Genomic DNA, 55621 nt, shown 5'->3' with positions numbered 1-55621 from the left:
AAGGGCCGCTGGAGATCAGCAGCTGGGTCTGGTTGCCCACGAGGTCGGTCACGGCCGGGCCCATGCCCTTGTACGGGATGTGCGTGATGGCCATGCCGGGCACCAGGGACTTCAGCAGCTCGGTGCCGAACTGGTTCACGCTGCCGGTGCCCGACGAGGCGTAGTTGTACTGGCCGGGCCTGGCCTTGATGGCGGCGATCAGCTCGGCCGGTGTCCGGGCCGGGAACTCGTTGTTGACCGCGACGATGAACGGGCCCCGGGCGAACATGGCCACGGGTGCGAAGCTCTTGATCGGGTCGTACGGCAGCCTGGGCTGGATGGCCGCGTTGGTCGTCATGCTGGACGACACCGCGACCAGGGTGTAGCCATCGGGTGCGGCCTTGCCGACCTGGCCGGTGCCGGTGTTGCCGCTGGCGCCGGGACGGTTGTCGATGATGACCGGCTGCTTGAGCTCGTCGCCGAGCTCCTTGGCGATCTGGCGCGCGAATGTGTCGTTGGAACCGCCGGCCGGATAGGGCACGACGATGGTGATCGTCCTGGACGGGTAGCCGGCCTGGGCGAACGCCGTCGCGGACAGCAGGGCCAGGGCGGCGAGCGCACCGGCGCGCGGCAGCAAGCGCTGGATCATGTGTGTGTCTCCTGGAGTTGAAATGGCTTGCTCAGCCGGCCGGCAGGTCCAGCGCGCGGGCGCTGGCGACGATCTGCTCGGCCCGGGCGACGAAGGGCGCATCGACCATCTTCCCGTCGACCACGTACGCGCCGGTGCCGCTGGCATCGGCCTCGCGGGCAGCCTGCAGCACCTTGCGGGCATGCGCGATCTCGGCGTCCGTGGGGCGGAACACGTCGTTGGCGATGGCGACCTGGCTGGGATGGATGCAGGTCTTGCCGAGAAAGCCCATGCGCCGCGCCAGTTCGGCCTCGGCGCGGTAGCCGGCCGCATCGGCGATGTCGGCGAAGGCGCTGTCGTAGGCGTACACGCCCGCCTCGCCGGCCGCCATGCGCAGCGCGAACATCGTGGCCTGCACCGAGATCGCGTCGCGCCGGGCCATTCCCAGCGGCTCGAACATGTCGCCCAGGCCCATCTGCAAGCCCACGACGCGCGGCGAGGCGGCGGCCAGCTCGGCCGCCAGGCGCAGGGCAACGGGCTCCTCTATGTTCAGCAACAGGCCGATGGGGGCCAGCACGCCATTCGTCTGCTCGGCCTGTTGCAACGCGGCTGCGGCAGCGCGCACATCATCGACGCTGCGCGGCTTGGGCAGGTTGACCACGTCGACGCCGGCCTGCGCAACGGCCCGGATGTCGTCCGCGAAGTGCGGCGTGCTCGCGGCGTTGATGCGCACGATGATCTTCTGACGCGCGCCGGCCAGGCCGCCGCTGCGCAGGAAAGCGGCCAGCCGGTCGCGCGCCTCGGCCTTGCGGGTGGGCACGACGGCGTCTTCCAGGTCGAAGCACAGGCCGTCGGCTGCGCTGGCAAGGGCCTTGGAAAACAGCTCGGGACGCGAGGCCGGAACAAACAGTTTGCTTCTCATGGGGCGCAGTGTGTGCGCCACGTGAAGTTAGAAGTACATAGGTACTCTATGATCAAACGATAGAAAATGTGATTTCATGGAAACCGGATACCTGGAGAGCTTTCTGCTGGTCGTGGAGTCGGGCTCGGTGTCCGAGGCCGCCCGCCGGCTCGACCTGACGCCCGCGGCCGTGACGCAGCAGATCCGCGCGCTGGAGCGTTCGCTGGGCGCGCCGTTGATGGCCCGCGCCGGCCGCACCGTGCAGCCCACCGAAGCCGGCCACAAGCTGCTGCACCGCGCGCGGGCGTTGCTGCGCGAGGTCGGTGCCATCAAGGCCGTGCTGGCCAGCGAGGACACGGGCGGCGAACTCGTCATCGGCACCATCAACACGGCGTTGCACAGCATGCTGCCGGACATCCTGGCGGCCTTCGTCCAGCAGCATCCTGGCGTGCAGGTGTTCCTGCGCTCGGGCACGACGGCCACCTTGTACAAGGGTATCCAGCAGGGCGAACTGGACGCGGCGGTCTGCCTGCACCCTCCGTTCGCGCTGGCCAAGACCTTCGACTGGCATCTGCTGCGCGAGGAACCGCTGGTGCTGCTGGTGCCCGCGCGGCTGGCGCGCAAGGACCCGCACGCGCTGCTGCGCAGCTCGCCCCTGATTCGCTACGACCGCAGCCTGGGCGGAGGAAAGCAGGCCGACCGCTACCTGCGGGACGCCGGCATCGTGCCGCAGGAGCGCTTCGAGCTCAGCTCGTTGCTTGCCATTGCGATGATGGTGGACCGTGGGTTGGGAGTGTCCGTGGTGCCGGACATCGCTTCTCCGCTGCTGGACGGCCAGCGCGTGGCCAAGCTGCCGTTGCCGCTGGCATCCGAGCCGCGGCGCTTCGGCGTGCTCTGGCAGCGTGCGTCGCCGCGCGAGAGGCTGATACGAGCCCTGGTCGAGGCCGCCGGCACACTGGTTGATGCCCGGTGATTGTCGGGCGCCCGCGTTCCACGCGAAGCCAAAGCCTCGTTCACTGGAACGACGCGATGAGAAGCACGAGACCGCCCACGGCAGCGGCGATCAGCGCGCAGATGCCGGCGGCCGCCAGCATGTGCGTCGCGTGGCGGCGGTCATCGGCGGCGTCGTCGTGCCGGAAGCCGCGCAGCAGGCCGTTGGCGAGCGCGAGCAGGTGGAGCAGCGCCCCGAAGGCGGCGAAGACGCCGGCCAGCATGGCAAAGCCCAGCGCGGCCCACGACAGGTTCGCGATGACTCTGGCGATCATGGCGCTTCGGCCTGCGCGGGAAAGCGCAGGCCGAACGAAGTGCCATCGGCCAGCGTCGACGTCACGCTCATGTCGCCGCCATGGGCGCGCGCGATCTCGCGGACGATGAAGAGGCCCAGCCCCACGCTGCGCACGGTGTTGCTGCCGGTCTCGCCGCGGACCATGGGTTCGAACATGTCGGCCAGCATCGCCTCGGGAATGGGCGCGCCGAGATTGCGCACCACGATCTCGGCCGTGGCGCCGGCCACGCCCGAACGGACGAACACGGGCGTGTCGACCTGGCCGTAGGCGGCCGCGTTGCTAACGAGGTTGCCGATCAGCTGCGCCAGCCGGTCGGCGTCCGCCACGCAGGCACTGTCGCCTTCGGGCATGTACTCGATCGTCCGGCCCGGGTAGGCCAGGCGCAACTCCGCCAGCGCGCCGTCGACCACCTCGTGCAGGTCGATCGACCGGAGGTTGACGGTAAGGCCCTTGCCGACGCGTGCCTGGGTGAAGTCCAGCAGCTCCTCGATGAGCCGCCGTGCCCGGTCGGCCGAGTGCCGCACGTGCCCCAGGATGCGGGTACGGCGCTCGCCCTCGACATGCTCGAGCATCTGGACCCCCATCAGGATGGCCGACAGCGGATTGCGCAGGTCGTGGCTCACGATGCCGACCATCTGCTCGGCGAACAGCGCCCGGTCCCGCATCAGGCTGCGCGTCTCGCGCTCGGCTTCGAGCAGCGCGTCGGCCTTGCGCCTGGCACCCATCAGCTCGCGTTCGTAGCGGCTGCGGTCCTCGGCGGCGAAGGCCGCGATCTCGTCGAACTCGCCTTCGGGCCGCTGGCGCCGGTGGGCGTTGAGGATCATGGGGATGGTCCGCCCGTCGCGATGGCGCAGGTCGAACTTCACTTCGGCCAGCGATCCCTGCATCTGCAGCGAAGGCGCCCAGTGCGTTTGATGGAAGATCCGGCCGCCCATGGTGAACAGGTCCTGCAGTCGCTTCGCGCCGACGAGTTCGTCGCGAGGGATGCCGATCCAGTCGCAGAAGGTGCCGTTGGCCTTGACGATCGTGCCGTCGAGCGTCGTCACGAGCAGGCCGCACGGTGCCTCGTCGAAGAGGCTGGCGAGGTCGGGGATGGCCTGCGTCATCCGGCTCGCGCCGACGCACGCGGCAGCGCGGCGAGGAAGGCCTCGATCGCGTCGCAGCACGCGCCCGGCGCGCTCAGGTGAGGGCAGTGGCCGACGTTCTCGACGACGCGCAGGGTGCTGTGGGGCAGGACCCGGTGGATGTACTCGCCGACGACGAGCGGCGCGATCAGGTCCTCGGACGACTGGACGATGAGCGTGGGCGTGCGCAGCTTCCCCAGGTCCTCGCGGTTGTCGGACAGGAAGGTGACCTTGGCGAACTGCTTGGCGATGTCGGGGTCGGTGCGGCAGAAGCTGGCCGCGAGTTCTTCGCCGAGCTCGGGGCGCTCGGGCACGCCCATGATGGCGGGCGCCATGCTGCTCGCCCAGCCGAGGTAGTTGCTGTCGAGCGTGTCCAGCAGCGAGTCGATGTCCTCGCGCGCGAAGCCGCCCACGTAGTCGCCATCGTCGATGTAGCACGGCGACGGGCCGATCATCACCTGCGCCGCGAAGGTGCCGGGCGACTTCAGGTCGGCGAGCAGGCCGATCATGCCGCTGACGGAGTGGCCCACGAAGATCGCCGGGCTCGCCGCCACGTCGCGGACGACCTCGAGCAGGTCGTCGGCGTAGCCCTGGAGGCTCGAATACTTCGCGGTGTCGTAGGCATCGAGGTCCGACTTGCCGGCGCCCACCAGGTCGAAGGTCACCACCTTGTAGCGGTCCGCGAACCGTGGCGCCATGAGTCGCCACATGTTCTGGTCGCACCCGAATCCGTGGGCGAAGACGATGGCCGTCGGTCCGGAGCCCTGGATCCGGATGTTGTTTCGATGGTGGACGTTCATGGAAGGCTCAGGGCGGCCTGAGGCGAAGAGGCGAGGAGGAGTAGCAGGAAGTATCCATTTTGCGCTGATTCGGTGAACGCCAGCCGCTCGTTCAAGGCCGGCGGCTGCGTTGCGGCGACCGGGCCTTCGCCGCCTTGGCCGGCTTCACGCTCGAGCGGCTAGCCAGCGCCAGCATCTCCAGGAAAGCCGCCGCCGCCGGCGACAGGCTGCGCCCCGCGCGCCGTATCACGCCGATGGTGCGCCCGATCTCGGGCCGTTCCAGCCGCACCCCGACCACCGCGGCCGGCTTGCGCGGCAGCGTGAGCTGCGGCACCACGGCCACGCCGAGGCCGTTCTCGACCATGCCGATCAGCGTGGAGACATGGCGCACCTCGCAGACCGGCCGTGGCAGCGGCGGCAGCTCGGCCAGGGCCTGGTCGATGAACAGGCGGTTGCGGCTGGCCTGCGAGACCCGCGCATGCGGGTACTGGGCGAGCTCCTCCCAGCCCACGGACTTGCGCCGCGCCAGCGGATGGTCCGCGGGGCAGGCCAGCACGTAGGGTTCCTTGAGCAGCGGCGTGAACTCCACCTCGGGGTCCTGCATGCCGATGTAGTTGAGCGCGAAATCGGCCTCGCCCTGCTTCACGCTGGCAAGCACCTCGTCGGCGCCCTCCTCGATGATGCGCACCAGCACGTGCGGATGGCGCGCGCGGAAGGCCTGGATCACCGGCGGCATGAAGTGGTGCACGGTCGACAGCACGCAGCCGATGGTGACGTCGCCGGCCTCGAGCTCGGCCGCGTCGCGCAGGCTCAGCACCGAGCGGTCGAGGTCGTCGACCAGGCCGCGGATCTGGCCGAGGAAGCGCCGGCCCAGCAGCGTGAGCTCGACGCTGCGCGTGGTGCGGTCGAACAGGCGCACGCCCAGCAGCTCCTCGAGGTGCGAGATGCGCCGCGACAGCGCGGGCTGCGACAGGTGCAGGGTGCGTGCCGCCGCGGCGAAGCTCTGCAGCTCGCCCACGGTGACGAAGGCGCGCAGGTCGGCCAGGGAGGGCTTCAGCATTTCGGATCACTCATGCAGTTCATGCAATAAACCCCCAAAAACTTGCAATTTACTGCAATGACGCCCAGGCAGAAGATGCGCGGCAGAACAAGGAGACACCGACATGCAACGCCGCCAACTGCTGCTGACCGCTTCCGCGGCCTCGGCCACCATCGCGATGCCCCGCTTCGCGATCGCGCAGGACTTTCCGAGCAAGCCGATCCGCTACATCGTGCCGGTCGCCGCCGGCGGCGGCAACGACATGATCGCCCGCGTGGTCGCCGAACGCTGGGGCCGCGCGCTGGGCCAGCCCTTCGTGATCGACAACCAGAGCGGCGGCGGCGGCGTCGTGGCCTGCCAGAACACGGCGCGCGCCGCGGCCGACGGCTACACGCTGATGCAGGGCTATGTCGCGACCCACGGCACCACGCCCGCGACGCGCCGCGTGAGCTACAACGCGATCAAGGATTTCACGCCGATCGGCATGATCGGCGCCACGCCCAACGTGCTGGCCATCAATGCCGACGTGCCCGCCAAGACGGTGGCCGAGTTCGTCGACTACGTGAAGCGCAACCCCGGCAAGGTGAGCTACGGCTCGGCCGGCGCGGGCTCGCTCACGCACATGACGATGGAGCTGTTCAAGCAGGAGACCGGCGCGGTCATGGTGCACGTGCCGTACCGCGGCATCGCGCCGGCCATCAACGACGTGCTCGGCGGCCAGACCCAGGCCATGTTCCCGGGGCTCGCGGCGGCGCTGCCGCACCTGCGCTCGGGCCGCATGCGCGCGCTGGCCGTCACCGGCAGCAAGCGCAGCGCGCAGCTCAAGGACGTGCCGACCATGGACGAGGTCGGCTTCAAGGGCTTCGACGCGATGCAGTGGTACGGCTCGGTCGGCCCCGCGGGCATGCCGGCCGACGTGGTGCGCCGCCTCAACGAGACCCAGGTCGCGGTGCTCAAGGCGCCCGACCTGGCCGAGAAGCTCGCCAGCGAGGCGGTCGAGCCCTGGCCGATGACGCCCGACCAGTTCGGCAAGTACATCGGCTCGGAGATCGCGCGCTGGACCGCGCTCGCCAAGGCCCGGAACATCCAGCTCGACGAGTAGGCCCGGCCGGCTTCCCCCTTTCCCTTTTTCAACGCAACCAGCAAGAACTCCAGTGGCCCGCAACACGCACGTTTCCGCCGACACCTCGGCCCCTCCCGTCACCGCCATCCTGGCCCGCTTCGTCGCCACGCATCCGTCGCGCGGCTGGAGCGACGCGGTCGAGCGCGAAGCGCACCGCACCTTCTACAACTGGCTCGGCTGCGCCATCGGCGCCGCGCGCCACGAGGCGGCCGAGGCCGCGATCGCCGCCGTGCGCCTGCTCGAGCCGGCGCCGCAGGCCAGCGTGCCGGGCCGCGCCGACAAGGTCGACATGGCGAGCGCAGCGCTCGTCAATGGCATCACCTCGCACACCTTCGATTTCGACGACACGCACCTGAAGACCATCATCCATCCGGCCGGCCCGGTGGCCTCGGCGCTGCTGGCGCTCGGCGAGCACCGCGGGGCCTCGGGTCGCCAGCTGATCGACGCGCTGGTGCTGGGCATCGACGTGGCCTGCCGCATCGGCAACACCATGTACCCCGACCACTACGACCGCGGCTGGCACATCACGGGCTCGACCGGCATGCTCGGCGCGGCCGCGGGTTGCGCGCGGCTGCTGGGGCTCGATGAACACCGCACGGCGATGGCGATCGGCATCGCGGCCTCGCAGCCCGTGGGCCTGCGCGAGCAGTTCGGCACCATGACCAAGCCCTTCCATCCGGGCGCCGCGGCGCGCGCGGGCCTGATGTCGGCGCTGCTCGCGAGCCAGGGTTTCACGGCCAGCGAGCGCGCGCTCGAGGCGCCGCGCGGCTTCGTGCAGGTGGCTTCCGACAAGCGGGCCTGGCACGAGGTCACCGACGAGCTTGGCGAGCGCTTCGAGATCTCCTTCAACACCTACAAGCCCTTCGCCTGCGGCATCGTGATCCATCCGAGCATCGACGCCTGCGTGCGGCTGCGCGCGCAGGGCATCGCGCCCGAGGACGTGGAGCGCATCGAGCTGCGCGTGCATTCGCTGGTGCTCGAGCTCACGGGCAAGAAGGAGCCGAAGGACGGCCTGCAGGGCAAGTTCAGCGTCTACCACGGCTGCGCCGTGGGCCTGATCCACGGCCGCGCGGGCGAGGAGGAGTTCTCGGACGCGGTGGTCAACGACCCGCGCGTGATCGCGCTGCGCAACCGGGTGCAGGCGGTGGTCGACGACGGCATCGCGGAGGAGTCGGTGCACGTGAGCGCGCTGCTGCGCGACGGCCGGCGCGTCGAGGTGCGGGTCGATCATGCGATCGGCTCGATGCACAACCCGCTGTCCGATGCGCAGCTCGAGGCCAAGTTCGACGCGCTCGCGGTGCCGCTGCTCGGCGCACAGCGCTCGGGCCGGATCACCGAGGTGTGCCGCACGCTGGCCGCGCTGTCCGACCTGCGCACGCTGACCGCGTTGACCGCGCCTTCGGCTTGAACGGGAGGCAGGCATGACGAACCAGAGCATTCCATCGCTTCGCATCGGCATCCTCGACGGCGACGACATCGGCCACGAGATCGTGCCCGCCTCGGTCGACATCGCGCGCGCGGCCGCCGAGCTGCACGGCGTGGCCATCGACTGGCATCGGCTGCCGATCGGCGCGCGCGCACTGCAGACCCACGGCCACACCCTGCCGCCCGGCACGCTCGAGACCCTGCGCACGCTCGACGGCTGGCTCCTCGGGCCCATCGGCCACCGCGCCTATCCCAAGGGACCGAACGCGATCAACCCGCATCCGATCCTGCGCAAGACCTTCAACCTGTTCGCCAACGTGCGGCCCACCCGCTCGTACCCGGACATCGGCTGCCTGCACGACGGTGTCGACCTGGTGATCGTGCGCGAGAACAACGAAGGCTTCCAGCCCGACCGCAACATGGTCGCGGGCTCGGGCGAGTTCCGGCCCAACGACGAGGTCACGCTCTCGGTGCGCGTGATCACCCGCACCGGCAGCCGGCGCGTGGCGCGCGCGGCCTTCGAACTCGCGCGCCAGCGCCGCAAGCACCTGACCTATGTGCACAAGGACACCGTGTTCAAGCTCGGCTGCGGCATGTTCGTCGAGGAGTGCAGGAAGCTCGCCGAGGAGTACCCCGACGTGCGCGTCGACGACGTGATCGTCGACACCTTCGCGATGCGGCTGGTGCGCGATCCGCAGAGCTTCGACGTGGTGGTCACGACCAACATGTTCGGCGACATCCTGTCGGACGAGGCGGCCGGCCTGGTCGGTGGCCTGGGCATGGCGCCGGGGTTGTGCATCGGCGACGGCGACATCGCGATGGCGCAGGCCACGCACGGCTCGGCGCCCGACATCGCGGGGCAGGGCATCGCCAATCCCTACGCGATGATCGAGTCGACGCGCATGCTGTTCGACTGGCTGGGCCACAGCCGCGGTAACGAGGGCGCGGTGCGCATGGCCGCATCGATGTCGCGCGCCACCACGGCCGCGCTCGCCGATCGTGCGGCGCGCACCGGCGACATCCGCGGCAGCGGCAACACGGTGGCGTTCACGCAGGCCGTGCTGCGCAACCTGAGTGCTTGAAGGGAAATCTCTCGATGACCGAAACGACCACCATGCAGTCCTTCTGGATGCGGATGAGCGAGGCGGGCGGCGTGCTCGAGCAACGCGAGGTGCCGGTGCCCACCGCGGGCCCGGGACAGTTGCTGGTGCGCCTGCACGCGGCATCGCTCAACCGCGGCGAGTTCCTGGCCGGCCACGGCGCTTCGGGTGCGTGGCGCCCGGCCGGCGGGGAGGGTGCGGGCAGGGTGGTCGATGTTGGAAATGCCGTTAGTGGATTTCAAGTGGGAGACCGCGTGATGGGCCGTTGCGCCGGCGCCTTCGCGGAGTACGCGCTGATGGAAGCGGCCGAGGCCATGGCCGTGCCGCAGGCACTGTCGTGGGAAGAGGCCGCGAGCATTCCGCTGGCCTTCCTGGTCGCGTTCGACATGCTGGTGCTGCAGGGCCGGCTGCAGCCCGGCGAATGGCTGCTGGTCAACGGCGTGTCCTCGGGCGTCGGGGTGGCGTCGCTGCAACTGGGCAAGGCGCTCGGCGCGCGCGTCATCGGCACCTCGGGGTCGGCCGACAAGCTCGCGGCCCTCGCGCCGCTGGGGCTCGATGTCGCGCTGCCCACCCGCGCCGCCGATTTCGCGCCGGCCGTGCTGCGGGCCACCGGCGACAAGGGCGCGAACCTCGTCGTCAACACGGTCGGCGGCTCGGTGTTCGCCGAGAACCTGCGCGCGATGGCCTTCGAGGGGCGGCACGCGACCGTGGGCCATGTCGACGGCGTGCTGCATGCCGAGCTCGACCTCGAGGCCCTGCATGCGCGGAGGCTCACGCTGTTCGGCGTCTCGAACAAGCTGCGCACCAAGGCCCAGCGCGCCTCGGGCGTGCCGCGTTTCGTCGCCGAGGTGCTGCCGCTGTTCGCGGCCGGCCGCATCCGGCCGCGCATCGATCAGGTGGTGGCGTTCGCCGAGCTGCCGGCGGCCAAGGCGCGCATGGAGGCCGGCGCGCACATCGGGAAGATCGTGCTGCGCCTGCCGGGAGCGGACTGAGACTCAGGGCACGGCGGCGAGCAGCGCCACGCCGGCCCCTTCCAGTTCGTCGGCCAGGACGACTTGCGCCACGAAGATCGTGGCTTCCTCGAAGCGCAGGGCCGCGGTCGCGTCGAACAGCTCGGCGACCACGGCATCGGCCTGCGTGCCGGCGGGAAGATCGAAGATGCCGTTGCCCGCGATGCTGTCGATGACCTGCTGGCGCCCCGACTGCATGGCCAGGGCGAGCGACTGGACGCAGAGGCTGCTCAGGTCGGGTTCCTCCGCCAGGTACTTGAAGGCGTACTCGATGTCGGTGTTCGCGACCCGCGCGACCCATCGTCCTTGCCCGATCTCGAGAATCAGCAGGTCGTTCATGGCTTGCCTCCCGTGTAGTCGCTGATGGTCACGGTCAGGTCGAGCGCCGTGTGCCACGACTGCGCGCGGCCGATGGCCGCGAGGCCGCCGACGTGCCCGTCGGCGAAGAAGGTCCTGGGGTCCGACGGATCCGACCCCGAGCGCGCCCACTGCGGATCCCTGCCCGGGCTGTTGTCCCAGCACACGTCCCAGTACGGACGCTTGCCCATGCCGAAGACCTGCACCGGCGCGACGATCCGCACGCCGAAGCGCACCGGGATCTCGGGGCTGTACCAGGTGACGTAGGCGTTGTTGGCGCCGTCGGCGATCCACGAGAACGCGATCTGGCAGATGTCGAGCGTCTCCATGCCCGAACGCGCCTTGAGCACCGGCCCCGGCGAGGAGGTCACGCTGCCGAACGCGAAGTCCTTGGTGTAGCCGGTGACGTCGCGCCGCAGCTCGAACTTCGAGTAGTTGACGAAAGTGATCTTGATCTCGCCGCTGTCGACGGCCGCGCTCGGGACCAAGGCCGCGTTGGCGACGATGTCGGGCGATAGATGCATGTCGGTCATGGAATTGCTCCTCCTGCTCTGCAATCGGCCAGTGCGATGGTGCGAAGCGCGGGCCCGCTTTTCTCTCGTGAGGGAGCGCGGCATTGCGCCGGTCCCGGTGAGTGGCCGAGGAACTCGCCGGGACATCGCGGCAAGCGTAGGCAGGCCGGTCGATGCGGGGAATCCCCGAAACCAAGTAAAGGCCCGGGCGGGCCGTTCAGGCGCTTTCCGAACGCACGAACAGGATGTCTTTCACCAGCGGCTCGAACGGCACGCCGAGGCTGGCGACGTTCCCGTCGCGATCGGTCAGGAAGCTCAGCGGCAGCCCGTCGGGCAGCAGCGGGTGCAGCGCCGCGGGCAGCTCGAAGGTTTCGTGGTGGCGGTGCTGCAGGGTGGCCGACATGCCGCGCCACGACCAGTGCAGTGTGTCGTCGCGCGCCTCGATCGTCATCAGGCCATAGGCGGGGTGCAGGTAGCGGCCGCCATAGGCCCCGAGGGCGTGGGCCGGTCGCGTGCCCGGATGACGCGCCCGCGCCTGCTCCGCCCGGTAGGCTTGCATCCAGGCCCGTGCCTGCTCGCGCTGCACGCGGCCGCGGGCGCGCCAGTCGATCGGCTCGCGGCCGCGCAGCCGGTCGATGACATGCCAGGTCAGCGGTCGGGCCACGCCCTCGTTCGGGCTGCGGTTGGTCAGCACGGCGATGCCGATGCCGGCGTCCGGCACCAGGGTCATCAGCGCGCCCCAGCCGGGCAGGCCGCCGCCATGAAAGACCAGCCGGTCGCCGCGGTAGCTGTGGCAGCGGAAGCCGAAGCCGTAGTGCGCTTCGCCGAATTCGCCGCCGGCCGAGTTCGGGCAATGGACGTGTGGCGCATGCAGCATGTCGACGAGCGCGGCCGGCAGCAGGCGCTGGCCGTCGATCTCCCCTCTGCCCAGGTGCAAACGCATCCAGTGCGCGAGATCGGCGACAGAGGTGCTGATCCCGCCCGCGGCGACGGGCCGGAACGGAAGACGCGGCGCGGGCTGCGGCACGTCCTCACGCACCATGTAGGGTTGCGCGGGCTCGGGCGAGGCCTCGAGCTCGTCGAGCGTGAAACCGAGCGTCATGCCGAGCCTGTCGCCCAGCCGCGCGCGGACGAACGCCTCGTAGGTGGTGTCGCCGACGCGTTCGATCAGCAGCCCGAGCACGTTGTAGCCGAGGTTGCTGTACTGGTGGGCGGTGCGGATGTCGAGGTTGGGCTCGAGATGCCGCATGTCGGCCATCATCCGGGCCGGCGAGCGGTCGCCGGGAAGGTACATCCAGTCGTGCGCCGGCAGGCCGCTGTGGTGCGTGAGCAGGTCGCGCACCGTGAGGCGTTCGGTGGCGACCGGGTCGTGCAGGCGGAACTCGGGCAGGTAGTCGCGCACCGGCCGCGTCCAGTCGAGCCGGCCCTCGTGGTGCAGGAGCGCGAGGGCGGTCGCGGTGAAGGACTTGGTGATCGAGCAGATCAGGAAGCGTGTCGCGGCGGTCACGGGCAGGCCCGACTCGAGGTCGCGCTGTCCGTAGGCCCTGGTGAGCAGGACCTGGCCGTCCTGGACGACCGCGAGCGCGGCGCCGGGCACCTTCCAGTCGGCCATGAGAGCGGGGGCGAGGCGATCGAGTTCGGAACCGAGCGCCGCCATCGATGGGCCGGAAGAATGAACCATGGTCGAGCTCCTCGCCTTCGCGTGCGCAACGCTGGCGTGCGGTGAATTTTATCGAGCCTGTGGTCTCGCGCGGGCGCCTTGCTCGGGCGATGCGGCCGTCTGGCGCTGCAGCGTGAACCCGATCTCGGTACGCCCCGCCGCGCCCTGCACGAAGGTCTCGCCTCCATGCATGCGCGCAATGGCGCGCACGATCGCGAGTCCGAGCCCGAAGCGTTCGCCCGTCCTGGGCCGCGAGCTGTCGCCGCGCCAGAAGCGCTCGAACATGTGCTGCCGCACCTCTTCCGGAATCGCGTCGCCCGGGTTGGTCACCGTGATGCGCGCGCCCTCCGGCAGCGCCTCGATCCGCAGGCCGATCACGGCCTCCTGCGGCGCATGCCGCGATGCGTTCGTCAGCAGGTTCACGAGCGCGCGGCGCAGCAGCACGCGATTGACGGGCACCGAGGCATCGCCCTCGATCTCGAGCCGCTGGCGCTTCTCCTCGAGGAAGACCTCGACGAACTCGCCGACCTGCCGCGCCTGCTCGCCCAGCGAGAGCTCGCGCAGGTCCTCGGCCGCGTCGCCGCGGTCGGCGCGCGAGAGGAACAGCATGTCGTTGACCATCGAGCCCAGCGTGCGCAGCTCCTCGAGGTGCGACTCGAGCACCTCGCGCATCTCGTCCCGGGGCCGGTCGCGCGCGAGCGCGAGCTCGGCGCCGTTGATCATGATGGCCAGCGGGGTGCGCAGCTCGTGCGCCACGTCGGCATTGAAGCCCTCGAGCTGGGTCCACGCATCCTCCATGCGCGCCAGCACCTCGTTGAAGCGCAGGGCCAGTGGCAGCAGCTCGGTGCTGTCGGCCGGCAGGGTCAGGCGCTGCGACAGCCCGCCGGGGCGTATCACCGAGGCCTCGCGCGACAGGTCCGCGAGCGCGCGCAGGCCGCGCCGCGTGGCGATGGCGCCGAGCGCCACGGTGCACAGCACGCCGAGCGCGCCGACCAGCAGGCCGTAGTTGTCGTAGCGGTCGAGCATCTCGGCGCGCGGCCGCGGGTCCATGCCGATCAGCACCTGCGCGCCGGGAAAGATGGCGTGCTCGTCGAGCCGGTAGTGCGCGCCGCGCAGCACCACGCCGTCCTGCCGCTGCAGCCAGACCTTGTTGCCCTCGCCGCGCAGCGTGGGCGGCATCGGCTCGGCGCCGTAGAGCATCTCGCCGTCGCGCGCGATCAGCCACACGTTCCAGCGGTAGCGCCCGCCCACGCTGGTGGCCGCGAGGTGGCGCCGCAGCATCGGCAGGTCGGCCGGCGTGCGCACCTCGTCGATGAAGTGCTGCACCACCTCGGTCTTGCCGCTGAGGTCCGAGCGCTCGTCGGCGATCAGCACCTGCTCGAGCGCCTTGTGCAGCAGGTAGCCGGTGGCGGCGAACACCGCGACCGCGACCACCGCCAGCATCAGCACCAGGCGCGCCGAGATCGAGCCGAAGCGCACCCGCGGAGCCTTCACGCGGACTCCAGCACGTAGCCCATGCCGCGCACGGTGCGCAGCATCGGGGTCTCGAAGGGATCGTCGAGCTTGGCGCGCAGGCGGCGCACCGCCACCTCGACCACGTTGGTGTCGCTGTCGAAGTTCATGTCCCACACCTGCTCGGCGATCACGGTGCGCGACAGCACCTCGCCGCGGCGCCGCATCAGCAGCGCCAGGATCAGGAACTCCTTGTTGGTGAGCTCGAGCGCCTGGCCGCCGCGCGAGGCCTTGCGCCGCGCGAGGTCCAGCTGCAGGTCGCCCAGGGTCAGCACGGTGGGCTCCGACGTGCCGCCCGAGCGCACGCCGCGGCGGCGCAGCGCGGTCAGGCGCGCCAGCAGCTCCGAGAACGCGAAAGGCTTGACCAGGTAGTCGTCGGCGCCGTCCTGCAGGCCGCGCACGCGGTCCTCGACCTGGTCGCGCGCCGTCAGCATGAGCACGGCCACGTCCTTGGCGGCGCGGATCGCCTTGAGCACCGCGAAGCCATCGAGGCCGGGCAGCATCACGTCGAGCACCACGATGTCGTACTCGCCGTTCACCGCGAGATGGCGGCCGTCGATGCCGTCGGCCGCGACGTCGACGACGTAGCCGTTCTCGGTGAGTCCCTTGCGCAGGTAGTCCGCGAGCTTGGGATGATCTTCGACGACGAGCACGCGCATGGGGTGTCCTTCCGCGGGGGCGTCGCCGCGGTGCCGCAGTCTAGCGCCGGCCCTGCGCCGCCTGCACGATCAGATCGGCCACGGCCCGGGGCTGCGACAGCAGCGACACGTGGCTGGCGTCGAGCTCGACGGTGCTGGCCTTCATGCGCTGGGCCATGAAGCGCTGCAGCTCGGGATCGATGGTGCGGTCCTGGCGCGAGACGGCATACCAGGTCGGCTTGTCGTGCCAGGCCGCCGCGGTGGTCCTGGCGGTGGTGATGGCGCGCGCGAACGGTTGCTGCACCGCGTAGTAGGCGAGCGCCTCGGCCGGCGGCAGGTCGCCCGCGAAGTCCTTCACGAAGGCCGGCTGGCTCAGCGAACCCCAGCCGTTGGTGTCCCACTGCAGGCCGGCACCGGCGGGCGCGGCCGCGAACTTGCGCGTCAGGGCCGGGTAGTCCTCGCCGGCATCGGGCGCGCGCGCCGCGATATAGACCAGGCCCGCCACGTGCGGGTCGGTGCCCGCCTCGCTGATCACCATGCCGGCGTACGAATGGCCGACCAGCAGCGTGGGGCCGTCCTGCTGCGCCAGCACGCGTTTGACCGCGTCGACGTCGTCCTGGAAGCCGCTCAGCGGGTTCTGCACCGAGGTCACGTGCAGGCCCTGGGCCTGCAGCAGCGGAATCACCTTGCCCCAGCTCGAGCCGTCGGCATAGAGGCCGTGCACCAGCACCACGTTGTGGACGGCAACCGGCGCCGGGGGCGCGGTCTGCGCACTGGCGGCGGCCACCGAGAAGACACCGGCGAGGGCGATGGCCGCGATGCGGCCCATGAGGGTTCTGCGATGCATGAAAGGCTCCAGGTTCTGGCGGCGCCGGCTGCGGCACCGCGGGGTCATGCAGTGACGACCGGCACTGCTCTGGAGCGGACTGTGGCGCCAGGCCATCGACCTGGATCGCACATTTCGATTACAAAAATGTCATCTGGAGCGCGGCTTCTTCGTGCCGTCCGCTTTCCGGGTGCCCGGCCTCTCGGCCCGGCGCTTGATGTCGGAGGACGGATGGCCCGCGGCCTCAGGGCCGCCCAGTGCCCGCAGCCGCCGCACGTGGACCGCGGCGGCGCTGCGGCTGCGCAGGAACAGGAAGATCATGGCCGGGGGCCCGATGCGATGGACGTGCTCAACGCCCCGCCAGCGAGAGCGGCCGCATGTCCTGCCAGTTCGCCTCGATGTAGGCGCTGCACGCGGCGCGGTCGGTGGTGGGCAGGGCCACGCGCCAGCCGGCGGGCACGGCGATGAAGGCGGGCCACAGCGAGTGCTGGCCCTCGTCGTTGACCAGCACCTGGAAGCTGGCGTTCTTGTCGTCGAAGGGATTGGTCATGGCGGTTCTTTCGATGGGATGCGAAGGGGCCGGCGCTCAGGCCGCTTCCAGGGATTCGACGCGCGGCAGGGCCTCGAGCGCCTGCGCGATGCCGTGCAGCGCGCGGTGGCGCGCGAACTCCTCGCGCAGGGCGTTCGCGCGTTCGCGGTAGCCGGGGGTGGCGAGCAGCTTGCGCACCGCATCGCCGACCTGGCGCGCGGCCGGCTGCGCGGTGCCGAGGTTGATGCCCACGCCCGACCAGGCCACGCGCGCGGCGATCTCGGGCTTCTCCTCCGAGCTGCCGGCCACCACCAGCGGCACGCCGAGGCTCAGCGCATGGTTGACCGAGCCGTAGCCGCCGTTGGTGACCATCGCATGCAGCTTGGGCAGCAGGCGGTCGTAGGGCAGGAAGGGCAGCACGCGCGCATTGGCCGGCACGTTGGCCGACAGGGCCGGCGGCACCGGGCCGCCGGTGGTGGCGATCACGAGCAACTTCGGATCGCCGGCCAGTGCCTGCAGCGTGGGGCCGATCAGCTGCGCGGGATTCTGGTTGGCCAGCGTGCCCTGCGTGACCAGCACGACCGAGCGGCCGTCGTCGAGTTCGTCCCACCACGCGGGCGGCGTGAAGTCGCGGCTGGCCGGCGCGAGCAGCGGGCCGACGAAGCGCACCGAGGCCGGCAGGTCGCTGCGCGGGTATTCGAAGGACGGGCCGGTGAGCTGCAGGTAGAGGTCGGGCATGCGCACCATCGCATCGACGAAGAAGGCCGGCAGCGCGCCGGCGCCGAGGCGCCGCAGCACGGTGTCGAAGTGGCGCTGCACGTCGCCGAACATCGCCTGCTGCAGGTTGGCGTTCATCGCCTTGTTGCGCGCGCGGCCTTCGGGCGTGGAAGACGGCGGCAGCGCGGTGCCGAAGAAGGCGGTGTCGCAGCTCGACAGCGGCAGCGCCGAGATGCCGATCGCGACCACCGCGGGCCGCTCTTCGCGCGGCCCCAGCAGCAGCGGGAAGGTGCCGCAGAACATGGTGTCGACCACGATGGCATCGGCCTCGAAGTCCTCGAGGATCGCGCGCAGGCCCGCATGCTGCGCCTCGATCGCGTCGGCGAAGAAATGCTTGAGGCCGAAGCACAGCTGGGCATGCGGCGAGTTCAGCCGGCGGCGCTCGGGAAAGCGTTCGTCGAGATCGCGGTAGTCGCCGTCGATGGCGCGCGCGAAGGGCGTGAAGCTCGCGCCGGTCGCTTCGACCTGGGCCCTGAACTGGCTCGCGGTGTGCACCCGCACCTCGTGGCCGAGGCCCGTGAGGTGCTGGGCGATGGCCAGCATCGGCAGGACGTGGCCGGGCAGGGCGGTTGCCGCGATGAGATAGCGTGCCATGGGATGTTCCTCAGGAGGCGGTGGTTTCCAGGGCGCGGCGCGCCTTGGTGTGGATGCCGAGGTCGACGAAATAGCGCTGCAGCAGCTCGCGGTCGACCGGGCGGATCGGCGTGCCGATCGCCTCGAGCTGCGCCTGCGTGGCCGCGCCGCACACCTGCGGCGGCGTGGCCGAGGTGTCGTAGCGGTCGAGGATGGCGAGCACCGCCGCGAGGTCGCGGTCCTGCCCCACCGCCAGCCGCGCATGCGCGCGCTCGAGCCAGGGGTCGAGTCCCACAGGCTCGAGGCGCATGCCGAGCCGCTCGAACACCGGCGGTATGTCGCGCACGCGCAGCGGCGCCTGGCCCATCAGGTGGAACACCTGGCCCCACGAGGCGCGCTGCGCCGCGAGGCCGAGGATGGCGCGCGCCACGTCGTCCACCGGCGTGAGGTTCAGCGGCAGGTCCATGTCGGGGATGGCTTCCAGGTCGGCGTAGAGATGAGCCACGCGCCAGATCAGGTCGTCGGCGTTGCAGATCGCATGCGTGTGGTCGCCGGTGACCGCGCCCAGCCGGTAGATCGCGACCGGCATGCCGCGCGCCTGCGCCTCGCGCGCGATCGCGTCGCCGACCCACTTGCTCTGGCTGTAGCCGTCGACCAGGCCGCGCCACGAGCTGAGCGCCGAGCGCTCGGTGACCGTGCCCTCCTGGTTGTTGCCCTGGTCGATCACGGCCAGCGTGGAGACGTAGTGCAGCGTCTTCGCGCAGCCCTGCGCGGTCCATTCGAGCAGCGTGACCACGCTGTCGACGTTGGCCGGCTTGAGGCTGGCGTAGGGATGCAGGAAGTCGACCTGCGCGGCGCAGTGGTAGAGCGCGTCGCAGCCGTCGCGCACCAGCCGCACCGCGGCGTCGTCGAGGCCCAGGCACGGCTTGCCGAGGTCGCCCGTGACGACCTCGATGCGCGCGTCGTCCCAGATCGATTCGAGCTGGCGCGTGGCCAGCGTGCGCTTCAGGCGCAGCGCGCCGGCCTCGGCGTCGGCGGCGCGCACGTGGCAGACCACGCGGGCTTCGGTGTCGCGCAGCAGCGCGGCCAGCAGGTGGCTGCCGACGAAGCCGCTGGCGCCGGTGAGGAACACGCGTCGCGGTGCCAGCGTGGGCGCGACCGCCTGCGCCTGAACATGCGCGGGCAGCACCACCTCGCGCGACAGGTCGAGCGCCTCGGCCGTGCCCGCGTTGTCGTCGATCCAGGCGGCGAGCTCGGCGATCGAGGGCCGGTTGTAGACCTCGGCATGCGGGAAGTCCGCGCGCACCTGCTGGCGGATGCGCATGCCGAGCTGGATCGCCATCAGCGAATGGCCGCCGATCTCGAAGAAGTTGTCGTGGATGCCCACGCGTTCCAGCCGCAGCGTCTCGCGCCACAGGCCGGCCAGCAGTTCCTCGGTGGGCGTGCGCGGCGCGACGTACTGCACCGCGGCCTGCTGCTCGGGCACGGGCAGCGCCTTGCGGTCGAGCTTGCCGCTTGGCGTGAGCGGCAGCGCGGGCAGGTGCACGAAGGCCGAGGGCACCATGTAGTCGGGCAGGGCGCGCGCCATGTGGGCGCGCAGCTCGGTCGGCTGCGGATCGGCGGCGGCGACGAAGTAGGCCACCAGGCGCTTGTCGCCGGGCGTGTCCTCGCGCGCGATCACCGCGGCCTGCGTCACCTGCGGATGCTGCAGCAGCGCCGACTCGATCTCGCCGGGCTCGATGCGGTAGCCGCGAATCTTCACCTGCTGGTCGGCGCGGCCGAGGAAATCGAGGCTGCCGTCGGCGCGCCAGCGCGCGAGGTCGCCGCTGCGGTACATGCGGCTGCCGGGCGCGCCGTGCGGATCGGCCACGAAGCGCTCGGCGCTGAGCGCGGCGCGGTTCAGGTAGCCGCGCGCCACGCCGGCGCCCGCGATGTAGAGCTCGCCCGCGACGCCGGGCGGCACCGGCTGCAGCAGCTCGTCGAGCACGTACATGCGCGTGTTCCAGATCGGCTGGCCGATCGAGGGCTGCCGGCCGGCTTCCATCGGCGCGCTCATGCTCGCGCAGATGGTGATCTCGGTCGGGCCGTAGGCGTTGACCATGCGACGCCCCGGTGCCCAGCGTGCGGCGAGTTCGGCCGAGCAGGCATCGCCGCCGACCACCAGCGTCTGCAGCGCCGCGAACTCGCCGGGCGGCAGCGTCGAGAGCGCGGCCGGCGGAATCAGCGCATGGCTCACGGCCCGGGCCTCGAGCAGCTCGGCGAGGTCGCTGCCCAGCAGCTGCTGCGCGCCCGGCACCACCAGCGCGGCGCCCGCGTGGAAGGCCATGAGCTGGTCCATCACCGAGGCATCGAAGCCGCAGGAGGAGAACTGCAGCACGCGCGAGTCGGGCGTGATCGCCAGCCGCTCCTGCATGGCGGCGCCGAGGCTGGCCAGGCCCGCATGCGGCACGACCACGCCCTTGGGCAGGCCGGTGGAGCCCGAGGTGTAGATGACGTAGGCGGCCTCGCGCGGATCGGCGGGCGGTGCCGAGGGCACGGCCTCGGATTGGGCCGCGATCGCCTCGCGCGTGTCGGCAGCGTCAAGCGCGATGCAATGGGCGATGTCGGCCAGCTGCGGCAGCAGCGCCTCGTGCGTGAGCACCGCCGCGGGCGCGGCCTCCTGGAACACGAAGGCGCTGCGCGCCGCCATGTGGTTCGGATCGATGGGCAGGTAGGTGGCGCCAGCCTTGACGATCGCGAGGTGGGCCACGACCAGGTCGAGCGAGCGCGGCAGCACCGTGGCGACGATGGCGCCGGGCGCGATGCCGCGTGCGCGCAGCAGTTGCGCGAGCCGGTTGGCGTGCGCGTCGAGTTCGGCATAGCCGACGGTCGCGTCGTCGAGCATCACGGCGGGCGCCTGCGGGCGCTCGGCGGCATGCGCGGCCACCATGGCGGCCAGCGAGCGCGGTGCGAGTTCGCGCGGCTGGCCGCTCCACTGCGCGAGCAGCCGGTGCCGTTCCTCGGCGCTCAGGATCGCGAGCTCGGCGATCGGCGCGTCGGGCGCGTCGCAGGCCTCCTCGAGCAGCCGGGCCAGCCGCGCGGCCATGGCCTCGACGGTGGCGCGCTCGAACAGGTCGCTGCTGTACTGGATGCCGCCGCCGATGCCACCGGGCAATCCATCGGCGCCGCGTTGCTCGCTGAGGATGAACGACAGGTCGAACTTCGCGGTGTCGATCTCCACCGGCTGCGGCGTGATCGACAGGCCCGGCAGGCTGAACGACAGCCGGCTGCTGTTCTGGAAGCCCAGCATCACCTGGAACAGCGGCTGGTTGGTGCGCGCGCGGCCCGCGCCGCTGCGCTGCAGCTCCACCAGGCGGTCGTACGGGAACTCCTGGTTCGCATAGGCCGCGAGGTTGGTGGCGCGCACGCGCGAGACCAGCTCGCGCAGGCTGGGCCGGCCCGAGGTGTCGGTGCGCAGCACCAGCGTGTTGACGAAGCAGCCGATCAGCTCGTCGAGCGCGTGGTCGCTGCGGCCCGCGACCGGGCTGCCGATCACGATGTCGTTGCCCGCGCCGAGCCGGCTCAGCAGGCCCGCGAGCGCGGCCTGCAGCACCATGAAGACGCTGGCCTGCCCGTCGCGCGCCAGCTGCAGGATGCGCTCGTGCACCTGCGGCGCGATCTGCAGCGGCACCACGTCGCCGCGGTAGCTCGGCGCCAGCGGGCGCGGATGGTCGGCCGGCAGCGCGAGCTGCTCGGGCAGGTCCTGCAGCGTGGCCTGCCAGAAGGCACGCTGGCGCCCGGCCATGCTCTCGGCATCGTCCTCGCTGCCCAGCAGTTCCTGCTGCCACAGCGCGTAGTCGGCGTACTGCAGCGGCAGCGGCGTCCAGCCCGGTGCCCGGCCTTCGCAGCGCGCCGCGTAGGCCACGCTGAGGTCGCGCGCCAGCGGCAGCAGCGAGGCGCCGTCGCCGGCGATGTGGTGCGTGAGCAGCAGCAGCACGTGCTCGTCGTCGGCCAGTTTGAACAGCGAGACGCGCAGCGGCGCCGTGCTGCCGAGGTCGAAGGCATGGCCCGCGGCCGCGTGCAGCTGCGCGGCGATCTCGTCCTCGCTGCTGTCGGCCTCGAGCACGGCGGGCCGCGCCTGCGCGCCGTCGAGCACCTGCTGCCACGGCAGCCCGTCCTCGTTCGGGTAGATGGTGCGCAGGCTCTCGTGGCGCTGCACCAGGTCGTGGAGCGCCGCATGCAGGGCTGCGCGGTCGAGCGTGCCCGACAGGCGCAGCGCCAGCGGCATGTTGTAGGCCGGGTTGGCGCCCTCGAGCTGGTTCATCAGCCACAGGCGGCGCTGCGCGAAGGACAGCGGGATGCGCGCCGGGCGCGGCATCGGCACCAGGCTGGGCCGCGCCACCGATTCCTGGTCGAGCAGCTCGGCGAGGCCGGCGATGGTCGAGACCTGGAACAGCGTGTCCAGCGGCAGGTCGATCATGAACTGCTGGCGGATCATCGAGACCAGCTGCACGATCATCAGCGAGTGGCCGCCGAGCTCGAAGAAGTTGTCGTGGATGCCCACGCGCTGCAGGTGCAGCGTCTCGGCCCAGAGGCCGGCCAGGATCTTCTCGGTGGGCGTGCGCGGCGCGGCATAGGGCGTGGCGGCCTGCACCTCGGGCGGCGGCAGCGCCTTGCGGTCGAGCTTGCCGCTCGGACCCAGCGGCAGCGCGGGCAGGCTCACGAAGGCCGAGGGCACCATGTAGTCGGGCAGCGCCTGCGCGAGGTGCGCGCGCAGCTCGGCCGTTTGAGGATCGGCGGACTCGACCGGCACGAGGTAGGCCACCAGGCGCTTCTCGCCGGGAGCGTCCTCGCGCGCCACCACTGCGGCCTGTGCGATCTGCGGATGCTCGAGCAGCACCGCCTCGATCTCGCCGGGCTCGATGCGCAGGCCGCGGATCTTCACCTGCTGGTCGGCGCGGCCCAGGTAGTCCAGGCTGCCGTCGGTGCGCCAGCTCGCGAGGTCGCCGGTGCGGTACATGCGGCTGCCGGGCGCGCCATGCGGATTGGCGACGAAGCGCTCGGCGCTGAGCAGCGGCCGGCCCAGGTAGCCACGTGCCAGGCCCGTGCCCGCGATGTAGAGCTCGCCCGCCACGCCGGCCGGCACCGGCTGCAGGCCGCTGTCGAGCACGTACATCTGCGTGTTCCAGATCGGCCGGCCGATCGGCACGCTCTTCGGCGCGGCCTCGCCGCGTTCGCATTCCCATGCGGTGACGTCGACCGCGGCCTCGGTCGGGCCATAGAGGTTGTGCAGCTCGGCGCCCAGGCGCTCGTGGCATTGCGCCTGCAGCGCGGGCGACAGCGCCTCGCCGCTGCAGATCACGCGGCGCAGACTGGTGCAGCCGGCGGCCGCGGGGTCGCGCAGGAAGACCTCGAGCATCGAGGGCACGAAATGCAGCGTCGTGATGCCTTCGTCGGCGATCAGGCCCGCGAGATAGGCCGCGTCCTTGTGGCCGCCGGGCCGGGCGAGCACCAGCGTGGCGCCGTCGATCAGCGGCCAGAAGAACTCCCACACCGACACGTCGAAGCTCGAGGGCGTCTTCTGCAGCACGCGGTCGTCGGCCGCGAGGCCGTAGCGCGCCTGCATCCACAGCAGGCGGTTGACGATGGCGCGATGCGACACCACCGCGCCCTTGGGCCGGCCGGTCGAGCCCGAGGTGTAGATCACGTAGGCCGGGTGCGCGGGATCGATCGCCACGGCGAGATTGGCCTCGTCGCAATTCGCCAGATCGGCAATCGTTTGCGCCCCATCGATCAACAGGCGCGGGGCGTCGACGGGCAGCACCTGCGCGAGCGCCTCGGTGGTGACCAGGCACACGGGCGCTGCGTCGCCGAGCATGAAGGCGATGCGGTCGGCCGGGAAATCGGGATCGACCGGCAGGTAGGCCGCGCCGGTCTTCAAGGTGGCGAGCAGCGCCACCATCAGTTCCATCGAACGCGGGATCGCGAGCGCCACCGTGCGCTCGGGGCCCGCGCCGCGTGCACGCAGCAATTGCGCGAGGCGGTTGGCGCGGCGGTTGAGTTCGGCGTTGGACATCGCCTCGCCCTCGAAGCGCAGCGCGACGGCCTCGGGCCGCTCGGCGAGCTGGGCCTCGATCAGCGCGACCAGGTGCGTGTCGGGCACGGCGTGTTCGGTGTCGTTCCAGCCGAACAGCAACTGCCGGCGCTCCTCGGCACCGAGCAGGTCGACATGGCCGACGGCCTGCTGCGGTTGCCGGATCACGGCATCGACGAACGCGATCAGCCGGCGCTGGTGATCGGCCAACCCCTGCGCGGTGTGCACCGCGGGATTGGCGTCGAAGTCGATCTGCAGGTCCTGTCCGTTGCCGCGCTCGTAGAGGAAGATGCCCAGGTCCTCGGCCGTACCGTTCGAGAGGTTGCGCGGCCGCGCCGCATGGCCGGCGAAACGGAAGTCGTAGTCGAAGGGCTCGACGTTGACCACGGTGGTGAACAGCTGCCGGTTGTTGACCAGCATGTTGAGGTCGCTGCGCAGGTGCTCGTAGCGGTACGACTGGTGGCGCAGCACCTGCCGCATCTGGCGGCCCACTTCGCGGATCAGTTCGGGGATCGGCAGGTCGGCGCGCATCGCGAGGCGCAGCGGGACGGCATTGGCCACCATCGCGGGCACGCGCCGCATGCGTTCGTTGTGGCGCGCGGTGACCGGGATGCCGATCGCCATGTCCTCGATGCCGGTGGCGCGGTAGAGATAGGCCGCGGTGGTGGCGATCAGGATCTGCGGCAGCGTGGTGCCGAGCTCCTGCGCGATCTGCTGCAGCGCCTGCACGCTGGCCGCGGACAGGTGCACCGTCTGGCGCAGCAGGCCGCCGATGTTGACCGAGCGCTGCGAGGCGAGGCTCAGCGGATCGGGCGCGTCGGCGAAGCGCTCGGTCCAGTACTGGCGGTCGCGCGGGAAGCGGCCCGATTCGCGGTAGGCGCGGTCTTCCTCGGCCAGCTGCGACAACGGTGCCAGGCGCGAGGCCTCGGGCACCTCGGCGGCGCCTTCGGCCATCGCGCTGTAGATGTCGGCGAAGCGCCGCGCGATCAGCCCGCCGCCGAAGCCGTCGAGCACGATGTGGTGGCTGCGGTGGTACCAGATGTGGCGATCCGGTGCGAGGCGGATCAGCGCCGACAGCCACAGCTGGCCGTGCGCGAGGTCGATGTTGCGTTCGAAGTCCGCGCGCATCCAGCGCTCGGCCCGCGCCGCGGGATCGGCCTCGGCGCTGAGGTCGAGGTAGGGGATCTCGCCCTCGAAGGTGTGGGCCACCACCTGGCGCGGCCCCTGGCCCGCGTCGACGAAGTTGAGCCGCGTGGCCTCGACCTCCTCGGTGATGCGGCGCATGGCCGCGAGGAAGATGGCGGGGTCGATCGGGCCGTCGATATCGATGGCTTCCGCGAGGTTGAAATTGGTGTCGGGCGACGCGAACTTCGCGCCCAGCCACATCGCCATCTGACCCGAGGTGAGAGGCGCCGAACTGCTCAGGGGACCACTGCCTTGCATGCGCTGCTCCAAGTTGGACATGGGGTTGCCAACGGGGCATTGCAGGCGCGAAGCGAATTGCCAGAAGCCGCCTTCTCGCACATCCGCAGCGGGTCGAATTGACATTCCGTTGACATTTAAAAACCAAATGTACAAGCGGTTGCAGTCACTTCGATGGCAGTTTCGAGTGCGGCAATATTTCACGCTCTCAATTGAGCAAGAAAGGTTTCCTGGGGTTTTTCGCACTGCACCCAGAAAGCCTCATTTTCGAGGCGGTTCGGCTTACTTTCAGAGGGAGAAGCAGGAGGAAAAAGTTTGTTGCGTCGCAACAACTTCAATACGCGCAGCAGGGGTATGGCAAATATGTTGGAGATGCCGGCAAGCGCATTGCGTGAATAAGAACTGCCTAATTCCCACGGAATTCCGTGGTGAATAGAAAAGTATTGCGAGGACTTTTGAGCTAATTGGGCGCGCTCTAATTCGCGCCGGTCATTCGCCGCGTCGCGCCGACCTGGACAGTGCCGCCAGCGTCTTCTTCGCACTGTGCAACAGGCCCGCGCGCTCGGGCTTCAGGCGCGCCTTGGTGTCGCCCGGCGCGATGATCTCGAAGGCCGTCTCGGCCCCGAGCTTGGCGGCCAGTGCATCACGCGGCGCGAGGCCCTCGAAGCGCGCGTTCGAGATCACATGCACCTGCAGATGGCGATGGATGGCCTTCGACAGCTTGCGGCAGGCGGCGGTCATCGCCGCTTCGTCGGGCGTCGCCGCGCCATGCACGACAAGCACTTCCACGATGCCGTTCGCGTCCTCGCCGAGCACGAAGGCACGCACCACCGAATCCTTGAACCTGGTGCGCAGCATCGCGCGCACCGGCTCGGCCGCCGCGAAGGACTTCAGCGCGATGCGGCGCAGCTCGCGGTGGAACACGAAGCCGCGATCGAGCGTGAAGGTTTCGGGCAGTTCCTCCTTCGCGGCATGCCGCGACAGCATGCCGCTGCCGACGAGGTGCGCGAGCGTGCCTTCGACCTCGGCCGCGTCGAGCTTCGTCTTCTGGGCCAGTTCGTTCGTGGTGAAGGGTTCCTCGGGGTTCCCGTAGAGCACCTGCAGGAGCTTCTGGACAGAGGGGGACAGGAGGAAGTCGGCGGCGCTCATGGGGGCGATGGGATCCGGTGCGGGGGGAAAGGCAGCGATTATGGAAGCGCGACGATGCCCGGCGCGCCCTGCGCCGACCTGGGGCTAAGAGAGCGCGGGCTGCGGCCGCAGCCGATAGTGGCTCAGATGGCTCTTGCGCATCTTCTCGAGCGCATGCGGTTCTTCGGGCCAACGACACCAGTTCGGCCGCGGCGCGCCGAGGGCCGCGAGCCGTGCCATGACCACCTGCTCGGTGCGCGCGCATTCGGCTTCCGCCGCGGCCAGTTCCGCCTGGAGGCCGTCGATCTCGCACTGGTAGCGCGCCAGGGTTTCACGCGCGCGCCGGAGGCTCGCGAGCACCGGGAATGCGTTCGACGCGCTGCCCGCGAAGTAGGTCCGCGCGAACTGTCCCGGATCGGCTTCGTATTCGAGGATCTGCTGCTGGCAGTGAAAGATCAGCGCCTCGCCACGCGCGCAGGCGCAGCGGCGCTCGCGCAGCTTCTCGTAGCTGCCGCGCAACTGCAGCGCCAGTTGCCGCGGGACGGCGGGGCGCCTGGTCTTCGCGAGCGCGGGCGATGGCGGCGCGCCGAAGGTGGGCATGGGAAAGGTCATCGACATGCTGCTGCTTCCGGATGCAACGTGCGACACGGCTCAGCCGGCGCCGGGCACGTTGCGCACGCCGGCCTCCAGGTAGTCCATGAACTCGCGCCGCTCCCGCGCCTCGTTGCCGCGCTCCGACATCGGCATCACGCCGAAGGGCGAGCGCTTGAGGTAGCTGCGGTAGGAGATGCCGTAGTACACGACGTTCATGCTGAGGATGAGCCGGTACTGGATCGTCTCGCGCGGCGTGCCGGGCAACCGTGCCTCGAGCAGCTCGACCGCGAGGCCCAGCAGCCTGCGGTGCAGCTTCGCGGACAGCCGCTGGCCGGCCTCGCCGAAGTCCCAGCCGAGCCGGCCGATGAAGCTCACCGCGTCGCGGCCGAAGCCCGGCGTCTGCAGCATCTCGATCATCGGACCGAAGGCGGCCTCCATGATGTCGCGCACGCCATGCGGCCGCGCGCGCAGCGCCTCCAGGCCCGCGCACGAACGAGGCTCCAGCCATTGCTGCAGCATGGCGGTGATCTCGCCCACCAGTCCCTCGCGGCTGCCGAAGTGGTAGTGCAGCGCGGAGGCGTTGTTCGCGCCGGCCGCCACCACGATGCGCCGCAGCGAGACCGCGTTCATGCCTTCGCGCGCCATCAGCTTCATGGCCTCGGCGAGCAGCCGCGCATGCGTGCTGTCGCCGGGGGCGTCGGCATGCGGCGCGGGGGCGGCGGGCTTGGAAGTTCGGCGGGCGAGGGCGGGCACGGGCGGAATAATGCAAGTTGATTAATCCATCTGCATCAGCGGATACCCTCGACCGCCTCGGAGCGCCTTCGCCCTTGCAGCAGGCGTGCGGCACGGCCTCGGGTGTCATCCCGTTGACACCCGCACTCACGCTGCGTTAACCTGCGCGCCGTTCCCTTCTCCGGCAGCTTGGCCGGATTTCCTCGGCGCCCTCGCGGCGCAACCGGCAGCTTCGCTGGTTCTCCCCTCGGCAGTTCTGCCGTCCCCCTCGTGTCCGCGGTCGCCCCGCATTGCCGACGCGCCTGCGCGCGCTTCGCATGGCCTGCCCATGCGCGCGTGCCGGCGCATGCATCGGCATGGCGTCCCGGGCACGTCGATCCATCCAGACACCCCAGGAGACAGCCACCATGCACACCCCTTCTTCGCGTCCCTTCGCGCGGCTTGCCGGACTCTTCCTCGCCGCGGGCCTCGCCGCCTTCGGCACCCACGCCTTCGCCGCCGGCGAGCCCGTGCGCATCGGCGCCATCTTCGACAAGACCGGCGGCCTCAACATCTACGGCATCCAGCAGAGCCGGGCGCTGCGGCTCGCGGTCGACGAGATCAACGCGGCGGGCGGCGTGGCCGGCGCCAGGGTCGAGGTGGCCGAGGCCGACGCGCAGTCGGAGGACGCCAAGTACACGCAGTACACGACCACGCTGATCCTCAAGGACAAGGTGCAGGCGCTGTTCGCGGGCCTCACGAGCTCGAGCCGCGAGGCGATCCGCCCGATCGTGCGGCGCTCGAAGATCCCCTACTTCTATTCCTCGCTCTACGAGGGCGGCGCCTGCGACCGGCAGACCTTCGTGACCGGCGCCACGGCCTCGCAGCAGCTCAGCGTGCTCGTGAAGTGGGCGATCAAGAAGTACGGGCCCAAGGTCTACATCATGGCGCCCGACTACAACTTCGGCACCATCTCGGCGCAGTGGGTCAAGCTCTACGCCAAGGAGTTCGGTGGCGAGGTGGTCGGCGCCGACTTCCTGCCGCTCACGCTGACCGACTACTCGCCCACCATCAACAAGATCCAGCAGGCCAAACCCGACTTCGTGGTCGCGCTGCCGGTGGGCGCGAACCAGACCGGCTTCCTCGAGCAGATGGCGGCCGCGGGCCTGAAGAGCCGCGTGGGCGTGGTGTCGACCAACTACGGCGGCGGCAACCAGCAGGTGGTGGTGTCGCCGCAGGCCGGCGAGGGCATCGTGGCCGCGCTCGAATACTTCGCCTGGCTCGACACGCCGCGCAACAAGGCCTTCAAGGCCTCCTGGGAGAAGGCTTACGGCAACAAGGAGCCGGTGACCGCGGTCGCGGTCGACGTCTACAACGCGGTGCACCTGTGGGCCAAGGCGGCGAACAAGGCGAAGTCGGCCGAGCCCGCGAAGGTGATCCAGGCCTTCGAGGAGGGCGAGGGCGTGGCCTTCGACTCGCCGGCCGGCCCGGTGTCGATGCAGCCGAAGTCGCACCACGTGCGCCAGAACATCTACATCGGCGTGGGCACGAAGACGCAGAGCTTCGACATCGTCGAGACCTATGCCTCGGTGGCGCCGAAGTTCGAGGACCAGGTCTGCGACCTGGTCGCCAGGCCGCAGACGGCGCAGCACTTCACGCCCGGCGCGTCGAACTGAGCGAGGCCCCCGATGGCATGGGATCAATTGCTGACCGGCGTGCTCTCGTCGGTCGCCAGCGGCTCGGTGCTGCTGATCGCGACGCTCGGCCTGGCCGTGGTGTTCGGGCTGATGGGCGTGGTGAACCTCGCGCACGGCGAATTCATCATGTTCGGCGCCTATGCGGCGCTGACCGCGGTGCGTGCCGGCGTGCCGTTTCCGCTCGCGGTGGCGCTGGCCGCGCTGGCGGCCGCGGCCTTCGGCGCGCTGGTCGAATGGCTGATCGTGCGGCGCCTGCACGGCCGCCCGTTCGACACGCTGCTGGCCATGTGGGGCCTGAGCCTCGCGCTCTACCAGAGCGCGGTGCTGCTGTTCGGCACGGTCACGCCGGGCATCGGCATGCCGGCGTCGAACGTGCGCATCGGCGACTACACGATCTCCAGCTACCTGCTGTTCCTGATCGTGGTGGCGGCGGTGCTGATCGCGGCCGTGTATGCGCTGCTCACGCGCACGAACTACGGCCTGATGGCGCGCGCCGCGATCCAGGACCCGGCCACCGCGGCCGCGATGGGCGTGCGCACGGTGCGCATCAACAACCTCACCTTCGCTCTGGGCTGCGGCCTCGCGGGCCTGGCCGGCGCGATCCTGGTGCCGGCCGTGCCGGCCACGCCCAGCATGGGCTTCGCCTTCGGCATCAAGGCCTTCCTGGCGGTGGTGGTGGCGGGCCCGGTCACGCTCGCGGGCACCATCGCCGCGGGCGGCATCCTGGGCTCGGCCGCGAGCGCGGTGGCCAGCGTCTGGTCCACCGTCGCGGGCGACGTGGTGTTCTTCGTGATCACGCTCGTGGCCCTGCGCGCCTGGCCGCAGGGCATCTCCGAGCGCTGGCGCCTGAAGCTCTGAACGGAGGCGACGCATGAACATGAGCAGAACCCTCGCCGCACCCGTGGCCACGAACCCGGCTACCAAGCGCCGCGCGGCACCCTGGTGGCTGGCCACCGTCGCCGGCACCGTGGTGCTGGGCGCCGGCGCCTTCTTCGTCGACGAGTACCTCGCCTACCTCGCGAGCTCCTGGCTGATCTTCGGCCTGCTGGGCCTGAGCCTGGACATGGTGTGGGGCCGCGGCGGCATGCTGAGCCTCGGGCAGACGGCCTTCTTCGGCCTCGGCGGCTACGCCGGCAGCGTGGCGGCGATCAACCTCGCGAGCGTCACCGGCAACACGCTGATGTGGTCGCTGCCGGTCGGCGCGATCGTGGGCGCGGCGGCCGCCGGCGCGGTCGGCTGGCTGCTGTTCCACGGCCGCCTCGGCGCGCTGCAGGCCACCATCCTGACCTACACCGTCACCCTGCTGCTGTGGACCGGCAGCATCTCGTTCTCGGCGCGCTTCGGCGATGCGGTGGTGGGCGGCGACAACGGCCTGTCGAACATCCCGGGCATCGTGCTGGGCTTCGGGGCCGATGCGCAGGGGCTCGGGCCGCAGAGCACCTTCGCCTGCGTGCTGGCGGTCTCGGCGCTGGTGCTGCTGGGCGTGCGCGCGCTGCTGCGTTCGCCCTTCGGCACCGTGGTCGACTGCGTGCGCCTCGACGGCCCCAAGACCGAGCTGCTGGGCTACGACGTGAGGCGCTGCCAGCTCGTGGTGTTCACGCTGGCCGGCGGCATCGCGGGCCTGGCCGGTGCGCTCTACGGTGCCTGGGCCAACTACCTCAACCCCTCGCTGTTCAGCGCGCAGCAGGCGCTGCTGGTGCCGATCTACGTGCTGGTCGGCGGGCTCGGCACGCTGGCCGGCCCCTTCGTGGGCGCGGTGGCGGTCGGCGGCCTGTCGTACTGGCTGGGCGGCGGCGTGGTCGGTGGGCAGACCACGCTGATCATGGGCGTGGCGCTGATCCTGCTCGTGCTGTTCCTGCGCGGCGGGCTGCTCGGCGGCCTCGGGCGGCTGCGGGCGCTGCGCGGGCCGGGCGGCGCGCAGGGCAAGGCGCGCCAGGCCAAGACCGCGATGGACGTGGACCTGGTGCGCGGCCTGCGCGAGGGCGCGGCCGTGCCGGCGCCGGCGCTCGAGATCCGCGACGGGGTCAAGCGCTTCGGCGGCGTGGTGCCCGTCAACCGCGTCACCCAGCGCTTCGCGCCGGGCCGCGTGCGCTGTCTGATCGGGCCGAACGGCGCGGGCAAGAGCTCGCTGCTGCGCTGCCTCACGGGCACGCACCTGCTCGACGCGGGCGAGATCGTGCTCGACGGGCGACCCGTCACGCGCTGGATGCCGTACAGCCGCGTGCAGGCCGGGGTGGGCATCAAGATGCAGGTGGCGCAGGTGTTCGGCGAACTGAGCGTGCGCACCAACCTCTGGATCGCCGCCTACAGCCGCGACCGCGATGCCGCGGTGGCCGACCGGATCAGCGAACGCACGCTGCGCGCGCTCGGCCTCGAGGCGCTGGCCGAGCGCGACGCGGCCGACCTCTCGCATGGCGAGCAGCAATGGCTGGACCTCGGCATGGTGCTGTGCCTGCAGCCTTCGGTGGTGCTGCTCGACGAGCCGGCCGCGGGCATGACCGGCGACGAGCGCCGCGAGCTCTCGCAGCTGGTGCGCGTGCTGGCCGAAACGGCGGCCGTGGTGGTGGTCGAGCACGACATGGCCTTCGTGCGCACGCTCGACGCCGAAGTGACCGTCCTGCACCGCGGCGAGGTCTTCGCCCAGGGCGACCTCGACACCCTGCGCCAGGACGAACGCATCCTGGACATCTATCTCGGGAGACAGCAGCATGTTCGAAGCCATTGAGATCGGCGGCGGCTACGGCAAGACATCGATCGTCGAGCGCGCCAGCCTGCGCGTGGGTCGCGGCGAGATCGTCGCGCTGCTGGGCCGCAACGGCGTGGGCAAGTCCACGCTGATGCGCCTGCTGGTCGGCCAGGCCACGCCCATGGGCGGCAACGCGCGGCTCGACGGCCGGCCGCTGCCCGAGCGCACCGACGACCGCGCGCGCTGCGGCCTGGGCTACGTGCCGCAGGGTCGCTTCGTGTTCCCGCGGCTGTCGGTCAGCGAGAACATCGCGCTGGCGGCCGTGGCCTGCGGCCATCCGCGCGCCGACGCGATCACGCGCGCCTTCGCCGACTTCCCGGCACTGGTGCCCAAGGCCAACGACCTCGCGGGCCGGCTCAGCGGCGGCCAGCAGCAGATCCTCGCGATGGCGCGCGCGCTGGCCACGCGGCCGAAGCTGCTGCTGCTCGACGAGCCGACCGAGGGCGTGCAGCCCTCGATCGTCGACGAGATCGCCGAGGTGCTGCTGCGGCTGCGCCGCGACGGCCTGTCGGTGCTGGTCGCCGAGCAGGACCTGAACTTCTGCCTCTCGATCGCCGAGCGCGCCTACGTCATGGACCAGGGCCGCATCGTGCGCGAGACGCGCAAGGCCGAGCTCGAGGGCGACCTCGCGCTGTTGCAAGAACTGCTCGGCGTCTGAGCCCCCACATCCACGCACACATCCAAAGAGAGGAACGAACACCATGGACCACGAGATTTTCGAGGCGGGCGACATCGCCCTGCAATCGGGCCGCATGCTGCGCAACGCGAAGCTGGCCTACAAGACCTACGGCAAGCTCAATGCGAAGCGCGACAACGCCATCGTCTACCCGACCTGGTTCGCGAGCACGCACGCCGACAACGAATGGCTGATCGGGCCCGGCAAGGCGCTCGATCCGTCGGAGTACTTCATCGTCGTGCCGAACTCCTTCGGCAACGGCGTCTCGAGCTCGCCGAGCAACCAGCCCGCGCCCAACGACCGCGGCCGCTTCCCCAATGTGACCGTCTACGACAACGTGGTGCAGCAGCACCGGCTGGTGACCGAGCACCTGGGCATCGACACCCTGCGGCTGGTCACGGGCTGGTCGCTGGGCGCGGTGCATGCGTTCCACTGGGCCGCGCTGTACCCGGACATGGTGCAGCGGCTGCTGCCGTTCCAGGGCGCGGCGCGCGCGTCGCGCCACTTCCAGGTCTTCTTCGCGGGCGTGAAGGCCGCGCTGCAGGCCGACGCCGAATGGCGCGAGGGCTTCTACGAACGCCAGCCCGAGCGCGGCCTGCGCGCCGCCGGCCGGGTGTACGCGGGCTGGGGCTTCTCGCAGAAGTTCCTGCGCGACCGGCTCGACATCGAGGCGCTGGGCTTCGCCTCGCTCGAGGACTTCCTGATCGAGTTCTGGGAAGGCTGGCTGCTGTCGAAGGATGCCAACAACCTGGTCGCGTCGCTGTGGACCGGGCAGCACGGCGACATCGCGGACAACCCGGTCTACCGGGGCGACTTCGTCGCGGCGCTGTCGGCGATCAAGGCGCGCGCCATCGTCATGCCCTCGTCGAGCGATCTCTACTTCCCGCCCGAGGATTCGGCCTTCGAGGTCGCGCACATGCCCAATGCCGAGCTGCGCGTGCTGCCTTCCGACTGGGGCCACCTGGCGGGCAAGGGCCTGCACGAACCCGACAACGCGTTCATCGACAACGCGCTGCGCGAACTGCTGGCGGCATGACCATGGCAACCGTTCCCACCCAGCCCGCCGCACCCTGGAACGCCGACAGCGTGGCCGCGCATCGCCGCGCCGCGGGCCTCGCGGCGCTCGACCCCGCGCTGTGCGACGAGGTCGCGGCGATCCTCGAGGACCTGCGCACGGGCCTGCGCGAGATGCCCGGGCGCGCCTGGTTCGCGCTCGTTCCACCGTCGACGGAGACCGATCATGTCCATCGCTGAGCGTTTCCCCATCGAGGACATCGACCGCGCGGGCGTGGCGCAATTGGCCGCGCTGATCCGCCGCGGCGAGCTCGGCGCGGTCGAGCTCGCCGAACGCCGGCTGGCCGACATCGAACGCCGCGCCGCGCGCACCAACGCTTTCGTGACCGTCGATCGCGAAGGCGCACTGGCCCAGGCGCGCGAGGCCGACCTCGCGCTGGCGCGCGGCCTGCCCCTGGGGCCGCTGCACGGCGTGCCGATCGCGGTGAAGGACAACGTGCTGACCGCCGGCCTCGGCAGCAGCGCGGCCTCGGCCGTGCTGGCCGACGCGCCGCTGCAGGGCGAGGCGCCGCTGGTCGCGCGGCTGCGCCGGGCCGGCGCCATCGTGGTGGCCAAGACCAACATGCACGAGTGGGCCTACGGCGCGACCAACAAGGGATCGCACCATGGCGCCACGCGCAACCCCTGGGATCCGCGCGCGATCACCGGCGGCTCCAGCGGCGGCTCGGCCGCCTGCGTGGCCGACGGGCTGCTGCCGCTGGCCATCGGCACCGACACCGGCGGCTCGATCCGCATTCCCGCCGCGGCCTGCGGCATCTCGGGCATCAAGCCGGGCACCGGTCGTGTCGAAGGCGAGGGCGTGCTGCCGCTGGCCTGGAGCTTCGATGCCGCCGGGCCGATGGCGCGCAGCGCCGAGGACCTGTGGCTGGGGCTCGACGCGATGCTGCCAGGCTCGGCCAGCGATTCGTCGCGCCATGCCGCGCAGTTCCGCGAGGCGCGCGGCCGCGCCCGGCTGCGCATCGGCATGCTGGCGGGCGAGGGCTTCGAGACCGCGCCCGACGTGGGCCGGGCCTTCGAGGCGGCGCTCGAGGTCTTCGGCCAGCGCGGCAGCGATCTCGTGCCCGTGGCGGTACGCGGCATGGCGGCGGTGTTCGCGGCCTGGAAGGCCATCATGTACGCCGAGGCCAGCACTTTCCACCGTCCGCTGATGCACGATCGGGCGCAGCGCTACGCACCCGACGTGCGCGCGCTGCTGCATGCGGGCGAGAGCGTGTCGGCCGTCGACTACCTCGCGGCGCAGCAGTTCCGCGGCGCCTTCCGCGCCGCGTTCGCGCGCGACCTGGCGGGGCTCGACGCGCTCGTGCTGCCGACGCTGCCCGTGACCGCGCCGCCCTTGGCAGAATCGCGCATCGAATTCGCCGGCCGCACGACCACCGTCCAGGACGCCATGACCGCCATGCCCTGCCTCGCCAACTTCACCGGCCTGCCGGCGGTGAGCCTGCCTTGCGGCTTCGGCGACACGAGCCTGCCGGTGGGCCTCACGCTGATCGGCCATCCCGGCGGCGAGTTCGCGCTGCTCGGCCTGGCCGCGGCCTTCCAGGACGACACCGCCTGGCATGCCATGCGGCCCGGCCATGCGATGGCCACGGGTCAGGAGGAGGGCGCGCATGTCCGATGAGATCGGCGTGGGCGTGCTGTTCGCCCAGACCGGCAACATGGCCGTGACCGAGCAGGCGCTGCTGAGCGGCACGCTGGTCGCCATCGACGAGATCAACTCGGGCGGCGGCGTGGCGGGCCGGCCCATCGTGCCGATCATCGAGGACCCGGGCCCCGATCCCGCGAGCTATCGCGACATCGCGCGCCGCATGGTGCTGCACCACCAGGTGCCGGTGATCTTCGGCTGCTGCTCGTCGGCCAGCCGCAAGGCCGTGCTGCCGGTGGTCGAGCGCCACGGTGCGGTGCTGTTCTATCCCTCGGTGTACGAGGGCTTCGAGTATTCGCCCAACGTGATCTACACCGGGCCCACGCCCGCGCAGACCATCGTGCCGCTGATCAAGTACCTGTTCGCGCATCACGGACGGCGCTTCTTCCTGGTCGGTTCCGAGTACGTGTTCGCGCGCGAGATCTCGCGCATCGCGAAGGAGTTTCTGCTCGAGAGCGCGGGCAGCGTGGCGGGCGAGACCTACCTGCCCATGGGCGCGCCCGACAGCGCCTTCGCCGAGGTGGCCGAACGCATCGCCGCCGCGCGGCCCGACGTGGTGCTCAGCACCGTGGTGGGCGCCGACACCGCGCGGCTCTATGCGGCCTGCCACGCCATCGGCGCCACCTCGGCCGGGCATCCGATCGCGAGCCTCACCGCGAGCGAGGCCGAGATCGCGGCATTGAGCCCGGCCGCGCGCGCGGGCCACCTCACGGTCGCGCCCTACTTCGCGGGCATCGAGAGCCCGGCCAGCGCGCGCTTCACCGCGCTCTACGAGAAGCGTTACGGCGCCGGCCGCCGGCCCAACATGTATGCCGAGGCCGGCTACCTGCAGGTGCACCTGTTCGCGCGCGCGGTGCCGCGCGAGGGCGCGCCCGACCCCGACCGCATCGTGCGCAGCCTCGGTGGCACGCGCCATGCTTCGGCCCAGGGCGAGGTCGAGATCGACGTCGACACCAACCACACCGCGCTCAAGGCCCGTATCGGGCGCTCGCGCGAGGATGGCGGTTTCGACCTGCTGTGGGAGGATGCGTCCATCGTCCGCCCCGATCCCTACCTCGTCGCCTACGAACGGAAGATCCTCTGATGACGCCCGATCCGATCCAGCTGCGCTCCCTGCGTGACATCCGGGTCGCCGTCATCCATCCCGACGACGAGGACGCCCGCGTGCTGTGCGAGCAGCTGCGCCGCTTCGGCTGCCGCGTCACCGCGCTGTGGCCCGAGCCGAACCACCTGCCCGAGGGCACCGAGGCCGTGTTCTTCAGCATCCAGTCGGAGCGCGATGCCTCGCATCCCTGGCTGGCCGGTTCCTCGCACGCGGTGCTGATCGCGCTGCTGGCCTACGAGAACCCGGCCGTGCTCGAGGCCGCGGCCGCCGCCAACGTGCACGGCGTGCTGCCCAAGCCGATCCGTCCCTTCGGCGTGCTCGCCACGCTGTACGTCGCGCGCATGCTGTTCCGCTACGAGGAGCGGCTGCTCAACCGCATCGCCAAGCTCGACGAGACCCTGCGCACGCGCCGCATCGTCGAGCGCGCGATGAAGATCCTCGCCACGCGCCAGGGCATCTCGGAGGACGAGGCCTACGCCATCATCCGGCGCGAGGCCATGCGCAAGCAGTTGCCGGTGTCGTCGATGGCCGAGTCGATCGTGCATGCGGAAGCGATCTACGGTTTGCCGCCCGATCGCGGCGCGCCGGACCGGGCCGAGTGATGGCCCGCGCTCCCTTCGAGAGTCCGGAACGCTTCGGGCTCGATCCTTCGTTTGCGCGCGATCCTTGCGGCGGTGGCCCGTTGAGCGGCCTCGGCTTCGCCGCCAAGGAGGTGTTCGACCTCGCGGGCCACGTTACGCGCTCGGGCAATCCCGACTGGCTGCGCACGCATGCGCCGGCCACGGCCGATGCACCTGCGGTCGCGCGCCTGCTCGAGGCCGGCGCGCGGTTGCAAGGCCGAACGCTCAGCGACGAACTCGCGTTCTCGCTCGCGGGCGAAAACCTGCACTACGGCACGCCGCTGAACCCGCGCGCGCCCGGCCGCGTGCCCGGCGGTTCGTCGAGCGGCTCGGCCTCTGCCGTGGCCGCTGGCTGCGTCGACTTCGCGCTGGGCACCGACACCTCGGGCTCGGTGCGCATCCCGGCCAGCTACTGCGGCCTGTACGGCCTGCGGCCCACGCATGGCGCGATCGATGCGCGCGGCGTGACACCGCTGGCGCCGGCCTTCGACACGGTGGGCTGGTTCGCCGTGACCGCGGCGGTGCTCGAGCGCGTGGGCGCGGTGCTGCTGCCGCCGGGCGAGATACGACCATTGCGGCGCATCGTGCCGATGGCCGATGCCTTCGACGATGCCGCGCCGGGCGTGGCCGCCGCGCTGCGTCCTGCGTTGGACCGTCTGGCATCGCTGGGCCTGGCCTTCGATGCGCCCGCGCAAGGCCTGTCGCTGGCCGCTGCGGCGCAGGCCTACCGCGTGCTGCAGAGCGCCGAGGTCTGGCGCACGCATGGCAAATGGTTCGAGCGCACGCGGCCGTCGATGGCACCCGAGATCGCGGCGCGGCTGCGCGCCGCGTCGCAGGTCACGGCCCGGGAGATCGATGCCGCGCAACGCGAGGCCGACGCGCTGCGCGCGAGGATCGACGACCTGCTCGCGCACGACGGCGTGCTGTGCCTGCCGACCGCGCCCGACGTGGCGCCGCTGCTGGGCGCTTCGGCGCAGCCCGATGCGCAGACCCGCATGCGCGTGCTGGCCCATACCTGCATCGCGGGGCTGTGCGGCTTGCCGCAGGTCAGCCTGCCGCTGGGGACGGTCGACGGGCTGCCCGTGGGGCTGGGGTTGATCGGGGGGCGGGGGAGGGATCGGGATCTGCTGGCGTTGGCTGGGCGGATCGCATCCGGCGACGGGAACAAGACGGCGACGGCTTGGCCTACATTCGGCTGAAGGAGGTCATCCATGCCAAGGACCAGGGACACGGAGATGGAGCAGTTCGAGAAAGATCTGCTGCAGTCGATCGCGGAGATGAAGCGCGGCGAGTTCGCACCTCGCACGCCACACCTCGTCTTCGTCTTCGGCACCCTGAAAGAGGGCTACCCCCATTTCGCCACCAATCGCGGCCGCCGCATCCCCGGCGACTTCGTCACGCGGGAGCGCTATCCGCTGTACCTGATGGGCGAGCGCTTCTCGCCATGGCTTGTTTTCCAGCCCGGCGAAGGGGAGCGAATCGCCGGCCAATTGTTCGAGGTCGACGATGCGGCGCTGGCGGCCATGGACCTGCTCGAGCGGGTCGGCGAGGCGGATGGCTATCGGCGTGTCCCGATCGTCGTCGAAGGCGTTGGCGATGCCGGTGGGCCGCAAAGGATCGTTCACGCCTACGTCAAGCCGCCGGCGCAATTCGACGTGGCGCAGGCGAGGCTGGGGCCGCTGGCGGAATACACGATGGCGCACGCCGGGCTCTACAGATCGCGCGCGGGTGCGCCCTGAGACCTGGGAGGCGGCCGTCGATGAGGCGTTGCACAGGCCTTGCCCGATGCGACCGCGCGGCCTTTGCTCCTACCAGCAACCGGGATCGGCCAGCACCGTGGTGCCATCGCTCCCCACGTTGGATTGAACGCCGAGTTGATCGAGCCTGAAGCTGTAGCAGGCGGTATCGTCGCGCTGGCCGCCTTTGGGCGTTGCCTGCGCGACGAAGCCTGTCGCGCCGCTCGCGACGCTGACGCTCAGGTCGTAGTAGCTCGATCCACCCGAATTCACGCTCGACGGCAGCGCGGCGTAGCCCAGGTCGGAGGCCTGGGCCGTGTATCTGTTGTTGATGCCGAAAAATTTCTCCTCGCGGCTGGCCAGGTCGAGGACGGCATTCTTGGCATCGACCCGCCGCGCCTTCCGGACATAGGCGCTGTAGGAAGGAAAGGCGATGGCGGCCAGGATCGCGACGATCGCGACGATGATCATCAGTTCGATCAGCGTGAAGCCCTGCGGCCTGCGTTGCCCGCGGACGAGCGGCATGCATGGGTCCTGTCGAGTCATGGCTTTCATGGTCAGCGCAGCTTGATCCAGGTCAGGCGCTTGCCCTTCACATTGCCCTGGGGGTCCACCTGAACCGTCGAGCCATCGCCGTCCCGGTTCTGCGTGACCAGGAACTTCTTCTTCTCGCCGGTCACGGTCCCCGGTGAACCCACGCCGCTCAGGCCGATGCCCGCGATCACCGCGTCGGCGGCGACATTCGCGCCGGTGGTCGCGCTCTTGAAGTAGGAGCTCGACGGTGCACCGCCCGTGTCCGGCGAGATGGCCATGGTGTAGCCGGATGCGGGTTGCTGTTCGCACGACAGCACCTGCGTCGTGGCCGGGATCGTGGTGTTCACGACGAACAGGCCGTCGACGAAGATGGGGTTGTAGACGATCTGTTCCTTCGCCCCCGTGAGCGCGAGCTTCCATCCGAATCTGGCAGTGCCGGAACCGCAGGCCGGGCGGCCTTTCCAGCACAACGCGTTCCGGGTCACGGTGCGCGCGCCGAAGATGTCGCCATTGGCGTAGGCGACATCGGACATCGTCTGTGCCGTCAGGTCCGCGTCGGTGAATCGTTGAGGCGCTACGAGCGAGACATAGCGCCGGGAGGACTTGGCATTCCATGTGCCCATGTCCCAATCCCAGACGCCGTAGATCGACTGGCCCGCGGGTTCGGGAACCGCCGCCGCGGTCAAGGTCTGTGGAAGGATCTGTCCCGTGCCGAAACTCACGACGATGCGATCGAGGTCGTTGCCGTCCGAGCTGGCGATCACCGTGGGGCGCGTGGTGATGGGTTGGCCCGACGGGGTGGTGAACAGCGCGGAATCTCCCGCCGCCCAGCGGGCCGGATCGTTGCTCGTCAGATCGAAGCGCCAGAGATTGCCTCGCGCGTCGCCGGCATAGACATAGTCCGTGACGTGATCGCCGTCCAGGTCGGCGGAGGTCAGCTGCACGATGCCGTTTCGCATGGTCACGGCCGTGCCTGCGAGTGCCGCTCCCGCGCTGGTGGGCAGGAAGCGGAAACTCTTGCCGCCGGTGTTCTGGTCGACGGTCATCACGTAGATGCCCGCCTTGCCGGACTTGCTGTTGAGGCCGTTGCCGAAGATCACGGCCCAGTGTCCGTCGTGCAACCGACGGATGATCGGCGTTCCGTAGATGCTGCCCAGGCTGTCCCGGCACATCGATGCGATCGAGTCGCCGGTGCAGTTCAGGTTGGCCGAGTTCCACTCGCCCAGCACGATGCCGGCCGCGTTGGCTTCGGCGAAGTTGCCCGGATCGGTGATCTCCAGCGCGAAGAGCGTGCCGGTGGCGATGCTCGTCTTGTCGCCGATCACGCCGGCGGCGTTGCCGCCCGCGCCCAGGCCGCCCACCAGCCACGTATGCCATGCGCCCTGGTAGTAGAGGTCTCCCGTGCCCGGCGTGGCATCGACATAGGCGTTGTGCGCGTACTGTGTCGACGAGAAATCCAGCGCGGGCGTGCCGGCCGAATAGATGGTCTCGACGACCCGGGCCGGCATGTAGGCGAGCAGTTCGCGCCCGTCGTTGGCGGCATCCTTGTCGAAGGAGCCATCCGCCTTGTAGGCGCCGGCGCGGAAAGCGTGCATGAAGCCGTCGTTGGCGCCGGCGTAGACCACGTTGGTCCGCGCGGCATTTCCTGCCGAGAACGCGGCGTAGCTCGTGCCTTCCGGCGGCTGCGCGCTCGGATAGAGCCTGTCCTGCCACCGGCCTTCGTAGGGCGAACTGGGCGGTCCGACCCAGGCCGGGCTCGCGTTGACGATGTCGCCCAGCACCCCGGTGCGTTTCCTGAACTTGCCCGTGGTCGGTGTCTGGATCTCGTCGCTGCGCACCCCGCGCAGATAGTTCAGTCGCGTCGAACTGGTCGCGCTCGCCGCCGATGCATCCAGCGCGGACTTCTGCGTGGCGGAGAGGTTGCCCCATTGCAGCGCGATACCGGTGCTGCCGTTCCAGCTCAGCAGGCCGCGGTTCGCCGAGGCCTGCGCATCGCCGCTGGTCTTGTTCGTGGCACCGCATGCACCGCCCGTGAGGACGCAGCTGGCGTCCCAGTTGGCCACGGGGTTGATCGACACGATGTCGGTCGACGGATCGAGCACCAGGTTCCTGGCCGCGAGCTGGCCCCACCAGTTCTGCGGGTTGTAGTAGGCCAGGTAGACCTGCGATCCGACCTGCACCTTGGCGGATTGCTGGGCATTCAATCCCACCGAACTGGCGGACGTCCCGATCTGTGCCGCCTTGAAGCACATGATCTCGTGGACATTGCTGCCCAGTCCCGTGCCCGCGCTGAAGCCGAACCGGAAGCTGGCGGGAAGCGGACCGTTGTTGTCGGTGATCTTGTACTTGTCGAAAACCGTCTGCGAAACGCCGCCGTTGATGCTGTAGAGGAAACTGAGGAAGCCGTCCTGCGTGATTCGCAGGGAGTAGGTGATCGGCCTGGCGCTGCTGCGCTTGGGCACGCTCGTGGCTTGCTGGTTGGCGATCACCTCGCCGACATCCTTGTGTGTCAGGTACGGATAGTTGTAGGTCAGCTTGGTGCTCGTGTTCCGGATCGTTCCAGTCTGGCAGGTCGTCTTGACGGCGGATTCCCGCTGGCTGGCGGTGAGGCTGGTGGGATAGGAGGCCTTGGTCGTGGCGTTCGTGGAGAGATCGGCGAAGTTCGTGCTGCCGGCGCCCCGAACGGTGATGCGCCCCGCGCCGAAGCCGGGCCCGGTGTTGGTGTTGTCGCCCGAATTGGAGAAGTTTCCGTACTCGTCGATGCCGATCCCGATGTAGCCGCCGCGCACGCCGTCGTATTGCGGATTCCCGTTGGAGCAGCTGTAGCCCAGGCTGCCCCCCAGGCCGCCGATGCTGGGTGGAAGCGCGCCGTCGGCCAGAAAGAAGCTGATGCCGTCTGCACCGTGGTTGTTCAGGTTGTCGCCGCCGTACGTCACGGTCTTGAAGGTAACGTCCAGGCCCTGGCTGACCGGAAAGGTGAAGTTGGAGACGACGGCGCCGGATTGGTAGTCGCCGTTCGAGCCGCTGGTCGTGTCGCCGTTGGTCAGGCGAAGCGCGCCGTTGCCCGTGCTGTCCGGCATGGCGCCGTCCTTGCCGCCGACCAGCGTGTTGCTCTTGTAGTAGACGCCCTTGTCCTTGAGGTTCTTGCAACCGGGAATCTTCGTGGCGCCGCCGGGATCCTGGTTGCCCGCGGTGAGACAGGCACCGTTGAGGCTGATCCAGTCGTACGAGGAAGAGGTCCCGCTCAACGTGTCGCTGATGACGAGTTGCGCCTGTGCCGCGTGGATGAAGGCGGCGCCCGCCAGCAGCATGGCCGGACGGACCGCGCGCTTGATGGACGTGAACCGGAATGTCTTCATAGCCCTCCCAGGTCGAGTGTCCGGGCCGATATCGCATAGGTGCTCTGCACCACGCTGATGGTCGAGGCGACGCCGCCATATGCGGCGCCGGTCACGCGGTAGATCGATTGCCTGGGGTCGGGCCCGAGGCCGAGGTACTGGATGTACAGGCCCGGACCCCCGGCGTAGTTCACGTCGCCCGCGACACCCGCGCTGCCGGCGATCAGGCCGCCGCCTGGTTTCACGACCAGCTTCGGCGGCGCATAGCTGACCCGGTTCGCCCACGGGACGGCGGCCGGTGTCGCGAGCGCGGCCGTGCAGACGCGCATGTTGCTGGCGGTGTTGCCGTCGACGATGCCTTCGCACGCACCGCCGGCTCCCCGAAGATCCTGGGCGAGCCACCATTCGCCGTACCGGACGGCGCTTTCGGCCGCATGGAACGACCGCTCCTTCTCGAGGGTGTTGCCCGCGATCTTCTCGTGGAGCCCCGTGCTGCGGTACATCGCGACAGCCAGCAGGGTGATGACGAGAAGGATTAACAGGCAGGTCACCATCACTACGCCCGCGTGCTGGCGCCGCGAGCGCGAAGCGCGGGTTCGGGGGCGGGTCGTCGAGGACCGGGGTGGCCGGATCATGATCTGTTCATCAAGTCGATGGTCTGCACGACCGGGAAGGCCAGCGGCACGGGCTTGCCCGGCAACGACTTGGTCGTGTCGAGGAACCAGACCGACACCCGGACCGTGTGGACGCCGCCCCAGAGGCCGGCGGCCTGGACCGCCGACGCGGGCAGATAGGTATCCAGGGCACCATCGCCGTCGGTGTCCGTTCCGTAGGCCACGCTCATCCTGTCGATGTTGCCGCTCAATACCTGGGGGCTGCCGTTGCCCACGGTGCAGGTCAATTCGCTGTTCGCATTGACGGCGAAATAGTTCGAGAACACGGCGGTCTCCTGGGTCGTATTGGTGCCGCCCAGGCAATTCATCAGGCCGTCGTTGCGGGCGGTCTGGTATTGCACGGCGATGGTGTCGCCATTCGATCCCCGTCCTTTTCCGTCCCCGGTACCGACCACCGGCTGGCCGGCCTCGAAGGCGGTGCTGCCGCCGTCCTCGCGCGAGACCGTGGTTGCCGGCAAGGCAGTCGCGGCGGTGTCCTTGGTGGGATCGACGAAGTAGCCGGCCGACTGCAGGGTGGTCGTGATCAGGGTCAGTGCGAGCCGCTCGCTGTCCTGCAGTTGCGCCAGGTTGTCCTGGGCGGCGGAAGTCGCCCGCACGTTCAGGTAGATGCTCGCCACGGCCAGTACCAGGAACAACGCGATCACGATGGCGACCATCAGCTCGACGAGGCCGATGCCGGTCTGCCGCGTCGGCAGGGAAGCGGGAGAGGTGCGGCGAGTCGCGGACGCACGGTTCATCAGGGCTTGACGTGGAGGGTGTACGAACGCGTTCCGCCGGTGGCGGTGCTGTCGGAGACGTAAGCCTTCGTCGAGGCCACGTACTTCTCGATCCACTTCACCGTGATGGTGCAGGTCACCGGCTCGCCGCCGGGGCTGCAACCCACCGTGGCCTCGTAGCTTGGCAACAGGTCGTTCATGTGGATGGCCCATTGCTGCAGATCGGACAAGGCCAGCTGGGCTGCCGTGCACTGCGGCGCCGGCGGTGCCCGGTCCGCATCGCAACTCGCCGCCGTGGCGGCGGCCGTGCCGGTGCCGTTCGCGATCGAGCTTCCCTTGATCGTCACGCTCGCGGGGGCGCTGGCACTCGCCCAGTAGGCACGATTGCCTTGCAAGGTGCCGGCCAGGCTGGCCGCCTGCAGCGCCACCACCGACCGCGAGGATGCGACGTGGGTATCGGACAGCGCCAGTGCCTGCATCTTCGCGAATCCGAAGATTCCGATCGACACCAGGAGGATCGAGATCAGCACCTCCAGCAGCGTGAAGCCGGCCTGCGCGCCTCGGCCGCGGGCCGCTTCCACGGCCCTCATGCGCAACCGCCTTCGTTCGCACGGAGAACCTTCTGGTGCCCGGCGAAGTTGATCTGCACGCAGCGGGTCGCGGAATCGTTGACCGGCGAGGTGCGCAGCGTGAGGAGCGCACTCGCGCTGGCCGGCAATCCGATCGCCAGACCATCCCTGCCATACGTGATGGCGCCAATGCCCGTGCTCGCGGTGAAGCTGTCGCCGCCCTTCCAGGCAGCCTGCACGCGCAGTACCTGCTCGGCGGTTCCGTCCTCGTCCCGTGTCCCGTTGCTGTCCGGATCCGCGAAGATGATCCATCCCGTGTTCCAGGTGGCGCGGCCGATGCACGACCTGCCGTCGGACGACGCACAGACCGTCACTGGAATGCCTTGTCGAATTGCTTCGGAGCGGGCGAATTGCAGATCGCCGACAAATGCATTGATTCGTGTCGCCACGCGATTGCGCTGCAACATGTCGAGAAACGATGGCGCCGCCATCGACGCCAGGATCCCCAGCACGACAAGAACCGTCATCAATTCGATGAGCGTCACTCCGCCGCTCTTGCGGGGGCCATTGCCACTGGGGCGATCGGTGCAAAGGGGCTTCGAAAGCCGGGCGCGGAGAAACAAGCGAGTCCCTCGTTCACGTCGAAGTTCAGGGACGGCATGCACCCGGACCTGTCAACAAGTAACGTCGGTAATGCCGTGTTGCGATTGTCGAGCAATGGAACCGAATTGCGCCTGTGTCGCCGGGACGGAGGTCTATTTGTTAATGTTATGTATCCAATGGCCGATGAAGCCATCGCAATGTTTTGGCCTCCGAGGCGCGCTCGGCCTGATCGCGATCGTGGTCCGAGAGGCCGGCCTGACGCCGTTCAAGCAACCGCGGCGATCGCCCGCTGCCGCGGCAGCCGAGTGAACGCGAACGCGGCCAGGAAGGCCCCGATGCCCAGCGCGAACGCGCCGATGAAGAGCCACGCGTAGCTCGAGTACGCGTCGTAGATCAGCCCGCCCAGCACGGGGCCCAGGGCCATGCCGAAGCTGCTGGCCATCGTGGTGCTCCCGATCACCGTTCCCATCATGCGCAGCGGGAAGTTGTCGCGCGCGATCACCGCGAACAGCGGCATCACGCCCGCGTAGGTGAATCCGAACAGCGCGGCCACGGTGTAGAAGCTGCCCAGCTGCCGCGCGAACACGTAGCCCAGCACCACGATCGCCTGGGCCAGCAGCGCCAGCACCAGCACGCGCGCGGCGCCGAACCGATCGCCCAGCAGCCCGAACACGAGGCGCCCGCCCAGGCCCGCGAGCCCTTCCATGCTGTAGATCGACACGGCCGCCATCAACGGAATGCCGCAGGTGACCGCATAGCTCACGGTGTGGAAGATCGGCCCCGAGTGGGTGGCGCAACTCAAGAAGCTGGTCAGCACCAGGATCAGGAAGGGCGGCGAGCGCAACGCCTGCGCGACGGACAGCGAGGATTCGCGCAAAGCCTCCGGTGCCGCGGCGGAGGCGGCCTGCAGCAAGGCGGGCGGACGACGCACCAGCAGGGCCAGCGGAATCATGCTGACCGCAGCCAGCGCCGCGATGAGCTGCAGCGCGTTGCGCCAGTCGTGCGTCTGGACCAGCCATGCGGCCAGCGGCGACATGGTCATCGGCGCCACGCCCATGCCGGCCGACACCAGCGACACCGCGAGGCTGCGATGCGTGTCGAACCATCCGGTCACGCAGGCCATCATCGGCGCGAAGATCGCCGCCGCGCCGATGCCGACGACCACGCCGAACAGCAGCTGGAAGGCGAGCAGCGACGTCGCGAGGCTCGCCAGCGCGAGCCCGAGCGCGAGCAGCACCGCGCCCGCCAGCACCACGAGGCGCGGGCCCACGCGGTCGCTGAGGGAACCCCAGGCAATGCTGCCGAGCGCCAGCGCCACGAAGGCGAGCGTCATCGCGGTGGAGATACCGGTGCTCGACCAGCCGGTGTCCTGCGCGATCGGCCGCAGGAACACCGGCAGCGAGAACAGCCCGCCGATCGCCACGCAGCCGAGGGCGCCGCCCGCGGCCACGATGATCCAGCGGTAGTGGGTGCGCAGTGCGTCGGGCCAGGGAGTCATGGTGAGTCCTCGAGGGGTTCAATGAGGCCTCAGGTTACCCCCGTGCACGCGACAAGGGGAGTAACAAGGATGGCGCGATTGGTCGCGCTAGCCGTCGATGCGTATCCGGTTCGCCTTCGCAATGCGCCCCCACTTCTCGAACTCGCTGCGCGAGATCGCGCCGAACTGCTCGACCGAATTGCCCACCGGCACCAGCCCCAGCTCGGTGAGCTTGCGCTGCACCTCGGGGTTGCGCAGGATCTTCACCAGCTCCTGGTTGTAGCGCGCGACGATGGGTTGGGGCGTGGCGGCCGGCACGTAGAAGCCCTGCCAGCCGTCGCCGTCGTAGCCGGGCAGCAGCTCGGCCACGGCCGGCACCTCGGGCAGCAGCGCGCTGCGCCTGGGGCTCGTCACCGCGAGCGCGCGGAGCTTGCCGCTGCGCACCAGCGGGATCGCCGTGGTCGCGGGCTCGAAGGCGATCGGCATCTGGCCGGCCATCACGTCGGCCAGCGGGCTGCCCTTGTAGGGCACATGCACCATCTGCACGCCGGCCATGTTGTTCATCATCTCCATCACCACGTGCGGGCCCGAGCCCACGCCGAGCGAGCCGTAGTCGATCGAGCCCGGCTTCGCCTTGGCGCGCGCCAGCAGGTCGCGCAGGCTGGCATCGGGCTGGCCCGGGCCGGTGATCAGCACGTAGGGCACGAGCGCGACCTGCGTCACGGGCGCGAAGTCGCGGAAGGTGTCGTAGGGCAGCTTGGCGTAGACGTTGGGGTTGATCCCCATGATCGAGTTGACGGTCATGAAGAGGGTGTAGCCATCGCCGGGACTGCGCGCCGCGACCTCGGCGCCGATGATGCCGGCCGCGCCGGCGCGGTTGTCGATGACGATCGGCTGCCCGAGCGCCTGGCCCAGCGGCTCGCTGAGGATGCGCGCCACCACATCGGGCGACACGCCGGCCGAGAACGGCACGACGAGCTTGATCGGCTTGGCGGGCCAGCCGGCCTGCGCGAAGGCCGCGCGGCCCGTGGTGGCGGCCAGGGCCGCGAGGCCCAGGCGCTGGAACGCGAGGCGCCGGGAACGAGAGACGGGCATGGGGAACTCCTCAGCGTGGGTCGATGCAGGTGTGATGGGTGTGGTCATTGCAGCCAGTCGCGCATACGCTCGACCAGCAGCTCGGCCTTGACGATGTGCGGGTAGTGGCCGCCCTGCGCCTGCGCGAGATGGCGAGCCTTCGGATAGCGCGCCCGCACGCGGGCACGGGTCGCGGGCGCGATGATCGCGTCGTCCTCGCACTCGAAGACCACGGTGTTGGCGATCGCATGCGGTGCCGGCAGCTCGGCCGCGCCTGCCACCTGGCGCAGCCGCCCGTGGAAGTCCGAAGCGGGCAGGCCGGCATGCAGCATGTGCAGCTGCACCGCGCGCAGCAGGTCGTCGGGCCGCGCGCGCAGCGCCTGGCCCCAGCGTGCGATCACGGTGGCGCTGTCGCTGGCCGCGAGCCAGAGCGCATCGAACAGCGGATGCTGCGCCACGTCGCACCCGTCGACGAAGGTGTTGCCGAGCCACAGCGCCGCCACCTGATCAGGGAATCGCAACGCGAAGGCCTGCGCCCACCAGGCGCCGTACGACGAGGCCCAGAGCGCGACCGCGCCGGTGCGCCGTTCGCGCAGCAGCTCCTCGAGCCCGAGCGCGAGCGGCTCGGGCGCGACGCCGCCCGGGTAGGTGATGCTCAGCACGCGGCGCTCGGCGGCGAAGGCCTGCGCGATGCGCCAGGCGCTGTCGCCGTTGCCCAGCGCGCCTGGCAGCAGGACCAGCGGTGGCGGCTCGGCGGTGGCCGTGTCGCCGCGCGCGCCGGTGTCGCGCAGCGACCAGGCCAAACCCCGCGTGTCGGTGAAGCGGTGCAGGGGCTGTGCGGCGACGAAGCGGCACAGGGCCTCGGGCATCGCGGGCGGGTCTTCGGCGATCGTTGTCATGCGGTGGGCCGTCGCGTGCATCAGGCCAGCAGGCCTTCTTCGCGCAGCGTCTTCTTTGCGTCTTCGGTGAAATCCGCCTCGGGCGCGTTGCCGCCGATCACGAACATCAGGAAGTGCGTCTTGCCCGGCTCCTCGTGCGTGATGTTCTCGAAGCGGCGGTTGACGCCGGCCGGAAACGAGAAGATGTCCCACGGCCCGACGTCGAAGTACTCCTCGCGGCCGTCGAGCTCCCACGAACAGCGCCAGCGGCCCGTGAGCGGCATGAAGGTCTCGTTGGTGTCGTGGTTGTGCATCATCGGGCCCTTGCCGGGCTTCGCTTCGCAGAAGCCGAGGTTGAAACCCTCGCTGATGCGGATGGCGGCGTTCTCGGCCGCCTGCGCGCCGACCGGCGAGACCACCTCGTCGCCGCCCTTGCCGCGCGGCGGCTGGAAGCCCACCGCGTTGTAGAGCTTGCGCTCGGCGCTCGGATGGCGGCTGTCGGGCAGCCCGCCGTCGAAACCCTTGAGGTCCTTGAAGTAGGCGACGCGCTGGCGCATCTCTTCGCGGGTGACACGGATCTGGGGAATGGCCATGGCGATCTTTCTGGCGGAGTGAATAATGGCCGCCAGTATTCGAGGCCGCGGCCGCGCGGTCCATCGAAGCCGCCGATGCCCGGCATCGCGTTCGTGATGATCCATGCGGGTTTACCCGCCCGCGCCCCCGCTATCGCCCCCGATGAAGCTGCAAGACCTCGACCTGAACCTGCTGCGTGCCTTCGATGCGCTGATGCGCGAGCGGCACGTCACGCGCGCGGGCGAGCGGCTCGAGATGAGCCAGTCTTCGATGAGCGTGTCGCTCGCCAAGCTGCGCGACCTGCTGGGCGACGAGCTGCTGATGCGCGCCGGCACCGGCTGGATGCCGACCGAACTCGCGCTCGTGCTGTGGCCGCGCGTGCAGGAGGCGATCGCCGCGCTCGAGCGCCTGACCGAGCCCGTGCGCTTCGACCCCGCGACCTCCACGCAGGTGTTCCGGCTCATCGTCATCGACTACATCGACCTGCTGATGATGCCCTCGGTGATGCGCCGCATCCGCCAGGAGGCGCCGGGCGTGCGGGTGCACATGCTGCAGACCAACCCGCACCACTTCGGCGAGATGATGGCGGCCGGCGAGCTCGACCTGGCGCTGACCTACTTCCCGAACGCGCCCACCTACGTCAAGGGCCGCAAGCTGTTCTCCGACCGCTTCCTGGGCCTGGCCGCGCGCTCGCACCCCGTGCATGGCGCGGCGCTCGACGTGCCTTCGTTCTGCGCGCTGCCGCACGTGACGATCGAGCCCGATGCCTCGCAGATCTACAACGTGCAGATCGATGCCGCGCTCGAGCCGCACGGCCTGCGCCGGCGCGTGCAGATGATCAAGCCGAGCTTCCTCGCGCTGCCCTTCGTGCTCGAGACCTCCGACATGGTGGCCAGCGTGCCGGCGCGACTCGCGCGCCGCATGTCGCGCATGGCCGAGGTGGAGGCTTTCGACCTGCCGCTGGACCTGCCGCTGTTCGACGTGCGCATGGTTTGGCATCCGCGCACCGACCACTCGCCCGCGCACGAGTGGCTGCGCGATCTGATGCTGGCTTGCGCGCGCGACGCCTGAGCCGCGCTCCGGGCGATGCTCAGCCAACGGTGCCCGGGCGCGGCGCGCCGGACGCCGGCGGGGCCACGGCATCGCCGACCCGCTTCAGCAGGTCGTCCACTTCCCAGTGATCGTCCGCATGCTGGCCGTACTTGCAGGCCACCACGCGGCCCCGAGCGTCGATCAGGAAGTCCGCCGGCAGGCCCAGGATGCCGTTCTCGGCCTTGCGATAGAAGCGGCCGGTGGACAGCACCCAGCGCAGCCCGCTCCAGAACACCCCGGGATGCAGCACCGCGCGCCACGAGGTCTCGACGCCATAGGCGCGGTAGTACCGCTTCGTCGGATCCGCGATGCAGTCGAAGGGAAGCTGGGCCTGGTACTCGAGCATCTCCTCGGGCGACGAATGGAAGAACACGATCTGCCGCACGCCGGCCGCGGCGATCTCCGGCTGGCGCAGGCTCATCGTGCGCAGGTGGAAGTTGCACACCGGGCAGCCGGCGAAGCGGCGGAACTGCAGGTGCAGGTAGGGCGCGCCGTCGCTCGGGATGCGGACGGACTGGCCGAGGATCGTCCGGGCAACGAGTGCCGGCGCGATGGAACCCGGGGTGAGCTTCATGTGATTCCTTGCTGGAAGGCGGTGAAAGATTCAAATACGTACGATGTACGTAAACAACTATAATCGTCCCGTCCGAAGAAAGTCAATGGAGCAGCGATGGGCCGACCCGCCAGATTCACGCATGCGCAACTGCAGGCTGCCGCCCTGCGCCTGCTCGACAGGGAGGGCCTCGCCGGCCTCTCGATGCGCTCGCTCGCGGCCGAGCTGGGCACGGGCGCGATGACGCTCTACAACTACGTGCCGCAGCGCGAGGCGATCGATCTGCTGGTGATCGAGGCGGTGCTCGCCGAGGTGGCCTGGGACCGCGGTCCGTACGCCGCATGGGGCGACGAGGTGCGCGCCATCGCCACCGCGCTGTGGCGCGCGGTGCGTGCGCATCCCCACGCCATTCCGCTGATCCTGACCCGCCGCAGCCGCGCACCCGCGACTTTCGAGGTGGCCGAGGCGCTGCTGGCCGCGCTGGCGCGCAGTGGCCGTTCGGGCACACGGTTGCTGGTGGCCTTCCGGGCCATCTCCGCGCTGGTCACGGGCATGGCGCAGGCCGAACTGGCGGGCCCGCTGTCGCTGCAGGCGGCGGAATCGGCCGAGGACACCATTGCGCGCTTCCGCGCGCTACCGGCCGATCGCTTTCCGCAACTGATCGGCGTGGCTTCCGCCGCGATGCGGAGCACGGCGGAAGATGAATTCCAGGCGAGTCTTCAGTTGTTGCTGGCGGGGTTGGAAGCGGGTTGAGTGTGCGGGCACCGCAGCCAACGGGGCCAGTCATCAGCGCTCATTCCAGCCACAGTAGCGAATGGTCGGATGTTTCATGAGCTTCCCCGCCTTCGGCGTGTTGCACGCCGTCGTTGGCCGAGCGCTTCCGCCTGCGCTGGGGGAGTTCTTGAGCAAGCCGCTGAGCACGGATGCGCTGGCCCAGGGCTTGGAGGATCTCAGTGGCGAGCGCCAGGCCAAATGCCATTTTCCTGATCCTTGACCGGATTAAAGAGTGCCAAATGCCATTCTTGTAGGTGTTGCGCATCGAGCTTGGCATCCACGAGGCTCTGGCAGCGTCGGGCAGAGATCTTCAGGGGTGCATGAGCCCGAGGTCCAGGTTTTTCCAGGAAATACCTCCAAGCATCTCGATGCTCGTCGGAACGGTCTGGCGTCGGGCGGGCGTTTGGCCTACGCCAATGTCGGGCCGTCGCTGTACGCGGCATGGATGGGAAGGGGCGAGTCTTGTTTCGGAGCAGATTCCTCCATCATCGAACAAGCAAAGGATTTCCCATGACCATCCAACCGCACACCACCCAGGCTTCGAATGAACCGAATGGCGATGCGCTCACGCCGCTGGAGATCTCTCAAGCTGTCTTGGAAGGCGAGGAAAACCCCAACACTGCACGCGCTATCACCCCGCTGGAACGCGCCGCCTCGGGCACGTCGGCGAAGCCCGAGCGCCAGCGCTCGGCCCTCGGCCGCGCGCTGCACAGCCCCGCCGTTGCCTGGGGCGGCGCCGCCCTGACGGGCCTGGGCCTGATCGCGGCGCTGGTCTATGCGCGCCGCTCGCCGCCCTCGCGTTGGCAAGCGCTCCAGGCGCTGCCTTCGAAGGTGCTGCCGTTCAAGGCGCGGGCGGTGAAGGCCGTGCCCTTGAAGTCGCAGCCTTTGAAGGCGCTGCGGTCGTTCAAGATCTGAGGCTGGTCGCTGGACGCACTCAGTGCGTTCGCGGCGCAGCATGACGCAACCGGTAGTCGCGCGGCGTCATGCCGTGCCGGCGCCGGAACGCCGCGCTGAAGCGCCCGTGACACTCCCACCCGGCCTCGGCCGCCACTGCCTGCACGCCGAGTTGCGTGTCGCGCAGCAGCCGCGCCGCGAGCGCGAGCCGTTCGTCGACGAGCAGGCCATGCACTGAAAGCCCCGCGGCCGCGCGCACCTGCGCCTGCAGCCGGGTCGTGCGCAGGCCGACGCGCCGCGCGAGTTCGTCGACCGACCAGGCGCGTGCCGGCGCCTCGCCGACCAGCGCGCGCAGCCGGCGCACCGTGGCCTCGGCGTCGTCGGCGCCTTCCTCGGCGCCCGATCGCGCGGGGCGCAGCAACTGGTCCAGGTCGAGCAGCACACAGGTCAGCAACTCGGTGGCGCGCGCATGGAACAGCGGCACGAAGGCCGGCTGGTCGGCGGGCTCGTCGCGGATGCGCGCGAGGCAGTCGCGCACGCGCGGCGTGAGCGCCGCGTTGCACAGCACGCGACCGTCGTCGCGCTCCACCAGTTCGGCCATCCGCCTTGCCGGCAGCTGCACGCCCAGCGCCTGCAGCCAGCGCGGCAGCAGCGCGCGCCGCAGCCGGAACTGCACGAAGTTGTTGCGGCAGGCGCCGGGGATGTGGATCAGGTAGCCGCCGTCGCGGTTGGGCGTGCGCAGCAGCGCGCGGTCGACGCGGAAATCGAGCGCGCGGCCCTGCGCGCTGCCGATCTGGCCCGTGACGTGGCCGGCCAGGAAAAAGGTGACCAGCAGTTCGTCGCCGGGCGGCAGCTGCACGTGCAGGTCGTCGTTGAGTCGGAAGTCGAAGTACAGCGCGCTCGCGCCCTCCCAGGGCGTGGTGCGCAGCCGCAGGATGCGGCCGCCGTCGCGCGGCCAGCGCACCTCGCGGCTCGCGCCGTCATGCAGGCCCGCGAGCGCGAGCGGCCGCTCGACCGGCAGCCGCACCAGGGCGGCGTTGAAGTCGTCCTCGGGCAGCGCACCCGGAGGCATGGCCGGGAGCAGCGACGGGATCGGCACAGTCTGCGAGCGGATCGGCATAGAAAACCCTGCCCTGCGGCGTTAGCGTTGCAACACTTTGATCGAGCGCGGAGTTTAGGTATGAATGTGCGACGTGTCTGCCGGTTTCTGGGGCTTGCGGCGGCCTCCCTGGCACTGCTGCTGCCGGCGTTGTCGGCGGCCCAGGCCGCCTGGCCCGCGCGGCCTATCCGGCTGGTGGTGCCCTTCGTGGCGGGCGGCGGCGCCGACGTGACGGCGCGGCTCATCGCAGCGAAGTTGCAGGAGCGGCTCGGCCAGCAGATCGTGGTCGACAACAAGCCCGGCGGCAACACGCTGATCGGCGCCCAGGAACTGATGAAGGCGCAGCCCGACGGCTATACGCTGCTGTGGTCCATCGACCAGACCTTCGTGCTCAACCCCTCGCTCTACAACCGCCTGCCCTACGACCCGCGCAAGGACTTCGCGCCGGTGGCGCTCGCGATCACCTCGCCCAACGCGGTGATCGTGCGCGCCGGCGCGCCGGGCGCGGTGGCCGACGTGCACGAGCTCGTGAAGCGCGCCAGGGCGGAGCCCGGCAGGGTCAACATCGGCGCGGCGGCGATCCTGTCGCAGATGGCGCTCGAGGAGTTCAACCGCAGCGCCGGCATCCAGAGCACGCGCGTGCCCTACAAGGGCAGCGCCGAAGTCGCGCAGGCCACGGTCGCGGGCGACATCGACGCCGCCTTCGACGGCATCGCGCCCTATGTGCAGTTCGCGAAGGCGGGCCGCGCGAAGATCCTGGCCTTCGCGTCGGCGCGGCGCTTCTCGGGCCAGCCCGAGGTGCCCACGCTCGAGGAGCTGGGCTACAAGGGCGTGGACTTCTCGGTCTGGTTCGGCATCGTCGGGCCCCGAGGACTGCCGCCCGAGATCGTGGCGCGCGTGAGCGAAGGCGTGGACTGGGCGCTGCACCAGCCCGACGTGGTCGAGAAGCTGATGGTGTTCGGCTTCGAGCCCGCGGCCCAGACCGGGCCGCAGGCGCTATCGACGCGCATCGACGCCGACCTGGCGCGCTATGCGCCGGTGATCCGCCGCCTCGGCTTCAAGCTCGACTGAGGGCCTTCCCATCATGAAAGTCGCGGGCCTGATCGGAGGCGTCGCGTGGCCCTCTACGCTCGGTTATTACAAGCTGCTCAACGAAGGCGTGCAGCGCGAACTCGGCGGCCTGCACTCGGCGCGCTGCGTGATCGTGAGCCTGGACTTCGCCTGCATCCACGCGGCCATGGCCGCGGGCCGGCCGGCCGATGCGCGCGCGCAGATGGAGACGGCCGCGCGGCAGGCGCGCGCCGCGGGCGCCGAGCTGATCGCGATCCTCGCCAACACCGGCCATTTCGCGGCCGACGAGGTACAGGTCGCGGCCGGCGTGCCGCTGGTGCACGTGGCGCGCGAGACCGGCGATGCCGTCGCCGCCGAGCGACCGGGCCTGCGCCGCCTGGGTGTGCTGGCCACCAGCTTCGCGCTCGACGCGCCCTTCTTCGGCCGCCTGCTCGGCGAGGGCACGGGCTTCGAACTGGTGCTGCCCGACGCGGCCCAGCGCCGCACCCTCGATGCCGCGATCTTCGGGCCGCTGGCACGCGGCGAGGCCGGCCGCGACGAGGGCCTGATGGTCTCGACCTTGTGCAACGCGCTGGTGGCGCGCGGCGCCGAGGGCGTGGTACTGGGCTGCTCCGAACTGAGCTACGCCAGGCCGTGGCTGCGCTGCCGCGCACCGATCTTCGATGCGACCGAGATCCATGCGCGCGCCATCGTGCGCGAG

53 protein-coding genes (2 of these 53 only partly in view) are annotated in these 55621 nt (G+C 70.2%); 21 read left to right on the top strand and 32 right to left on the bottom strand.

All coding sequences use genetic code 11. The annotated features are described in order from the left end of the window. Together KV106_RS04275 and KV106_RS04270 are read right to left on the bottom strand one after the other, a co-directional pair. Positions 1 to 628, bottom strand: partial view of a tripartite tricarboxylate transporter substrate binding protein gene (locus KV106_RS04275; RefSeq protein ID WP_261206391.1) — the 5' portion only. Its footprint begins 347 nt before the window's first position; only the first 628 of its 975 coding nucleotides appear in the window; the start codon lies at positions 626 to 628; its stop codon lies beyond the left edge, outside the window. Between the two features lie 31 nt (positions 629 to 659). Beyond that, positions 660 to 1529 (bottom strand): HpcH/HpaI aldolase/citrate lyase family protein, encoded by an 870-nt coding sequence (locus KV106_RS04270; RefSeq protein WP_261206389.1) that lies wholly within the window; start codon positions 1527 to 1529, stop codon positions 660 to 662. A 76-nt stretch (positions 1530 to 1605) separates the two neighbouring features. On the opposite strand from KV106_RS04270, the gene KV106_RS04265 reads away from it, so the two are divergent. Continuing rightward, positions 1606 to 2481 (top strand): LysR family transcriptional regulator, encoded by an 876-nt coding sequence (locus KV106_RS04265; protein WP_057591030.1) that lies wholly within the window; start codon positions 1606 to 1608, stop codon positions 2479 to 2481. Between the two features lie 40 nt (positions 2482 to 2521). Here the strand turns inward: KV106_RS04265 and KV106_RS04260 are convergent, their stop codons facing one another. The 4 genes from KV106_RS04260 to KV106_RS04245 form a co-directional block, all read right to left on the bottom strand. Then, complete coding sequence (locus tag KV106_RS04260) at positions 2522 to 2773, bottom strand: hypothetical protein (RefSeq protein WP_057591029.1); 252 nt, start codon at positions 2771 to 2773, stop codon at positions 2522 to 2524. After that, on the bottom strand, positions 2770 to 3900 hold the full coding sequence (locus KV106_RS04255) for a PAS domain-containing sensor histidine kinase (protein ID WP_057591028.1): 1131 nt from the start codon (positions 3898 to 3900) through the stop codon (positions 2770 to 2772). Before KV106_RS04255 ends, KV106_RS04260 begins: the two co-directional genes overlap by 4 nt. Next, positions 3897 to 4718: an alpha/beta fold hydrolase gene (locus tag KV106_RS04250; protein WP_057591027.1), complete on the bottom strand. Its 822-nt coding sequence runs from the start codon at positions 4716 to 4718 to the stop codon at positions 3897 to 3899. Before KV106_RS04250 ends, KV106_RS04255 begins: the two co-directional genes overlap by 4 nt. A gap of 91 nt (positions 4719 to 4809) precedes the next feature. Beyond that, on the bottom strand, positions 4810 to 5757 hold the full coding sequence (locus KV106_RS04245; protein WP_261206382.1) for a LysR family transcriptional regulator: 948 nt from the start codon (positions 5755 to 5757) through the stop codon (positions 4810 to 4812). 103 nt (positions 5758 to 5860) lie between these two features. Here KV106_RS04245 and KV106_RS04240 point away from each other — a divergent pair, with 103 nt between their 5' ends. From KV106_RS04240 to KV106_RS04225, 4 genes are read left to right on the top strand one after another with little or no spacing between them, the layout of a single operon-like run. Then, positions 5861 to 6838 carry a Bug family tripartite tricarboxylate transporter substrate binding protein gene (locus KV106_RS04240; RefSeq protein ID WP_261206381.1) on the top strand — a complete coding sequence of 326 codons (978 nt, stop codon included), beginning with the start codon at positions 5861 to 5863 and terminating at the stop codon, positions 6836 to 6838. Positions 6839 to 6890: 52 nt separating this feature from the next. After that, entirely contained in the window at positions 6891 to 8267 is a 1377-nt protein-coding gene (locus KV106_RS04235) for an MmgE/PrpD family protein (RefSeq protein ID WP_261206380.1), read from the top strand. Between the two features lie 13 nt (positions 8268 to 8280). Continuing rightward, the gene (locus KV106_RS04230) at positions 8281 to 9366 is read left to right on the top strand and encodes an isocitrate/isopropylmalate dehydrogenase family protein (protein WP_261206378.1); all 1086 of its coding nucleotides are present in this window, start codon (positions 8281 to 8283) and stop codon (positions 9364 to 9366) included. Between the two features lie 14 nt (positions 9367 to 9380). Beyond that, on the top strand, positions 9381 to 10376 hold the full coding sequence (locus KV106_RS04225) for a quinone oxidoreductase family protein (RefSeq protein WP_261206376.1): 996 nt from the start codon (positions 9381 to 9383) through the stop codon (positions 10374 to 10376). Positions 10377 to 10379: 3 nt separating this feature from the next. Here KV106_RS04225 and KV106_RS04220 read toward each other — a convergent pair whose 3' ends face one another. From KV106_RS04220 to KV106_RS04160, 13 genes are all read right to left on the bottom strand, one after another. Next, entirely contained in the window at positions 10380 to 10733 is a 354-nt protein-coding gene (locus KV106_RS04220; RefSeq protein ID WP_057591022.1) for a hypothetical protein, read from the bottom strand. After that, positions 10730 to 11284 carry a hypothetical protein gene (locus KV106_RS04215; protein ID WP_261206371.1) on the bottom strand — a complete coding sequence of 185 codons (555 nt, stop codon included), beginning with the start codon at positions 11282 to 11284 and terminating at the stop codon, positions 10730 to 10732. Before KV106_RS04215 ends, KV106_RS04220 begins: the two co-directional genes overlap by 4 nt. Before the next feature lie 196 nt (positions 11285 to 11480). Next, on the bottom strand, positions 11481 to 12944 hold the full coding sequence (locus KV106_RS04210; protein WP_261206369.1) for a serine hydrolase: 1464 nt from the start codon (positions 12942 to 12944) through the stop codon (positions 11481 to 11483). Between the two features lie 48 nt (positions 12945 to 12992). Beyond that, on the bottom strand, positions 12993 to 14417 hold the full coding sequence (locus KV106_RS04205) for a heavy metal sensor histidine kinase (protein ID WP_261206367.1): 1425 nt from the start codon (positions 14415 to 14417) through the stop codon (positions 12993 to 12995). Then, entirely contained in the window at positions 14414 to 15094 is a 681-nt protein-coding gene (locus tag KV106_RS04200; RefSeq protein WP_261206365.1) for a heavy metal response regulator transcription factor, read from the bottom strand. The genes KV106_RS04205 and KV106_RS04200 overlap by 4 nt, the downstream gene beginning before the upstream one ends. Positions 15095 to 15134: 40 nt before the next feature. Continuing rightward, positions 15135 to 15920, bottom strand: a complete 786-nt coding sequence (locus tag KV106_RS04195) for an alpha/beta fold hydrolase (protein ID WP_261206363.1) — start codon at positions 15918 to 15920, stop codon at positions 15135 to 15137. 129 nt (positions 15921 to 16049) lie between these two features. Then, complete coding sequence (locus tag KV106_RS04190) at positions 16050 to 16220, bottom strand: hypothetical protein (protein ID WP_172705395.1); 171 nt, start codon at positions 16218 to 16220, stop codon at positions 16050 to 16052. Between the two features lie 28 nt (positions 16221 to 16248). Then, complete coding sequence (locus tag KV106_RS04185) at positions 16249 to 16449, bottom strand: MbtH family protein (RefSeq protein WP_057591017.1); 201 nt, start codon at positions 16447 to 16449, stop codon at positions 16249 to 16251. 36 nt (positions 16450 to 16485) lie between these two features. Beyond that, entirely contained in the window at positions 16486 to 17799 is a 1314-nt protein-coding gene (locus KV106_RS04180) for a glycosyltransferase (protein ID WP_261206357.1), read from the bottom strand. A 10-nt stretch (positions 17800 to 17809) separates the two neighbouring features. Beyond that, positions 17810 to 25294, bottom strand: coding sequence for a non-ribosomal peptide synthetase (locus tag KV106_RS04175; RefSeq protein ID WP_261206575.1), 7485 nt, complete (start codon positions 25292 to 25294; stop codon positions 17810 to 17812). A 468-nt stretch (positions 25295 to 25762) separates the two neighbouring features. After that, the gene (locus tag KV106_RS04170; protein WP_261206355.1) at positions 25763 to 26422 is read right to left on the bottom strand and encodes a hypothetical protein; all 660 of its coding nucleotides are present in this window, start codon (positions 26420 to 26422) and stop codon (positions 25763 to 25765) included. An 84-nt stretch (positions 26423 to 26506) separates the two neighbouring features. Further along, complete coding sequence (locus tag KV106_RS04165) at positions 26507 to 27013, bottom strand: hypothetical protein (protein ID WP_261206353.1); 507 nt, start codon at positions 27011 to 27013, stop codon at positions 26507 to 26509. Positions 27014 to 27052: 39 nt separating this feature from the next. Further along, on the bottom strand, positions 27053 to 27748 hold the full coding sequence (locus KV106_RS04160) for a TetR/AcrR family transcriptional regulator (RefSeq protein WP_208512473.1): 696 nt from the start codon (positions 27746 to 27748) through the stop codon (positions 27053 to 27055). A 386-nt stretch (positions 27749 to 28134) separates the two neighbouring features. Here KV106_RS04160 and KV106_RS04155 point away from each other — a divergent pair, with 386 nt between their 5' ends. Genes KV106_RS04155 through KV106_RS04105 form a run of 11 tightly spaced genes read left to right on the top strand, consistent with a single transcriptional unit; the run spans position 28135 to position 39005 of the window. Then, the gene (locus KV106_RS04155; RefSeq protein ID WP_261206348.1) at positions 28135 to 29382 is read left to right on the top strand and encodes an urea ABC transporter substrate-binding protein; all 1248 of its coding nucleotides are present in this window, start codon (positions 28135 to 28137) and stop codon (positions 29380 to 29382) included. A 12-nt stretch (positions 29383 to 29394) separates the two neighbouring features. Continuing rightward, positions 29395 to 30261, top strand: a complete 867-nt coding sequence (locus tag KV106_RS04150) for a branched-chain amino acid ABC transporter permease (RefSeq protein ID WP_057591005.1) — start codon at positions 29395 to 29397, stop codon at positions 30259 to 30261. 19 nt (positions 30262 to 30280) lie between these two features. After that, entirely contained in the window at positions 30281 to 32128 is a 1848-nt protein-coding gene (locus KV106_RS04145) for an ABC transporter permease subunit (RefSeq protein WP_261206345.1), read from the top strand. Next, a complete protein-coding gene (locus KV106_RS04140) occupies positions 32112 to 32807 on the top strand; it encodes an ABC transporter ATP-binding protein (protein ID WP_261206343.1) in 696 nt (231 codons plus the stop codon). The genes KV106_RS04145 and KV106_RS04140 overlap by 17 nt, the downstream gene beginning before the upstream one ends. 43 nt (positions 32808 to 32850) lie before the next feature. Further along, positions 32851 to 33861, top strand: coding sequence for an alpha/beta fold hydrolase (locus KV106_RS04135; protein ID WP_057591003.1), 1011 nt, complete (start codon positions 32851 to 32853; stop codon positions 33859 to 33861). A gap of 2 nt (positions 33862 to 33863) precedes the next feature. Then, positions 33864 to 34079, top strand: a complete 216-nt coding sequence (locus tag KV106_RS04130) for a hypothetical protein (RefSeq protein WP_261206338.1) — start codon at positions 33864 to 33866, stop codon at positions 34077 to 34079. After that, on the top strand, positions 34066 to 35517 hold the full coding sequence (locus tag KV106_RS04125) for an amidase (RefSeq protein WP_261206337.1): 1452 nt from the start codon (positions 34066 to 34068) through the stop codon (positions 35515 to 35517). The genes KV106_RS04130 and KV106_RS04125 overlap by 14 nt, the downstream gene beginning before the upstream one ends. Further along, the gene (locus KV106_RS04120) at positions 35507 to 36625 is read left to right on the top strand and encodes a transporter substrate-binding domain-containing protein (protein ID WP_261206335.1); all 1119 of its coding nucleotides are present in this window, start codon (positions 35507 to 35509) and stop codon (positions 36623 to 36625) included. Before KV106_RS04125 ends, KV106_RS04120 begins: the two co-directional genes overlap by 11 nt. After that, positions 36625 to 37248, top strand: coding sequence for an ANTAR domain-containing response regulator (locus KV106_RS04115; RefSeq protein WP_261206332.1), 624 nt, complete (start codon positions 36625 to 36627; stop codon positions 37246 to 37248). The genes KV106_RS04120 and KV106_RS04115 overlap by 1 nt, the downstream gene beginning before the upstream one ends. Continuing rightward, the gene (locus KV106_RS04110; RefSeq protein ID WP_261206330.1) at positions 37248 to 38465 is read left to right on the top strand and encodes an amidase; all 1218 of its coding nucleotides are present in this window, start codon (positions 37248 to 37250) and stop codon (positions 38463 to 38465) included. Before KV106_RS04115 ends, KV106_RS04110 begins: the two co-directional genes overlap by 1 nt. 36 nt (positions 38466 to 38501) lie before the next feature. After that, positions 38502 to 39005 (top strand): gamma-glutamylcyclotransferase family protein, encoded by a 504-nt coding sequence (locus tag KV106_RS04105; RefSeq protein WP_261206328.1) that lies wholly within the window; start codon positions 38502 to 38504, stop codon positions 39003 to 39005. A gap of 69 nt (positions 39006 to 39074) precedes the next feature. Here the strand turns inward: KV106_RS04105 and KV106_RS04100 are convergent, their stop codons facing one another. The 10 genes from KV106_RS04100 to KV106_RS04055 all read right to left on the bottom strand — a co-directional run bounded on the left by KV106_RS04100 (position 39075) and on the right by KV106_RS04055 (position 49458). Then, positions 39075 to 39527 (bottom strand): type IV pilin protein, encoded by a 453-nt coding sequence (locus tag KV106_RS04100; RefSeq protein ID WP_261206326.1) that lies wholly within the window; start codon positions 39525 to 39527, stop codon positions 39075 to 39077. Between the two features lie 32 nt (positions 39528 to 39559). Beyond that, positions 39560 to 42895 carry a pilus assembly protein gene (locus KV106_RS04095; protein ID WP_409976477.1) on the bottom strand — a complete coding sequence of 1112 codons (3336 nt, stop codon included), beginning with the start codon at positions 42893 to 42895 and terminating at the stop codon, positions 39560 to 39562. Then, positions 42892 to 43428: a pilus assembly PilX family protein gene (locus KV106_RS04090; RefSeq protein WP_261206324.1), complete on the bottom strand. Its 537-nt coding sequence runs from the start codon at positions 43426 to 43428 to the stop codon at positions 42892 to 42894. The genes KV106_RS04095 and KV106_RS04090 overlap by 4 nt, the downstream gene beginning before the upstream one ends. 77 nt (positions 43429 to 43505) lie before the next feature. Beyond that, a complete protein-coding gene (locus KV106_RS04085) occupies positions 43506 to 44285 on the bottom strand; it encodes a PilW family protein (RefSeq protein ID WP_261206322.1) in 780 nt (259 codons plus the stop codon). Next, positions 44285 to 44854, bottom strand: coding sequence for a type IV pilus modification protein PilV (pilV, locus tag KV106_RS04080; protein WP_261206320.1), 570 nt, complete (start codon positions 44852 to 44854; stop codon positions 44285 to 44287). Before pilV ends, KV106_RS04085 begins: the two co-directional genes overlap by 1 nt. Next, positions 44851 to 45498 carry a GspH/FimT family pseudopilin gene (locus tag KV106_RS04075; protein WP_261206318.1) on the bottom strand — a complete coding sequence of 216 codons (648 nt, stop codon included), beginning with the start codon at positions 45496 to 45498 and terminating at the stop codon, positions 44851 to 44853. The genes pilV and KV106_RS04075 overlap by 4 nt, the downstream gene beginning before the upstream one ends. A gap of 203 nt (positions 45499 to 45701) precedes the next feature. Then, positions 45702 to 46934: an MFS transporter gene (locus tag KV106_RS04070; RefSeq protein ID WP_261206316.1), complete on the bottom strand. Its 1233-nt coding sequence runs from the start codon at positions 46932 to 46934 to the stop codon at positions 45702 to 45704. Positions 46935 to 47021: 87 nt separating this feature from the next. Continuing rightward, positions 47022 to 48008, bottom strand: coding sequence for a Bug family tripartite tricarboxylate transporter substrate binding protein (locus tag KV106_RS04065; RefSeq protein ID WP_261206314.1), 987 nt, complete (start codon positions 48006 to 48008; stop codon positions 47022 to 47024). Between the two features lie 44 nt (positions 48009 to 48052). Then, positions 48053 to 48886 carry an alpha/beta fold hydrolase gene (locus KV106_RS04060; RefSeq protein WP_261206311.1) on the bottom strand — a complete coding sequence of 278 codons (834 nt, stop codon included), beginning with the start codon at positions 48884 to 48886 and terminating at the stop codon, positions 48053 to 48055. 20 nt (positions 48887 to 48906) lie between these two features. After that, positions 48907 to 49458, bottom strand: coding sequence for a cupin domain-containing protein (locus tag KV106_RS04055; protein WP_208512719.1), 552 nt, complete (start codon positions 49456 to 49458; stop codon positions 48907 to 48909). A 142-nt stretch (positions 49459 to 49600) separates the two neighbouring features. Here KV106_RS04055 and KV106_RS04050 point away from each other — a divergent pair, with 142 nt between their 5' ends. Further along, positions 49601 to 50509: a LysR family transcriptional regulator gene (locus KV106_RS04050; protein ID WP_261206305.1), complete on the top strand. Its 909-nt coding sequence runs from the start codon at positions 49601 to 49603 to the stop codon at positions 50507 to 50509. 19 nt (positions 50510 to 50528) lie between these two features. Here the strand turns inward: KV106_RS04050 and KV106_RS04045 are convergent, their stop codons facing one another. Then, a complete protein-coding gene (locus KV106_RS04045; protein ID WP_261206303.1) occupies positions 50529 to 51104 on the bottom strand; it encodes a peroxiredoxin-like family protein in 576 nt (191 codons plus the stop codon). Positions 51105 to 51200: 96 nt separating this feature from the next. Between KV106_RS04045 and KV106_RS04040 the strand changes: the two genes are divergently transcribed. Continuing rightward, complete coding sequence (locus KV106_RS04040; protein ID WP_261206301.1) at positions 51201 to 51836, top strand: TetR/AcrR family transcriptional regulator; 636 nt, start codon at positions 51201 to 51203, stop codon at positions 51834 to 51836. 40 nt (positions 51837 to 51876) lie between these two features. On the opposite strand, the gene KV106_RS04035 is transcribed toward KV106_RS04040, so the two are convergent. Next, positions 51877 to 52122, bottom strand: a complete 246-nt coding sequence (locus tag KV106_RS04035) for a hypothetical protein (protein WP_261206299.1) — start codon at positions 52120 to 52122, stop codon at positions 51877 to 51879. Positions 52123 to 52367: 245 nt separating this feature from the next. Here KV106_RS04035 and KV106_RS04030 point away from each other — a divergent pair, with 245 nt between their 5' ends. Continuing rightward, the gene (locus KV106_RS04030; protein WP_261206297.1) at positions 52368 to 52772 is read left to right on the top strand and encodes a hypothetical protein; all 405 of its coding nucleotides are present in this window, start codon (positions 52368 to 52370) and stop codon (positions 52770 to 52772) included. Positions 52773 to 52791: 19 nt separating this feature from the next. Here the strand turns inward: KV106_RS04030 and KV106_RS04025 are convergent, their stop codons facing one another. Then, the gene (locus KV106_RS04025; protein ID WP_261206294.1) at positions 52792 to 53871 is read right to left on the bottom strand and encodes a helix-turn-helix transcriptional regulator; all 1080 of its coding nucleotides are present in this window, start codon (positions 53869 to 53871) and stop codon (positions 52792 to 52794) included. A 60-nt stretch (positions 53872 to 53931) separates the two neighbouring features. Here KV106_RS04025 and KV106_RS04020 point away from each other — a divergent pair, with 60 nt between their 5' ends. Then, entirely contained in the window at positions 53932 to 54921 is a 990-nt protein-coding gene (locus tag KV106_RS04020) for a Bug family tripartite tricarboxylate transporter substrate binding protein (protein ID WP_261206292.1), read from the top strand. 13 nt (positions 54922 to 54934) lie between these two features. After that, positions 54935 to 55621: the 5' portion of an aspartate/glutamate racemase family protein gene (locus tag KV106_RS04015; protein ID WP_261206290.1), read on the top strand. 15 nt of this gene lie beyond the right edge of the window; the window shows 687 of its 702 coding nt (coding positions 1-687); the start codon lies at positions 54935 to 54937; the stop codon falls past the right edge of the window.

Source organism: Variovorax endophyticus, assembly GCF_025376855.1.
Lineage (GTDB): Bacteria > Pseudomonadota > Gammaproteobacteria > Burkholderiales > Burkholderiaceae_C > Variovorax.
This window is presented reverse-complemented; position numbering and strand designations above follow the sequence as displayed.

Excerpts from the sequence above, each read along its gene's own strand:
- KV106_RS04090 (WP_261206324.1), bottom strand. The coding sequence starts at position 43,428 with ATGGTGACCTGCCTGTTAATCCTTCTCGTCATCACCCTGCTGGCTGTC.
- KV106_RS04030 (WP_261206297.1), top strand. The coding sequence starts at position 52,368 with ATGACCATCCAACCGCACACCACCCAGGCTTCGAATGAACCGAATGGC.
- KV106_RS04245 (WP_261206382.1), bottom strand. The coding sequence starts at position 5,757 with ATGCTGAAGCCCTCCCTGGCCGACCTGCGCGCCTTCGTCACCGTGGGC.
- KV106_RS04250 (WP_057591027.1), bottom strand. The coding sequence starts at position 4,718 with ATGAACGTCCACCATCGAAACAACATCCGGATCCAGGGCTCCGGACCG.
- KV106_RS04135 (WP_057591003.1), top strand. The coding sequence starts at position 32,851 with ATGGACCACGAGATTTTCGAGGCGGGCGACATCGCCCTGCAATCGGGC.
- KV106_RS04140 (WP_261206343.1), top strand. The coding sequence starts at position 32,112 with ATGTTCGAAGCCATTGAGATCGGCGGCGGCTACGGCAAGACATCGATC.
- KV106_RS04050 (WP_261206305.1), top strand. The coding sequence starts at position 49,601 with ATGAAGCTGCAAGACCTCGACCTGAACCTGCTGCGTGCCTTCGATGCG.
- KV106_RS04105 (WP_261206328.1), top strand. The coding sequence starts at position 38,502 with ATGGAGCAGTTCGAGAAAGATCTGCTGCAGTCGATCGCGGAGATGAAG.
- KV106_RS04230 (WP_261206378.1), top strand. The coding sequence starts at position 8,281 with ATGACGAACCAGAGCATTCCATCGCTTCGCATCGGCATCCTCGACGGC.
- KV106_RS04145 (WP_261206345.1), top strand. The coding sequence starts at position 30,281 with ATGAGCAGAACCCTCGCCGCACCCGTGGCCACGAACCCGGCTACCAAG.
- KV106_RS04045 (WP_261206303.1), bottom strand. The coding sequence starts at position 51,104 with ATGAAGCTCACCCCGGGTTCCATCGCGCCGGCACTCGTTGCCCGGACG.
- KV106_RS04170 (WP_261206355.1), bottom strand. The coding sequence starts at position 26,422 with ATGAGCGCCGCCGACTTCCTCCTGTCCCCCTCTGTCCAGAAGCTCCTG.
- KV106_RS04025 (WP_261206294.1), bottom strand. The coding sequence starts at position 53,871 with ATGCCGATCCGCTCGCAGACTGTGCCGATCCCGTCGCTGCTCCCGGCC.
- KV106_RS04115 (WP_261206332.1), top strand. The coding sequence starts at position 36,625 with ATGACGCCCGATCCGATCCAGCTGCGCTCCCTGCGTGACATCCGGGTC.
- KV106_RS04055 (WP_208512719.1), bottom strand. The coding sequence starts at position 49,458 with ATGGCCATTCCCCAGATCCGTGTCACCCGCGAAGAGATGCGCCAGCGC.
- KV106_RS04180 (WP_261206357.1), bottom strand. The coding sequence starts at position 17,799 with ATGGCACGCTATCTCATCGCGGCAACCGCCCTGCCCGGCCACGTCCTG.
- KV106_RS04270 (WP_261206389.1), bottom strand. The coding sequence starts at position 1,529 with ATGAGAAGCAAACTGTTTGTTCCGGCCTCGCGTCCCGAGCTGTTTTCC.
- KV106_RS04255 (WP_057591028.1), bottom strand. The coding sequence starts at position 3,900 with ATGACGCAGGCCATCCCCGACCTCGCCAGCCTCTTCGACGAGGCACCG.
- KV106_RS04120 (WP_261206335.1), top strand. The coding sequence starts at position 35,507 with ATGTCCGATGAGATCGGCGTGGGCGTGCTGTTCGCCCAGACCGGCAAC.
- KV106_RS04155 (WP_261206348.1), top strand. The coding sequence starts at position 28,135 with ATGCACACCCCTTCTTCGCGTCCCTTCGCGCGGCTTGCCGGACTCTTC.
- KV106_RS04130 (WP_261206338.1), top strand. The coding sequence starts at position 33,864 with ATGGCAACCGTTCCCACCCAGCCCGCCGCACCCTGGAACGCCGACAGC.
- KV106_RS04175 (WP_261206575.1), bottom strand. The coding sequence starts at position 25,294 with ATGCAAGGCAGTGGTCCCCTGAGCAGTTCGGCGCCTCTCACCTCGGGT.
- KV106_RS04190 (WP_172705395.1), bottom strand. The coding sequence starts at position 16,220 with ATGATCTTCCTGTTCCTGCGCAGCCGCAGCGCCGCCGCGGTCCACGTG.
- KV106_RS04085 (WP_261206322.1), bottom strand. The coding sequence starts at position 44,285 with ATGAACCGTGCGTCCGCGACTCGCCGCACCTCTCCCGCTTCCCTGCCG.
- KV106_RS04110 (WP_261206330.1), top strand. The coding sequence starts at position 37,248 with ATGGCCCGCGCTCCCTTCGAGAGTCCGGAACGCTTCGGGCTCGATCCT.
- KV106_RS04040 (WP_261206301.1), top strand. The coding sequence starts at position 51,201 with ATGGGCCGACCCGCCAGATTCACGCATGCGCAACTGCAGGCTGCCGCC.
- KV106_RS04215 (WP_261206371.1), bottom strand. The coding sequence starts at position 11,284 with ATGACCGACATGCATCTATCGCCCGACATCGTCGCCAACGCGGCCTTG.
- KV106_RS04265 (WP_057591030.1), top strand. The coding sequence starts at position 1,606 with ATGGAAACCGGATACCTGGAGAGCTTTCTGCTGGTCGTGGAGTCGGGC.
- KV106_RS04185 (WP_057591017.1), bottom strand. The coding sequence starts at position 16,449 with ATGACCAATCCCTTCGACGACAAGAACGCCAGCTTCCAGGTGCTGGTC.
- KV106_RS04070 (WP_261206316.1), bottom strand. The coding sequence starts at position 46,934 with ATGACTCCCTGGCCCGACGCACTGCGCACCCACTACCGCTGGATCATC.
- KV106_RS04165 (WP_261206353.1), bottom strand. The coding sequence starts at position 27,013 with ATGACCTTTCCCATGCCCACCTTCGGCGCGCCGCCATCGCCCGCGCTC.
- KV106_RS04210 (WP_261206369.1), bottom strand. The coding sequence starts at position 12,944 with ATGGTTCATTCTTCCGGCCCATCGATGGCGGCGCTCGGTTCCGAACTC.
- KV106_RS04095 (WP_409976477.1), bottom strand. The coding sequence starts at position 42,895 with ATGAAGACATTCCGGTTCACGTCCATCAAGCGCGCGGTCCGTCCGGCC.
- KV106_RS04065 (WP_261206314.1), bottom strand. The coding sequence starts at position 48,008 with ATGCCCGTCTCTCGTTCCCGGCGCCTCGCGTTCCAGCGCCTGGGCCTC.
- KV106_RS04200 (WP_261206365.1), bottom strand. The coding sequence starts at position 15,094 with ATGCGCGTGCTCGTCGTCGAAGATCATCCCAAGCTCGCGGACTACCTG.
- KV106_RS04240 (WP_261206381.1), top strand. The coding sequence starts at position 5,861 with ATGCAACGCCGCCAACTGCTGCTGACCGCTTCCGCGGCCTCGGCCACC.
- KV106_RS04195 (WP_261206363.1), bottom strand. The coding sequence starts at position 15,920 with ATGCATCGCAGAACCCTCATGGGCCGCATCGCGGCCATCGCCCTCGCC.
- KV106_RS04225 (WP_261206376.1), top strand. The coding sequence starts at position 9,381 with ATGACCGAAACGACCACCATGCAGTCCTTCTGGATGCGGATGAGCGAG.
- KV106_RS04150 (WP_057591005.1), top strand. The coding sequence starts at position 29,395 with ATGGCATGGGATCAATTGCTGACCGGCGTGCTCTCGTCGGTCGCCAGC.
- KV106_RS04060 (WP_261206311.1), bottom strand. The coding sequence starts at position 48,886 with ATGACAACGATCGCCGAAGACCCGCCCGCGATGCCCGAGGCCCTGTGC.
- KV106_RS04035 (WP_261206299.1), bottom strand. The coding sequence starts at position 52,122 with ATGCGCAACACCTACAAGAATGGCATTTGGCACTCTTTAATCCGGTCA.
- KV106_RS04260 (WP_057591029.1), bottom strand. The coding sequence starts at position 2,773 with ATGATCGCCAGAGTCATCGCGAACCTGTCGTGGGCCGCGCTGGGCTTT.
- KV106_RS04125 (WP_261206337.1), top strand. The coding sequence starts at position 34,066 with ATGTCCATCGCTGAGCGTTTCCCCATCGAGGACATCGACCGCGCGGGC.
- KV106_RS04020 (WP_261206292.1), top strand. The coding sequence starts at position 53,932 with ATGAATGTGCGACGTGTCTGCCGGTTTCTGGGGCTTGCGGCGGCCTCC.
- pilV (WP_261206320.1), bottom strand. The coding sequence starts at position 44,854 with ATGAGGGCCGTGGAAGCGGCCCGCGGCCGAGGCGCGCAGGCCGGCTTC.
- KV106_RS04100 (WP_261206326.1), bottom strand. The coding sequence starts at position 39,527 with ATGCCGCTCGTCCGCGGGCAACGCAGGCCGCAGGGCTTCACGCTGATC.
- KV106_RS04220 (WP_057591022.1), bottom strand. The coding sequence starts at position 10,733 with ATGAACGACCTGCTGATTCTCGAGATCGGGCAAGGACGATGGGTCGCG.